The sequence below is a fragment of the Streptomyces sp. NPDC089915 genome (assembly GCF_040684675.1).
Lineage (GTDB): Bacteria > Actinomycetota > Actinomycetes > Streptomycetales > Streptomycetaceae > Streptomyces.
Map to the genome: position 1 here is coordinate 1 of NZ_JBFBGN010000027.1, position 54,345 is coordinate 54,345.

The 54,345-nt window shown below is 72.8% G+C and carries 58 protein-coding genes and 1 tRNA gene (1 of these 59 only partly in view); 23 read left to right on the forward strand and 36 right to left on the reverse strand.

The features are described from left to right. Window positions 1-95: 95 nt before the first annotated feature. Together AB0O29_RS11400 and AB0O29_RS11405 are read right to left on the reverse strand one after the other, a co-directional pair. A complete protein-coding gene (locus tag AB0O29_RS11400; protein ID WP_365149659.1) occupies window positions 96-1,511 on the reverse strand; it encodes a M1 family metallopeptidase in 1,416 nt (471 codons plus the stop codon). A 20-nt stretch (window positions 1,512-1,531) separates the two neighbouring features. Continuing rightward, window positions 1,532-2,059 (reverse strand): heme-binding protein, encoded by a 528-nt coding sequence (locus AB0O29_RS11405; RefSeq protein WP_365149662.1) that lies wholly within the window; start codon window positions 2,057-2,059, stop codon window positions 1,532-1,534. Between the two features lie 451 nt (window positions 2,060-2,510). Here AB0O29_RS11405 and AB0O29_RS11410 point away from each other — a divergent pair, with 451 nt between their 5' ends. The 4 genes from AB0O29_RS11410 to AB0O29_RS11425 are packed head-to-tail and all read left to right on the forward strand — an operon-like array spanning window position 2,511 to window position 5,379. Beyond that, on the forward strand, window positions 2,511-3,650 hold the full coding sequence (locus AB0O29_RS11410; RefSeq protein WP_365149825.1) for a sensor histidine kinase: 1,140 nt from the start codon (window positions 2,511-2,513) through the stop codon (window positions 3,648-3,650). Beyond that, window positions 3,647-4,270 (forward strand): response regulator transcription factor, encoded by a 624-nt coding sequence (locus AB0O29_RS11415; protein ID WP_365149665.1) that lies wholly within the window; start codon window positions 3,647-3,649, stop codon window positions 4,268-4,270. The genes AB0O29_RS11410 and AB0O29_RS11415 overlap by 4 nt, the downstream gene beginning before the upstream one ends. Window positions 4,271-4,330: 60 nt before the next feature. Continuing rightward, entirely contained in the window at window positions 4,331-4,834 is a 504-nt protein-coding gene (locus AB0O29_RS11420; protein WP_365149668.1) for a hypothetical protein, read from the forward strand. Window positions 4,835-4,869: 35 nt separating this feature from the next. Continuing rightward, window positions 4,870-5,379: a GNAT family N-acetyltransferase gene (locus tag AB0O29_RS11425; RefSeq protein WP_365149671.1), complete on the forward strand. Its 510-nt coding sequence runs from the start codon at window positions 4,870-4,872 to the stop codon at window positions 5,377-5,379. Between the two features lie 36 nt (window positions 5,380-5,415). Here the strand turns inward: AB0O29_RS11425 and AB0O29_RS11430 are convergent, their stop codons facing one another. Then, window positions 5,416-6,096, reverse strand: coding sequence for a pentapeptide repeat-containing protein (locus tag AB0O29_RS11430; protein ID WP_365149674.1), 681 nt, complete (start codon window positions 6,094-6,096; stop codon window positions 5,416-5,418). Between the two features lie 167 nt (window positions 6,097-6,263). Between AB0O29_RS11430 and AB0O29_RS11435 the strand changes: the two genes are divergently transcribed. After that, window positions 6,264-7,658: an FAD-binding oxidoreductase gene (locus AB0O29_RS11435; RefSeq protein ID WP_365149677.1), complete on the forward strand. Its 1,395-nt coding sequence runs from the start codon at window positions 6,264-6,266 to the stop codon at window positions 7,656-7,658. 87 nt (window positions 7,659-7,745) lie between these two features. Here the strand turns inward: AB0O29_RS11435 and AB0O29_RS11440 are convergent. Continuing rightward, window positions 7,746-7,818: transfer RNA gene (locus AB0O29_RS11440), tRNA-Thr, on the reverse strand. Between the two features lie 161 nt (window positions 7,819-7,979). Here AB0O29_RS11440 and AB0O29_RS11445 point away from each other — a divergent pair. The 4 genes from AB0O29_RS11445 (at window position 7,980) to AB0O29_RS11460 (ending at window position 12,162) form a co-directional block, all read left to right on the forward strand. Further along, on the forward strand, window positions 7,980-9,362 hold the full coding sequence (locus AB0O29_RS11445) for an RNA-guided endonuclease TnpB family protein (RefSeq protein ID WP_365149680.1): 1,383 nt from the start codon (window positions 7,980-7,982) through the stop codon (window positions 9,360-9,362). A gap of 276 nt (window positions 9,363-9,638) precedes the next feature. Beyond that, window positions 9,639-10,715 (forward strand): sn-glycerol-3-phosphate ABC transporter ATP-binding protein UgpC, encoded by a 1,077-nt coding sequence (ugpC, locus tag AB0O29_RS11450; protein WP_365149683.1) that lies wholly within the window; start codon window positions 9,639-9,641, stop codon window positions 10,713-10,715. Between the two features lie 203 nt (window positions 10,716-10,918). Beyond that, the gene (locus tag AB0O29_RS11455; protein ID WP_365149686.1) at window positions 10,919-11,332 is read left to right on the forward strand and encodes a hypothetical protein; all 414 of its coding nucleotides are present in this window, start codon (window positions 10,919-10,921) and stop codon (window positions 11,330-11,332) included. A 53-nt stretch (window positions 11,333-11,385) separates the two neighbouring features. Next, window positions 11,386-12,162, forward strand: a complete 777-nt coding sequence (locus AB0O29_RS11460) for a nucleotidyltransferase family protein (RefSeq protein WP_365149689.1) — start codon at window positions 11,386-11,388, stop codon at window positions 12,160-12,162. Between the two features lie 174 nt (window positions 12,163-12,336). On the opposite strand, the gene AB0O29_RS11465 is transcribed toward AB0O29_RS11460, so the two are convergent. The 6 genes from AB0O29_RS11465 to AB0O29_RS11490 form a co-directional block, all read right to left on the reverse strand. Beyond that, window positions 12,337-13,896 carry a DoxX family protein gene (locus AB0O29_RS11465; protein WP_365149692.1) on the reverse strand — a complete coding sequence of 520 codons (1,560 nt, stop codon included), beginning with the start codon at window positions 13,894-13,896 and terminating at the stop codon, window positions 12,337-12,339. 160 nt (window positions 13,897-14,056) lie between these two features. Next, entirely contained in the window at window positions 14,057-15,028 is a 972-nt protein-coding gene (gene rlmB, locus AB0O29_RS11470; RefSeq protein ID WP_365149695.1) for a 23S rRNA (guanosine(2251)-2'-O)-methyltransferase RlmB, read from the reverse strand. 144 nt (window positions 15,029-15,172) lie between these two features. After that, window positions 15,173-16,573, reverse strand: coding sequence for a cysteine--tRNA ligase (gene cysS, locus AB0O29_RS11475; protein WP_365149698.1), 1,401 nt, complete (start codon window positions 16,571-16,573; stop codon window positions 15,173-15,175). A 137-nt stretch (window positions 16,574-16,710) separates the two neighbouring features. Then, window positions 16,711-17,244, reverse strand: coding sequence for a 2-C-methyl-D-erythritol 2,4-cyclodiphosphate synthase (gene ispF, locus AB0O29_RS11480; protein WP_365149701.1), 534 nt, complete (start codon window positions 17,242-17,244; stop codon window positions 16,711-16,713). Further along, window positions 17,234-17,980: a 2-C-methyl-D-erythritol 4-phosphate cytidylyltransferase gene (gene ispD, locus AB0O29_RS11485; RefSeq protein ID WP_365149704.1), complete on the reverse strand. Its 747-nt coding sequence runs from the start codon at window positions 17,978-17,980 to the stop codon at window positions 17,234-17,236. Before ispD ends, ispF begins: the two co-directional genes overlap by 11 nt. A gap of 283 nt (window positions 17,981-18,263) precedes the next feature. Further along, window positions 18,264-18,746 (reverse strand): CarD family transcriptional regulator, encoded by a 483-nt coding sequence (locus AB0O29_RS11490; RefSeq protein ID WP_003953493.1) that lies wholly within the window; start codon window positions 18,744-18,746, stop codon window positions 18,264-18,266. Between the two features lie 555 nt (window positions 18,747-19,301). Here AB0O29_RS11490 and AB0O29_RS11495 point away from each other — a divergent pair. After that, the gene (locus AB0O29_RS11495; RefSeq protein ID WP_365149707.1) at window positions 19,302-19,967 is read left to right on the forward strand and encodes a DUF461 domain-containing protein; all 666 of its coding nucleotides are present in this window, start codon (window positions 19,302-19,304) and stop codon (window positions 19,965-19,967) included. A gap of 92 nt (window positions 19,968-20,059) precedes the next feature. On the opposite strand, the gene AB0O29_RS11500 is transcribed toward AB0O29_RS11495, so the two are convergent. Both AB0O29_RS11500 and AB0O29_RS11505 read right to left on the reverse strand, forming a co-directional pair. Then, entirely contained in the window at window positions 20,060-20,740 is a 681-nt protein-coding gene (locus tag AB0O29_RS11500) for a response regulator transcription factor (protein WP_042813788.1), read from the reverse strand. After that, window positions 20,737-21,996 carry an ATP-binding protein gene (locus AB0O29_RS11505; RefSeq protein ID WP_365149710.1) on the reverse strand — a complete coding sequence of 420 codons (1,260 nt, stop codon included), beginning with the start codon at window positions 21,994-21,996 and terminating at the stop codon, window positions 20,737-20,739. The genes AB0O29_RS11500 and AB0O29_RS11505 overlap by 4 nt, the downstream gene beginning before the upstream one ends. A 220-nt stretch (window positions 21,997-22,216) precedes the next feature. On the opposite strand from AB0O29_RS11505, the gene phoU reads away from it, so the two are divergent. Next, entirely contained in the window at window positions 22,217-22,894 is a 678-nt protein-coding gene (gene phoU, locus AB0O29_RS11510; RefSeq protein ID WP_365149713.1) for a phosphate signaling complex protein PhoU, read from the forward strand. A gap of 105 nt (window positions 22,895-22,999) precedes the next feature. Next, on the forward strand, window positions 23,000-23,149 hold the full coding sequence (locus tag AB0O29_RS11515; protein ID WP_167344738.1) for a hypothetical protein: 150 nt from the start codon (window positions 23,000-23,002) through the stop codon (window positions 23,147-23,149). A gap of 92 nt (window positions 23,150-23,241) precedes the next feature. On the opposite strand, the gene AB0O29_RS11520 is transcribed toward AB0O29_RS11515, so the two are convergent. Next, window positions 23,242-23,982 carry a VOC family protein gene (locus AB0O29_RS11520; protein ID WP_365149717.1) on the reverse strand — a complete coding sequence of 247 codons (741 nt, stop codon included), beginning with the start codon at window positions 23,980-23,982 and terminating at the stop codon, window positions 23,242-23,244. 110 nt (window positions 23,983-24,092) lie between these two features. Further along, entirely contained in the window at window positions 24,093-24,851 is a 759-nt protein-coding gene (locus AB0O29_RS11525; RefSeq protein WP_365149720.1) for a phosphoglyceromutase, read from the reverse strand. Window positions 24,852-25,035: 184 nt separating this feature from the next. Between AB0O29_RS11525 and AB0O29_RS11530 the strand changes: the two genes are divergently transcribed. Then, window positions 25,036-26,364 (forward strand): MFS transporter, encoded by a 1,329-nt coding sequence (locus tag AB0O29_RS11530; RefSeq protein ID WP_365149723.1) that lies wholly within the window; start codon window positions 25,036-25,038, stop codon window positions 26,362-26,364. Between the two features lie 28 nt (window positions 26,365-26,392). Here the strand turns inward: AB0O29_RS11530 and AB0O29_RS11535 are convergent, their stop codons facing one another. Further along, window positions 26,393-26,884: a YbjN domain-containing protein gene (locus tag AB0O29_RS11535; RefSeq protein ID WP_365149726.1), complete on the reverse strand. Its 492-nt coding sequence runs from the start codon at window positions 26,882-26,884 to the stop codon at window positions 26,393-26,395. Further along, window positions 26,877-28,259 carry a D-inositol-3-phosphate glycosyltransferase gene (gene mshA / locus AB0O29_RS11540; protein WP_365149729.1) on the reverse strand — a complete coding sequence of 461 codons (1,383 nt, stop codon included), beginning with the start codon at window positions 28,257-28,259 and terminating at the stop codon, window positions 26,877-26,879. The genes AB0O29_RS11535 and mshA overlap by 8 nt, the downstream gene beginning before the upstream one ends. Before the next feature lie 213 nt (window positions 28,260-28,472). On the opposite strand from mshA, the gene AB0O29_RS11545 reads away from it, so the two are divergent. The 3 genes from AB0O29_RS11545 (at window position 28,473) to AB0O29_RS11555 (ending at window position 32,269) form a co-directional block, all read left to right on the forward strand. After that, on the forward strand, window positions 28,473-29,285 hold the full coding sequence (locus tag AB0O29_RS11545; RefSeq protein ID WP_365149732.1) for a class I SAM-dependent methyltransferase: 813 nt from the start codon (window positions 28,473-28,475) through the stop codon (window positions 29,283-29,285). Window positions 29,286-29,496: 211 nt separating this feature from the next. Next, complete coding sequence (locus AB0O29_RS11550; RefSeq protein WP_365149735.1) at window positions 29,497-30,594, forward strand: NlpC/P60 family protein; 1,098 nt, start codon at window positions 29,497-29,499, stop codon at window positions 30,592-30,594. Window positions 30,595-31,003: 409 nt separating this feature from the next. Beyond that, complete coding sequence (locus AB0O29_RS11555; protein WP_365149738.1) at window positions 31,004-32,269, forward strand: SpoIIE family protein phosphatase; 1,266 nt, start codon at window positions 31,004-31,006, stop codon at window positions 32,267-32,269. Between the two features lie 12 nt (window positions 32,270-32,281). On the opposite strand, the gene AB0O29_RS11560 is transcribed toward AB0O29_RS11555, so the two are convergent. The 3 genes from AB0O29_RS11560 to AB0O29_RS11570 all read right to left on the reverse strand — a co-directional run bounded on the left by AB0O29_RS11560 (window position 32,282) and on the right by AB0O29_RS11570 (window position 33,766). After that, a complete protein-coding gene (locus AB0O29_RS11560; RefSeq protein ID WP_365149741.1) occupies window positions 32,282-32,623 on the reverse strand; it encodes a DUF2516 family protein in 342 nt (113 codons plus the stop codon). Window positions 32,624-32,739: 116 nt separating this feature from the next. Then, window positions 32,740-33,357 (reverse strand): hypothetical protein, encoded by a 618-nt coding sequence (locus tag AB0O29_RS11565; protein WP_365149744.1) that lies wholly within the window; start codon window positions 33,355-33,357, stop codon window positions 32,740-32,742. A gap of 22 nt (window positions 33,358-33,379) precedes the next feature. Further along, a complete protein-coding gene (locus AB0O29_RS11570) occupies window positions 33,380-33,766 on the reverse strand; it encodes a helix-turn-helix transcriptional regulator (RefSeq protein ID WP_365149747.1) in 387 nt (128 codons plus the stop codon). A gap of 215 nt (window positions 33,767-33,981) precedes the next feature. Here AB0O29_RS11570 and AB0O29_RS11575 point away from each other — a divergent pair, with 215 nt between their 5' ends. Then, window positions 33,982-34,320: a DoxX family protein gene (locus tag AB0O29_RS11575; RefSeq protein ID WP_365149750.1), complete on the forward strand. Its 339-nt coding sequence runs from the start codon at window positions 33,982-33,984 to the stop codon at window positions 34,318-34,320. 70 nt (window positions 34,321-34,390) lie between these two features. Here AB0O29_RS11575 and AB0O29_RS11580 read toward each other — a convergent pair whose 3' ends face one another. After that, entirely contained in the window at window positions 34,391-35,281 is an 891-nt protein-coding gene (locus AB0O29_RS11580; protein ID WP_365149753.1) for a sigma-70 family RNA polymerase sigma factor, read from the reverse strand. A gap of 115 nt (window positions 35,282-35,396) precedes the next feature. Between AB0O29_RS11580 and AB0O29_RS11585 the strand changes: the two genes are divergently transcribed. After that, window positions 35,397-36,188, forward strand: coding sequence for an NAD(P)H-binding protein (locus AB0O29_RS11585; protein ID WP_365149756.1), 792 nt, complete (start codon window positions 35,397-35,399; stop codon window positions 36,186-36,188). Window positions 36,189-36,193: 5 nt separating this feature from the next. On the opposite strand, the gene AB0O29_RS11590 is transcribed toward AB0O29_RS11585, so the two are convergent. The 3 genes from AB0O29_RS11590 to AB0O29_RS11600 all read right to left on the reverse strand — a co-directional run bounded on the left by AB0O29_RS11590 (window position 36,194) and on the right by AB0O29_RS11600 (window position 39,018). Continuing rightward, window positions 36,194-36,973, reverse strand: a complete 780-nt coding sequence (locus tag AB0O29_RS11590; RefSeq protein WP_365149759.1) for a putative protein N(5)-glutamine methyltransferase — start codon at window positions 36,971-36,973, stop codon at window positions 36,194-36,196. A 34-nt stretch (window positions 36,974-37,007) separates the two neighbouring features. Next, window positions 37,008-38,252, reverse strand: a complete 1,245-nt coding sequence (locus AB0O29_RS11595) for a GNAT family N-acetyltransferase (RefSeq protein ID WP_365149762.1) — start codon at window positions 38,250-38,252, stop codon at window positions 37,008-37,010. A 115-nt stretch (window positions 38,253-38,367) separates the two neighbouring features. Beyond that, window positions 38,368-39,018: an AmfC protein gene (locus AB0O29_RS11600; RefSeq protein WP_365149765.1), complete on the reverse strand. Its 651-nt coding sequence runs from the start codon at window positions 39,016-39,018 to the stop codon at window positions 38,368-38,370. A gap of 132 nt (window positions 39,019-39,150) precedes the next feature. Between AB0O29_RS11600 and dtd the strand changes: the two genes are divergently transcribed. Next, entirely contained in the window at window positions 39,151-39,576 is a 426-nt protein-coding gene (gene dtd / locus AB0O29_RS11605; RefSeq protein WP_042801357.1) for a D-aminoacyl-tRNA deacylase, read from the forward strand. A gap of 9 nt (window positions 39,577-39,585) precedes the next feature. On the opposite strand, the gene AB0O29_RS11610 is transcribed toward dtd, so the two are convergent. The 13 genes from AB0O29_RS11610 to AB0O29_RS11670 all read right to left on the reverse strand — a co-directional run bounded on the left by AB0O29_RS11610 (window position 39,586) and on the right by AB0O29_RS11670 (window position 49,703). After that, window positions 39,586-40,554, reverse strand: a complete 969-nt coding sequence (locus AB0O29_RS11610; RefSeq protein ID WP_365149768.1) for a folate-binding protein — start codon at window positions 40,552-40,554, stop codon at window positions 39,586-39,588. A gap of 51 nt (window positions 40,555-40,605) precedes the next feature. Beyond that, on the reverse strand, window positions 40,606-41,082 hold the full coding sequence (locus AB0O29_RS11615) for a Fur family transcriptional regulator (protein ID WP_365149771.1): 477 nt from the start codon (window positions 41,080-41,082) through the stop codon (window positions 40,606-40,608). Between the two features lie 69 nt (window positions 41,083-41,151). After that, window positions 41,152-41,724 carry an FABP family protein gene (locus AB0O29_RS11620; protein WP_358895779.1) on the reverse strand — a complete coding sequence of 191 codons (573 nt, stop codon included), beginning with the start codon at window positions 41,722-41,724 and terminating at the stop codon, window positions 41,152-41,154. A gap of 266 nt (window positions 41,725-41,990) precedes the next feature. After that, window positions 41,991-42,827, reverse strand: coding sequence for a hypothetical protein (locus AB0O29_RS11625; protein ID WP_365149774.1), 837 nt, complete (start codon window positions 42,825-42,827; stop codon window positions 41,991-41,993). Next, window positions 42,824-43,675: a hypothetical protein gene (locus AB0O29_RS11630; protein WP_365149777.1), complete on the reverse strand. Its 852-nt coding sequence runs from the start codon at window positions 43,673-43,675 to the stop codon at window positions 42,824-42,826. The genes AB0O29_RS11625 and AB0O29_RS11630 overlap by 4 nt, the downstream gene beginning before the upstream one ends. After that, window positions 43,672-44,415: a hypothetical protein gene (locus tag AB0O29_RS11635; RefSeq protein ID WP_365149780.1), complete on the reverse strand. Its 744-nt coding sequence runs from the start codon at window positions 44,413-44,415 to the stop codon at window positions 43,672-43,674. Before AB0O29_RS11635 ends, AB0O29_RS11630 begins: the two co-directional genes overlap by 4 nt. A gap of 124 nt (window positions 44,416-44,539) precedes the next feature. Beyond that, window positions 44,540-44,806 carry a DUF3099 domain-containing protein gene (locus AB0O29_RS11640; protein WP_365149783.1) on the reverse strand — a complete coding sequence of 89 codons (267 nt, stop codon included), beginning with the start codon at window positions 44,804-44,806 and terminating at the stop codon, window positions 44,540-44,542. 128 nt (window positions 44,807-44,934) lie between these two features. Continuing rightward, window positions 44,935-45,225: a DUF1416 domain-containing protein gene (locus tag AB0O29_RS11645; protein ID WP_344162552.1), complete on the reverse strand. Its 291-nt coding sequence runs from the start codon at window positions 45,223-45,225 to the stop codon at window positions 44,935-44,937. 69 nt (window positions 45,226-45,294) lie between these two features. After that, the gene (locus AB0O29_RS11650; RefSeq protein WP_365149786.1) at window positions 45,295-46,140 is read right to left on the reverse strand and encodes a sulfurtransferase; all 846 of its coding nucleotides are present in this window, start codon (window positions 46,138-46,140) and stop codon (window positions 45,295-45,297) included. Between the two features lie 196 nt (window positions 46,141-46,336). Further along, window positions 46,337-46,420, reverse strand: coding sequence for a putative leader peptide (locus AB0O29_RS11655; RefSeq protein ID WP_350206375.1), 84 nt, complete (start codon window positions 46,418-46,420; stop codon window positions 46,337-46,339). Window positions 46,421-46,581: 161 nt separating this feature from the next. Continuing rightward, window positions 46,582-47,298 (reverse strand): DUF2993 domain-containing protein, encoded by a 717-nt coding sequence (locus tag AB0O29_RS11660; protein WP_365149789.1) that lies wholly within the window; start codon window positions 47,296-47,298, stop codon window positions 46,582-46,584. A gap of 143 nt (window positions 47,299-47,441) precedes the next feature. Next, window positions 47,442-49,082, reverse strand: coding sequence for a hypothetical protein (locus AB0O29_RS11665; protein ID WP_365149828.1), 1,641 nt, complete (start codon window positions 49,080-49,082; stop codon window positions 47,442-47,444). A gap of 366 nt (window positions 49,083-49,448) precedes the next feature. Next, a complete protein-coding gene (locus tag AB0O29_RS11670) occupies window positions 49,449-49,703 on the reverse strand; it encodes a MoaD/ThiS family protein (protein WP_344162543.1) in 255 nt (84 codons plus the stop codon). Window positions 49,704-50,173: 470 nt separating this feature from the next. On the opposite strand from AB0O29_RS11670, the gene AB0O29_RS11675 reads away from it, so the two are divergent. From AB0O29_RS11675 to AB0O29_RS11690, 4 genes are all read left to right on the forward strand, one after another. Then, a complete protein-coding gene (locus AB0O29_RS11675; protein WP_365149792.1) occupies window positions 50,174-50,953 on the forward strand; it encodes a response regulator transcription factor in 780 nt (259 codons plus the stop codon). Window positions 50,954-51,028: 75 nt separating this feature from the next. Continuing rightward, window positions 51,029-52,051, forward strand: a complete 1,023-nt coding sequence (locus AB0O29_RS11680; RefSeq protein ID WP_042812372.1) for a LacI family DNA-binding transcriptional regulator — start codon at window positions 51,029-51,031, stop codon at window positions 52,049-52,051. 407 nt (window positions 52,052-52,458) lie between these two features. Next, window positions 52,459-53,730, forward strand: coding sequence for a trypsin-like peptidase domain-containing protein (locus AB0O29_RS11685; protein WP_365149796.1), 1,272 nt, complete (start codon window positions 52,459-52,461; stop codon window positions 53,728-53,730). Between the two features lie 98 nt (window positions 53,731-53,828). Next, a protein-coding gene (locus AB0O29_RS11690; RefSeq protein ID WP_365149798.1) for a response regulator transcription factor crosses the window boundary here: on the forward strand, window positions 53,829-54,345 show its 5' portion. It continues 218 nt past the right edge of the window; 517 of the gene's 735 nt are visible here — the first part of the coding sequence; it begins with the start codon at window positions 53,829-53,831; the stop codon falls past the right edge of the window.

Sequence of the window (54,345 nt, forward strand, 5' to 3'; positions counted from 1 at the left end):
AGGGCGGCCCCGCGGCGTCTGGTGCGTGCTCTCGGCGTGCCGGGCGAAAGCCCGCACCAGGCGCCGCGGGGCAGACGGGAGTTTGACGACAGGCCCTAGCCCTTCGGGCGGTCCTCCCCGTAGAGCCACACGTCCCACACCTTCTTCAGACCCACGCCCGTCCGCCGCTCCGCGTACGCGGTGAAGTCCGCCGTGCTCGCGTTCCCGTACCGGTGGTCGGCCGCCCAGCCCCGCAGCAGGTCGAAGAACCTCGCGTCCCCCACCTCCTGCCGGATCCGGTGCAGCACCATCGCACCCCGGTAGTAGACGGGGTCGTCGGAGATGTGCGCCGCATCGGGCGGCGAGGCCGGCGGGAAGGCAGCCCAGTCGACGTCCGCGTGGTCGTCGACCGACGTGTCACCCGCCAGGAACGCCTCGAACCGCCGCTGCGCGGACACGCCCCCGTGGGACTCCGCCCACAGCCACTCCGCGTACGTGGCGAACCCCTCGTTCAGCCACATGTCCTTCCAGGACTTCGGCGACACCGAATCCCCGAACCACTGGTGCGCCAGCTCGTGCAGCACCAGCTCCTCGTCCGGCGCACCCGAGTACACCGGCTTGGTCTGCGTCTCCAGCGCGTACCCCAGGGTCCGCGCCGGCATCACGATCGAACCCACCGTCCCGAACGGATACGGCCCGAACCTCGCGCTCCCCCACTCCACCATCTCCGGCACCCGCGCCAGCACGGCACGGCTCGCCTCTTCCTCCCCGGGCGCCACCGCCTGGTACACGGACACCCCCGAAGGGGTCTTCCCCGTGGTCACCTTGAACTTCCCCACGGCGACGGTCGCCAGGTAGCTCGCCATCGGCTCCGCGCTGTGCCACGCGAACTCGGTCCGCCCGTCCCCCACGTCCCGCCGGGAGCGCAACTCCCCGTTGGACACGGCCTCGTAGCCGCGGGGAACGGTCACCGTGACGTCGTACGTCGCCTTGTCACTGGGATGGTGGTTGCCCGGGAACCAGCCCATCGACCCCACCGGCTCGCCCACGGCGACCGCGTCACCGCCCTCGGCGGTGATCCAGCCCTCCTTGGACCCGTCCGGATCGACCAGGGCCTTCGGCCGCCCGCTGTAGTCCACCCGCGTACGGAACACCTCGCCCTTGCGCAGGTCCTCGGCCGGACGCACGGTCAGCTCGTTGCCGGTGCGGTTGAACCGCGCACCCGCACCCTGCACCTCCACGCCCTCGACCTTCAGCCCGCTGAAATCGAGGTTGAACGAACTCAGCCCCTGCACGGCCTTCGCGGTGATCACCGCCGTCCCGTGCAGCTCCCCGTCGGCCGGGTCGTACGCCAGGTCCAGCGCGTAGTGCTCGACGTCGTACCCGCCGTTGCCCGCCCGGGGGAAATAGGGATCCCGCAGCCCCGAAGCACCGGGCCGCCCCTGCACCGTCGCCCCCGTACACCCCGTGGTGAGGGCGAGCAGGAGGACGAGGGCGGGGGCGGCGAGACGGATGAGCGTGCGGTGTTCCACACGCCCGATCCTAAGCGGGGCTACTTGCCCAGGGCCTCGACACCGGCCTTGGCGAACTTCTCGTCCAGGTCACCGCTCGGCGCGCCGGCCACACCGACGGCGGCGACGGGCGCACCGCCCGCCTGGACGGGGGCGCCGCCGGCGAGGAAGAGGGTGCCGGGGATGTCCTTCAGGTTCGGGGCCTGCGCGAGACGGCCGGCCAGCACCGAGGTCGGGGCGTTCCAGGACACGGCGGTGTAGGCCTTGCGCTCGGCGGACTCGTAGGACTGCGGGCCGGCGCCGTCACCGCGCAGGGTGACGATCGTGTTGCCGTTGCGGTCCACGACGGCGACCGTGACCTTCTGGTTCTCCTTCTCCGCGGCGTTCAGCGCGGCCTGGGCGGCGCGGGTGGCGGCGTCGACGGTCAGGTGGGTCGAGGTGGTGAAGTTGTTGCTCTTGACCTCGTCCTTCTTCGCAGGGGCGGCGCTCGCGCTGACGGCCCCGAAGGTCCCGGCGCCGAGGACGACGGCGACGGCGGTACCGGTGAGGACGCGGGTACGGGTGTTCATCTCTGCTCCTGGTGGTCTCGACTGGCTCCCTCCAACCATCACCGCCGACCCCGCCCCACCCCGTCCCCGTACCGGCTCGCCCCGGCGACCGCACCGGTTGACGCGGGGGTCATCCGATCGGCCGATGCGGCGGGGCCGGCCGCCCGGTTTCCTGGGGCTGCGGGACCGGTCCCCGCACCACTCCGCCCGTCTGCGGACCGTGTCCCGGGGGCTCCGCCCCCAGCCCCCCGCGCCTCGATCTCCCCCGGCCACCGTCGGGAGGTGCCCCCGGCGAGGCTGGATGCGGCCGGGCGGCCCCCCACCCCGCCGGCGCAGCCGACCCGCAGCCGCCCCGTAACCGCCCGGCCAGGGCAGCGGCAGCGGCGTCACAATGGAACAGCCACCACCCCCCAGGAGCCCCGCCGTGAGCCACCCCCCGCGGAAACCCGACACCCGCGCCCTGGCCACCGTCATGCACACGGCGTTCTTCCTCCTGCTCGGCGCCTCCGTGGCCCGCTTCCTCCTGCGCCACCCCGGCGAACCCCGCACCCCCTGGGTCATCGCCCTCAGCGTCACCCTGGCCCTGCTCTACGTCCTCGGCCCCGCCGTCGGCGGCACCGGCCCCTCCCCCGCCCCCACCCACCGCCGCCGGCTCTGGCTCGGCCTCGTCGTCGCCACCTGGGTCGTCCTCGTCGTCCTCGCGCCCAGCTTCGCCTGGTGCGCCGTCCCCCTGTTCTTCACCGCCCTGCGCACCCTCCCCCCACGCGCCGCCGTCGCCCTCGTCGCCGTCCTCACCGTCTTCGTCGTCGCCGCCCAGCTCAAGCTCTCCACCGCCTTCGACCCCAACCTCCTCCTCGCCCCGCCCGCCATCGCCGCCCTCGCCACCGCCGTCTTCATCCACATGGAACGCCAGGCCCAAGCGCAGCGCGCCCTGATCGACGACCTGATCCGCACCCGCCGCGAGCTCGCCGCCACCGAACGCCGCGAAGGCACCCTCGCCGAACGCCAGCGCCTGTCCATGGAGATCCACGACACCCTCGCCCAGCACCTCTCCAGCCAGCAGATGCTGCTCCAGGCCGCCGACCGCACCTGGGACACCGACCCCGCCACCGCCCGCGCCCACGTCCGCACCGCCAACGGCATCGCCGCCCGCGGCCTCGCCGAGGCCCGCCGCCTGGTCCACGACCTGGCCCCGCCCGAGCTGGAGAACGGCGCCGGCCTCGCCGACGCCCTGCGCGCCCTGGACGCCGGCCCCGACATCGAGGTCCGCTTCCACCTCGAAGGCGTCCCCGCCGTCCTCCCCGACCGCGCCGAATCCGCCCTGCTGCGCATCGCCCAGGGCGCCCTCGCCAACATCCGCGAACACTCCGGCGCCCGCACCGCCGCCCTCACCCTCAGCTTCCTCGGCGACCAGGTCGTCCTCGACATCGCCGACGACGGCACCGGCTTCACCGCCACCGACCCCGCCACCCCCGCCCCCGCCGACCGCGGCCACGGCCTCCCGGCGATGCGCGCCCGCGTGCGCCAGCTCGGCGGAACCCTCACGATCGAATCCACCCCGGGCGAAGGCACCGTCCTGTCCGCCTCGATCCCCCTGGAGCCCACAGGATGACGACGATCCTCCTCTGCGACGACCACGTCGTCGTCCGCGCCGGACTGCTGGCCCTCCTCGGCAGCGAACCCGACATCGAGGTCCTCGGAGAGGCCGGCAGCGGCGAAGAGGCCGTCGCACTGGCCGCCAAACTCCACCCCGACGTGGTCCTCATGGACCTCCAGCTCGGCGAGGGCATCGACGGCGTGGAGGCCACCCGCCGCATCACCGCCCTCCCCCGCCCCCCGCACGTCCTCGTCCTGACCACGTACGACACGGACGCGGACATCACCCGGGCCATCGGCGCCGGCGCGACCGGCTACCTCCTCAAGGCCGAACGCCCCGAAGAGCTCTTCGCCGCCATCCACTCGGCCGCCGCCGGCCGCACCACCCTCTCCGCCCCGGTCGCCAGCCGCGTGATGGCCCACATGCGGGGCACCCGCCCCACCCTCACCGACCGCGAACTCGACATCCTCGGCCAGCTCGCCCGCGGCCTCGGCAACCGCGACATCGCCCGCGCCCTGTTCATCAGCGAGGCCACCGTCAAGACCCACCTGGGCCGCATCTACGACAAGCTCGGCGTCGACACCCGCGCGGGCGCCGTGGCCGTGGCCAAGGAACAGCGCCTGCTCCCCTCCTGACCCGTCCCCCTCCCCGCCCCGACCCCCCGCCGCGCCCCGAGCCGTGACACCATCGGCTACGTGCTCGACATCGGCTATTCCCTCTCCCGCCGCTTCCCCGACCCCCCGCAGACCGACTACCGCTCGGCGGACGTCCACGCCCTGCGCCACGACCTCTTCTGCGGCGACGTCTACCTCGCGGACACCGAAAAGGACACCGAGGTGTCCACAGCCTGGGGATGGGTGCCCGTACTCGACTTCGCCTGGGCCCTGTGCGACATCGTCGAACAGCTCGACCGGGACCCCCGCGGCAGCCGCTCCTCCCACAGCCAGTACGCCGAACTCGACTTCACCGAGTCCAGCGACCGGATGCTCTTCGAACGCCGCTTCGGCTGGGTCGACGTCGAGGCCGACTGGATGCCGCCGGAGGAGGACCCGCTGACCTTCAGCCACCGCCTGCTGCGCCGCGAGGCCCGCGACTTCCTGCACGACCTGATCGCCGACCTCGTCGACATGCACGAGGGCCTCGGCGACAACCCCGTCATCTGGACCCTCCAGTCCCGCTTCCCCCGCGTCCCCGCCTGACCCGGCCGCCCGGGCACGACCGGCAAGAGGAGCCCATGCAGCTGCGCGACGTCACGCCCGACGACCTCGACGCCTACGTCCGCATGCGGTGCGACCCGGTCATGATGGCCGACCTCGGCGGCCCCCGGCCCGCCGCCGAGATGCCGGCCCTGATCCGGCGCGACACCGAGAAGGCGGCCGCCGACACCGCCTGGATCAAGATGATCGTCCCCGACCCCGCCACCCCCTGGATCGTGGCGGGCACGGTCAACCTCTGGGCCCACGACACCGACGACGGACCCCTCTCCGAGATCGGCTGGATGGTCCTGCCCGACCACCAGCGCCAGGGCCTCGGCAAACGCGCCGTCCGCGCCCTCCTGGAACAGGCCCGGGACACCGACCGCTGGGGAATCGTCCACGCCTACCCCTCGACCGCCAACGCCGCCTCCAACGGCATCTGCCGCTCCGTCGGCTTCCGCCTCGTCGGCGAGACCGACGTCCCGTTCGCCGGACAGGTCTTCCGGGCCAACCACTGGTCGATCGACCCCCGAACCGACCTCACCTGACACCCCCCGCCGGCCCCGCCCGGCCGACCGCGCCCGCTACCCCACCACCCGCACCCCCAGCTGCGCCGCCAGCGCCGGGGCCAGGTCGAACAGCTGCGACGGGCTGATCACCGCCCCCGCCAAGGACTCCAGCCCCCGCGCCACCCCCAGCTCCACCGCACCCCGCAGATCCACGTCCTTCAACCGCGCCCCCGTCACATCCGCACCCCGCAGCACACAGTCCCGGAACTCCACCCGCTCCAGCACCGCACCCCCGAAGTCCGGCTCCACCAGCACGCACCCCTCGAAGACCACGTCCCGCAACCGCGCCTGCCGCAGGTTCAAGTAGTCGATCTTCCCCCCGCGCACCACCACCCGCTCCAGCACCGCCCCGTGCAACTGCACCCCGCCGAGCCGCGCCTCCGTCAGCTCCACGTCCCTCAGCGACGCCCCGGACAGGTCCACACCCACCCCGCGGACCCCCTCCAGCACCGAATCCAGGATCCGCGCCTTCGCCAGCCCCGCCCCGTCCAGCCCGCACCGGCGCAGCGCACAGTCCATGAACCGCGCCCCGACGCCCTCCTGCCCCGACAGGTCGAGATCCGCGAACTCCAGCCCGTCGTAATCCCCGTCCGGCTCCAGACCACCGCCCTCCCACGCCACCAGCTCCGGCAGGACCACCTCCGCCCGCCGCGCCGCCTTCACCGACTGCCCGCCACTGCCACCACTGCGCACCATGCACCCATCGTGACCCCCCGCACCGACAATCGGCCCCACCACCGGCAAGGGCGCCCTGGAACCCCGACCACCCCGCCCCGCATCAGACACCCCGCACCCAACCCGCCCCCCACACACGACACCCCGCACCTGGACACCCCTCCCGCACCCCCTGTACCAACTCCCCCATGACGATCAACGGCGGTATCTCCTTCTGGTACGCGACCACCGGCCCGCACGTCGAAGGCACCCCCCACCAGCCACCCCGCGCCCCCCTCACCACCGACGCCACCGCCGACGTGGCCATCGTCGGAGGCGGCTACACCGGCCTGTGGACCGCCTACTACCTCAAGCGCACCGCCCCCGACCTGCGCGTCACCGTCCTCGAACAGAAGTTCTGCGGCTACGGCGCCTCCGGCCGCAACGGCGGCTGGCTCTACAACGGCATCGCCGGCCGCGACCGCTACGCCGCACTCCACGGCCACGAAGCCGCCCGGCGCCTCCAGCACGCCATGAACGACACCGTCACCGAGGTCATCGACACCGCCGCCGCCGAAGGCATCGACGCCGACATCCACCGCGGCGGCGTCCTCGAAATCGCCCGCACCCCCGCCCAGCTCACCCGCCTCAAGGCCTTCCACACCGCCGAACTCTCCTTCGGCGAGACCGACCGCGAGCTCCACGACGCCGCCGGCACCCGCGACCGCATCGACGTCGCCGACGCCGTCGGCTCCAGCTGGACCCCCCACGGCGCCCGCGTCCACCCCCTCAAACTCCTCCGCGGCCTCGCCGCCGCCTGCGAACGCCTCGGCGTCGTCATCCACGAGTCCACCCCCGTCACCGAGATCGCCCCGCGCCGCGCCGTCACCCCCTACGGCACCGTCCGCGCCCCGTACGTCCTGCGCTGCACCGAGGGCTTCACCGCCTCCCTCAAGGGCCAGAAGCGCACCTGGCTCCCGATGAACTCCTCGATGATCGTCACGGCCCCCCTCCCGCCCTCCGTGTGGAAATCCCTCAACTGGGCGGACGCCCCGCTCCTCGGCGACATGGCCCACGCCTACATGTACGCCCAGCGCACCGCAGACGACCGCATCGCGATCGGCGGCCGCGGCGTCCCGTACCGCTTCGGCTCCCGCACGGACAACGACGGCCGCACCCAGCCGGCCACCATCGCCTCCCTCACCACCCTCCTCACCACCTTCTTCCCGATCCTCACCGGCACCGAGATCACCCACGCCTGGTCGGGCGTACTCGGCGTCCCCCGCGACTGGTGCGCCACGGTCACCCTCGACGCCACCACGGGCCTCGGCTGGGCCGGCGGCTACGTCGGCTCGGGCGTGGCCACCGCCAACCTCGCCGCCCGCACCCTGCGCGACCTGGTCCTGGGCGAATCCACCCCCCTGACCGCCCTCCCCTGGGTCCACCACCGCGTCCGCCGCTGGGAACCGGAACCCTTCCGCTGGCTGGGCGTCCACGCCCTCTACGCCGCCTACCGCGAGGCGGACCGCCGGGAGTCGAGCACCCACACCCCGACGACAACCCCCCTGGCCCACCTGGCCAACCGCATCTCAGGCCGCTCCTGAGGGCACGCGAAAGGCCCCGGGTGATCACCCGGGGCCTTCCGCCTGTGTACGAATTCCCTCGATCAGATGCCATCTGACCTGGGACGGAGCCGCCTGTCGGAATCGAACCGACGACCTGAATATTACAAGTATCCCGCTCTGCCAACTGAGCTAAGGCGGCACAGGAACCACCCGCAAGAACATCGCGCGTGGAGCCGCCATCACTCTACACAGCCCCAGAATCCCCGAGCCATCACATAGACCGGGCCCCGTAACTCCCCATGCAAGCGTTCGTTGAACGTACTGGTGTGCCGTTCCGGAGATCAGCTCGTGGGAGGGACGATGGCGAACCGAATAACGGGAGAGGAAGCCCGGCGCATCAAGCGCGAACTCCTCGGGGTGAACGACCGGACCAAACACCGGGGAAGAACGATCGCACCCCTGAAAGGGCTGGTCAGGGAGCCGGGAACACAGCAGCGCGTCTACCGCTTCCGCTTCTACCCGACCACCGAGCAGGCGGCCCAGCTCACCCAGACCTTTGGCGCCTGCCGCTGGGTCTACAACGAGGGCCTGGCCCTCCGGGTGAAGGCATGGGAGGAGCACCGGGTCTCGCTGGGCTTCGCGGAGACCTGCCGAGCGCTGACCGGTTGGAAGCGCGTACGGAAGACGGCATGGCTGAAGGAGACCTCGTCCACGGTCCTCCAGCAGTCGCTGCGGCACCTGGACTCCGCCTTCTCCCGGTTCTTCAGGGGTTCGGCGAAGTATCCGAAGAAGAAGTCCAGACACCGCTCCAAGGACTCGGCCACCTACGTCCGCACCGGCTTCCGGTGGGTCGAGGACCCGGAGCGTCCCGGTACTGCCTCGGTCACCCTCGCCAAGCAGACGAAGCCACTCGACGTGCGTTGGTCGCGCGCGCTTCCGCCCGGGCATCTACCGGTGAAGCTCAACGTCACCCACGACCGGGCCGGCCGCTTCTTCCTCTCCGTCCTGGTGGAGGAAGTGATGGCCCCGCTCCCCGAGGTGTTCCTCCCGGGCGGCCGCGAGCCCAAGGCCGTGGGCCTCGACCTCGGACTCGCGACGCTGGTGACCATGGACGACGGGGAGAAGCTCCCACACCCCCGCCTCCTGGCGAAGTACGAGAAGCGGCTCGCGTCCCTCCAGCGCGACCTGCACCGAAAGACGAAGGGGTCGAAAAACCGGGGGAAGGTACGGGAGCGGATCGCCCGCGTGTACGCCTCGATCGGTGACGTCCGCCGTGATCAGCTGGACCAGTTCACGACCCGCCTCGTGCGCGAGAACCAAGTGCTCGTGGTGGAAGACCTGCCGATCGTCAACCTCCTGCGTGCGGGCACGGGCAAGAACAGGCGCCGCAAGGCGGCCCTGAACCGTTCCATCACCGACGCCGCCTGGGGCGAGCTGCTGCGCCAGCTGCGCTACAAGTGCGCCTGGTACGGCCGGACCCTGGTGGTCGTGGACCGGTTCTTCCCGTCCACCCGGCGCTGCTCCGCTTGCCACACCAAGGGGCCGAAGCTCGACGTGTCGGTCCGCAAGTGGACCTGCGTGGAGTGCGGTGCCACCCACGACCGGGACGAGAACGCGGCGGTGAACCTCCGGGACGAGGGGATGCGGCTGTACTGGGCAGTGGCCATGGCGATGCCGCCCGGACGCGTGCCGCCGAGTGTGATCAAGGCTTCGGAGCTACTGGAACTCGTACCGGCGGCATAGCGAAGTGAGTGCAGTACGGACCGACGGGCCGTCGGCCGCCATGCCTGTGGAGCCTGCGTAGGACCGCCCAGGCGCGACCCCCAGGGTCTCGTCGGGTCGGCAGCGGGTGCCGAAGCAGGAACCCAGGTCAAAAAGCGGGTGCTCTGGCATCCGCCCCGTCAGATTGCTGACAGAAGCCCTCACACCGGGTAGCGTCGGCCCGAGTCCTGAATATTGGACTAGACCTTCCACTCGGATCGTCCGGCACGTTCCTGCCGGTAGAAGGGATGCATCACCATGGCTTCCGTCACCTTCGACAAGGCGACCCGCCTCTACCCCGGCGGCGACAAGCCCGCCGTCGACCAGCTGGAGCTGGAGATCGAGGACGGCGAGTTCCTCGTCCTCGTCGGGCCCTCCGGCTGCGGCAAGTCCACCTCGCTGCGCATGCTCGCCGGCCTGGAGGACGTCAACGGCGGTGCCATCCGCATCGGGGACCGCGACGTCACGCACCTGCCGCCCAAGGACCGGGACATCGCGATGGTGTTCCAGAACTACGCGCTGTACCCGCACATGACCGTCGCCGACAACATGGGCTTCGCGCTCAAGATCGCCGGCGAGGACAAGGCCACCATCCGCCGCAAGGTGGAGGAGGCGGCGAAGATGCTGGACCTCACCCAGTACCTCGACCGCAAGCCCAAGGCGCTCTCCGGCGGCCAGCGCCAGCGCGTCGCCATGGGCCGGGCCATCGTGCGCAAGCCGCAGGTGTTCCTCATGGACGAGCCGCTGTCGAACCTCGACGCCAAGCTCCGCGTGTCCACCCGTACGCAGATCGCCGCGCTCCAGCGCGACCTCGGCATCACCACCGTGTACGTCACCCACGACCAGGTCGAGGCCATGACCATGGGCGACCGCGTGGCGGTGCTCAAGGACGGCCTGCTCCAGCAGGTGGACACCCCGCGCAACATGTACGACCGGCCGGCGAACCTCTTCGTCGCCGGGTTCATCGGCTCGCCCGCCATGAACCTGGTCGAGGCCCCGATCACCGACGGCGGTGTGAAGTTCGGGGACAGCGTGGTGCCGGTGTCGCGCGAGGCGCTGTCGGCGGCCGCCGACGCGGGCGACAAGACCGTCACCGTGGGCGTGCGCCCCGAGCACTTCGACATCGGCGAGAGCGGCGGTCTGACGATCACCGTGAACGTGGTCGAGGAACTGGGCGCCGACGGCTACGTCTACGGCAGCCGGGACGGCCAGGACATCGTGGTGCGCGTGGGCGGCCGCCAGGTGCCCGAAAAGGGCTCCTCGCTGCACGTGGTGCCGCGCGCCGATGAGATGCACGTGTTCTCGACGTCGACCGGGGCACGGCTCTCCGGCTGATCCGCAGACCGGTCCGCGGGAGGGGTGCTCCGTCAAGGGGCGCCCCTCCCGCGGCAGTTGCGGGCGGGGCTCCCCACGAACCCCGGCAGACCGGGCCATTCGGCCGCACGCGTCAACCCGTAAATCGAAAAGCCACGTCGAACCATCCCCCGACCGGGTGACTAAATGTCGCCAAATCCTCACCGAGCGCTACTCTCGCCCTCGTGACCCACACTGCCCGCCGAATCGGCCGTTCCCTCGCCCTGGTCCTGCCCGTCGTCCTGGTCCTGTCCGGGACCCTCGCGGTCACCATGGTCCCCTGGGCGGACAACTCGCCCTCCCAGATCCTGACCGCCTCCGCCGAGGACGTCTCCGTGCCCGCGAAGCCGCGCGCCGCGCAGGACGTGCTGCGCGACAAGCTGCTGAGCGAGCTGCAGCAGGGGGAGAACCCGGGTGTCGTCCTCGGGCACCTGCAGGAGCAGGTGAACGGGCGGCCGTCGCTCGCCGAGCACTGCATGGGCATCGCCCGCGCGCTCGGCCGGGCCGCCGTCGAGGCCTACGGGCCCACGAAGGCCCAGTCGTTCTCCCGCCCGGTGTGCGACACCTCGTACGCGTCCGGGGTCGCCTCGATGGGCTGAGCGCCCGACGCGCCGCCCCCGCGGGGGCGGTGGCCGTCCCTACGCTGGCGGCCATGACCGACTCCCCCTCCCCGACCGCATCCGCACCACCCGTCGACCGCGCGGCCGCGTTCCCGGCCCCGCCCGTCCAGGCCGTCGTCCTGGCGGGGGGCCAGGGTTCGCGGCTGCGGCCGTATACGGACGACCGGCCGAAGCCGATGGTGGAGATCCCCGGTACCGGACTGCCGATCATCGGGCACCAGTTGGCGTGGCTGGCGGCGGAGGGGGTCACCGACGCCGTGGTGTCCTGCGGGCATCTCGCGGAGGTGCTGCAGGAGTGGCTGGCGGGGGCTGAGCTGCCGTTGCGGGTGACGACGGTGGTCGAGGAGGAGCCGCTCGGGCGCGGGGGCGGGCTGAAGTACGCGGCGCGGCGCCTGCCGTATCCGGGGCTGGCCTGGTACGCGACGAACGGGGACGTGTGGACGCGGTTCCCGTTGCGGGAGATGGCGGCGTTCCACGCGGAGCGGGGGGCGACGGCGACGCTGGCGCTGGCGCGGCCGCGGATCCCGTGGGGGGCGGTGGAGACGAACGGGCTGGGGCAGGTGCTGGACTTCGTCGAGGCGCCGCCGTCGCCTTATCTGATCAACGCCGGGGTGTACGTGTTCGCGCCTGAATTCGCGGCGTTGCTGCCGGACTTGGGGGACCACGAGCGGACGACGTTCCCGCGACTGGCGCGGGAGCGGCGGCTGGCGGGGTTTCCGCTGCCGCAGGGGGCCTACTGGCGGGCGATCGACACGGCGAAGGACCTGGCGGAGGCCGCACGGGAGTTGGCGGCTCACAGCGCCGTCTGAGGGCGCGGGGGCCCGCGCGGGCGGGTACGGCCGAGGGCCCGGCGCGCGGGTGCGTGCCGGGCCCTCGGGTCGTGCTCTCGTGTCGTGCTCTCGTTTCGTGCGCTCGTTTCGTGCGCTCGTTTCGTGCGCTCGTTTCGTGCGCTCGGGTCGTGCCGGGTGCCGGTCGGGTGTCGGTCAGCCGAGGAGGCCGCCGACGAGGCCGGGCTTCTTGGCGGTGGTGCCGTCCCCGCCGCCGGTGCGGCTGCCGGAGGAGCTGGCCGGGGGCTGCTGGGGGCTGGACTGCCTGGGGGCGGTGCCGCGGGGGCTCTGGCCGCCGCCGCTGCCCTTGGTGGCGCTGGGGGCGCCGGAGCCGGTGCCGGTGCTCTGGCTGGGGGCTCCGCTGCCGGTGCGGCCGGACTTGGCGGCGGGGGTGGAGGGGGAGGCGGAGGCGGAGGGCGAGGCCTGCTTGGAGGGCTGCTGCCGGGCGGGGCCGGACGGCTGGTGGGCCGGGGCCTGGGGCAGCGGGCTGCCGGGGAGGTAGTTGCTGGGGGCCTGGCCGGGGCCGGGGACGGTGACGACGGTGCTGGAGCGGACGGCGCCGCCGAGGAGGGAGCCGATGAGGAGGGTGAGTCCGCAGACGACGGTGGCCATGACGGCGCCGCGGCGCAGGACGCGGCGGCGCAGCCGCCACATCTCGGAGCGGGGGCCGAGGGTGCGCCAGGCTTCGCCGGCGAGGCGTCCGTCGAGGGAGTAGACGGGGGCGCCGGCGATGATCAGCGGGCTCCAGGCGGCGAGGTAGATGATGTCGGGGGCGTCGTAGGCGGGGACGGTCTTCCAGCTGACGGTCATCAGCAGGGCGGCGGACAGCAGGGCGCCGATGGAGGCGGCGAAGCGCTGCCAGAGGCCGAAGACGGTGAGGACGCCGACGAGGACCTGGAGGAAGGCGACGGTGAGTCCGGCGCCTACGGGGTGGGCGAGGGCGAAGTCGCGCAGGGGTTCGGCGAGGGCCCAGGGGTGCAGGGTGTGCAGCCAGGTGACCATGGAGCCGCGTTCGCCGCCGTCGAAGTAGACGGGGTCGCAGAGTTTGCCCATGCCGGCGTAGATGGAGATGAAGCCGAGGAAGACGCGCAGCGGGAGCAGGACGACGCCGAGGTTCATCCGGCGGCCGGGGTAGTAGGAGGCCTGGGCGCGGTTGTCGGCGGGGCGCCGGGTGTCGGTGCCGGGGCCGCCGTAGGGGGGCTGGTCCTCGTAGGACTGGCCGTACGGGGTGTCGTGGGGGTGGCGCGGCTGGTCGGGGACGGCGCCCAGCGGGCGGGTCTCGTCGGCGTAGCTGCGCTGGCCGATGACGGTGGGGGTGGCGAGGGTGTCCTCGGTGAGGTCGCGCGCGAGGTCCACCCGGGGGATGGTCTGGGTGGCGCCGCCGTCGTGGTCGTCGTGGCCCCGTCCGGCTTCGCGGACGGCTTGGAGGAGTCCGCCCGTGGCCGCGGCGTCGTCGCCGGGGGCGGTCTTGCCGCTCCAGACGACGGGGGCGCGGCGGCGGGTGGCTCCGGCGGCCGCGATGGCTCCGGCGGCGAGGACCGGTGCGCGGCCGGGGCCGGGGGCGTTCGCGGGCTTGGAACGCGCGCTCGGGCTCGGTGCGAGCCGCACGCGGAAGCTGGCGTGGTTGACGATGACCTGTGCGGGGTCGCACGGCACCTTGACCATGCTCAGCGCGGGCTGGTCGTCGAACCCTGACGTTCTGGTGTCCACACTCATCTAACCGAGTGATCAGTGTTTAGGACACTGCCTTGACAGCAGGGATCTGTCCGAGACCCGTCAAGATCAAGTCGCCCCGCCCGGAAAGGGCGGGGCGACACGCTCACGGGTCACTTCCCCTGAGCCGAGTGGATCAAGGGCTCACCCCGGTGGGCGACGCTCAGACGCGGCTCTGGGTGGCGCGGCGGCGGGCGGCCTCGTAGAGGACGACGCCGGCGGCGACGCCGGCGTTGAGGGACTCGGCGCCGCCGGGCATCGGGATGCGGACGAGGTAGTCGCAGTTCTCGCCGACGAGGCGGCCGAGGCCCTTGCCCTCGGAGCCGACGACGATGACGACGGGGCCGCCGAGGGCTTCGAGGTCCTGGACCTCGTGGGTGCCTTCCGCGGCGAGGCCGACGACGGTGATGCCGGCCTTCTTGTACTCCTGGAGGGCGCGGGTGAGGTTGGTGACGCGGGAGACCGGGGTGCGGGCGGCGGTGCCGGCGGAGGTCTTCCAGGCGCCGGCGGTCATGCCGGCGGCGCGGCGCTCGGGGATGACCACGCCGTGGCCGCCGAAGGCGGACACGGAGCGGACGATGGCGCCGAGGTTGCGCGGGTCGGTGACGCCGTCGAGGGCGACGATGAGGGGTTCCTCGCCGTTGTCGTAGGCGGCGTCGGTGAGGTCCTCGGGGTGCGCGTACTCGTACGGCGGGACCTGGAGGACGAGGCCCTGGTGGTTGAGCCCGTTGGTCATGCGGTCGAGCTCGGGGCGCGGGGCTTCCATCAGGTTGATGTTGCCGCGCTCGCCGGCGAGCTTGAGGGCGTCGCGGACGCGCTCGTCGTTGTCGATGAACTGCTGCACGTAGAGGGTGGTGGCGGGGACGCCGTCGCGCAGGGCCTCGAAGACGGGGTTGCGGCCGACGACCATCTCGCTGGTGCCCTTGGGGCCGCCGCGGCGGGGGGCCGGGCGGCGCTTGGCGGCCTGGCGGGCCATGGCGTTGGCGATGCGGTTCGCCTTGTGCTTCTTGCGGTCCTCCGCCTTGGGCGTGGGGCCCTTGCCTTCCAGGCCCTTGCGCCGCTGGCCACCGCTGCCGACCGTCGCGCCCTTCTTGTTGGACGTGCGGCGGTTCCTGCGCTGGCTGTTCCCGGCCATGACCTCTACCTGTTTTCGTTCGTGCTGCGATATGTACGTATGAAGAGTGTGCCGCCCGGAGGGCCGGGCGGCACAACGACGCTGGTCCGAGCGGGTCCGGTCCGGCTGTGGGCCGGGTCCGGACGGGTTCGGACCAGGTCCGGATCAGCGCGGGGCGAGCGTCCAGCGCGGGCCGGTGGGGCTGTCCTCGATGACCAGTCCGGACTGCTGGAGCTGGTCGCGGATGGCGTCGGCGGTCGCCCAGTCCTTGCGGGCCCGGGCGGACTCGCGCTGGTCGAGGACGAGGCGTACGAGGGTGTCGACGGCGCCGTGGAGTTCCTCGCCGCGGTCGGACTCGCCGGCCCACTGGGGGTCGAGCGGGTCCAGGCCGAGGACGCCGAGCATGGCCCGCACCTCGGCCAGACGGGCGATGGCCGCGTCCTTGTCGTCGGCGGCGAGCGCGCTGTTGCCCTGGCGGACGGTGGTGTGGACGATGGCGAGGGCCCCGGGCACGCCCAGGTCGTCGTCCATCGCCTCGGCGAAGGCCGGCGGCACCTCGGCGGCGGCCTCGACGGGCCCGCCCGCCTTCTCGATGACGCGCTGGCAGAAGCCCTCGATGCGCGCGAACGCGGACTCGGCCTCGCGCAGCGCGTCCTCGCTGTACTCGATCATCGAGCGGTAGTGCGGGGTGCCGAGGTAGTAGCGCAGGACGATCGGGCGCCACTGCTTGACCATCTCGGAGACGAGCACCGAGTTGCCGAGCGACTTGGACATCTTCTCGCCGGACATGGTGACCCAGGCGTTGTGCACCCAGAAGTTCGCGAACTCGTCGCCGAAGGCCTTGGCCTGGGCGATCTCGTTCTCGTGGTGCGGGAAGATCAGGTCGAGGCCGCCGCCGTGGATGTCGAAGGCGGAGCCGAGGTACTTGTGCGCCATGGCGGAGCATTCGAGGTGCCAGCCGGGGCGGCCGCGGCCCCAGGGGGTCTCCCAGGAGGGCTCGCCGGGCTTGGCGGCCTTCCACATGGCGAAGTCGCGGGAGTCGCGCTTGCCGGTCTCGCCCTCGGCGGAGGGCTGGAGGAGGTTGTCGAGCTCCTGGTTCGACAGCTCCAGGTAGCCGGGGAACGAGCGCACGTCGAAGTAGACGTTGCCGTCGGCCTCGTAGGCGTGGCCGCGCTCGATGAGGCCGCGCATCATCTCGACCATCTCGGTGACGTGGCCGGTGGCGCGGGGCTCGTAGGTGGGCGGCAGGCAGCCGAGGGCGGTGTAGCCGTCGTTGAAGGCGCGCTCGTTCTCGTAGCCGATGGACCACCAGGGGCGGCCCTGCTCGGCCGACTTGGAGATGATCTTGTCGTCGATGTCCGTGACGTTGCGGACGAAGGTGACGTCGTAGCCGCGGTAGGCGAACCAGCGGCGCATCATGTCGAAGTTGAGGCCGGAACGGATGTGCCCGATGTGCGGTGCCGCCTGCACGGTGGCACCACAGAGGTAGATCGAGACGCAGCCCGGCGTGAGCGGGGTGAAGTCGCGGATCTGCCGGGCGCTGGTGTCGTACAGGCGAATAGTCACGGCATCCAGGGTAGTGCGCCTGTGGCAGTGCCCCGCGACCGTTTGAGGTCGCGGGGACGCTTTGTTGCCGAAGAGGTGACATCCGCCGTGGGCGGCCTGACGTCCGTGCCGGCCGGCCCGTGGGGGGTATCCCGCGCTCAGTCCCGGTTCGTCCGGTAGACGAGGGCGGTGGCCAGGGCGGCGAGGCCTTCGGCGCGGCCGGTGAGGCCGAGTCCGTCGGTGGTGGTGCCGGAGACGGAGACGGGGGCGCCCGCCGCCGCCGAGAGCGCCTTCTGTGCTTCCTCGCGCCGCTTGCCGATCTTCGGGCGGACTCCGATCACCTGGATCGCGATGTTGCCGATCTCGAAGCCCTCGGCGCGGACGATCCGGGCGGCCTCCGCCAGCAGGGTGACGCCCGCGGCGCCGGACCACTCGGGGCGGGAGGTGCCGAAGTGGGCGCCGAGGTCTCCGACGCCGGCGGCGGAGAAGAGGGCGTCGCAGGCGGCGTGGGCGGCGACGTCGCCGTCGGAGTGGCCGGCGAGGCCGTCCTCCCCCTCCCACAGCAGGCCGGCGCACCACAGCTCGCGCCCGGTCTCGAAGGCGTGGACGTCGGTGCCGATGCCGACGAGCGGGATCAGGGGGGCGGCGGGCGTCCCGGCGGACTGCTCGGAACCTGCGGGGCTAGTAGGCATCGGTGGCCCTCCTGCGGGCGAGTACGGCCTCGGCGAGGACCAGGTCGAGGGGGCGGGTGACCTTGAAGGCCTCCTCGTGGCCGGGGACGACCACGACGGTGACCCCGGTGCGCTCCACCATTCCGGCGTCGTCGGTGGCGCCCTCGCCGTTGACGGCGATGGTGTCGTGCGCGTGGAGGAGGGTCTTGAGGTCGAAGCCCTGCGGGGTCTGCACGGCGCGCAGCCGGGCGCGCTCGGGGGTGCCGAGGACGGGCTCGGGCTCGCCGGGGCGGCCGGGCTCGACCTCCTTGACGGTGTCGGCCAGCGGCAGGGCGGGGACGACGGCGGGGGCGCCGTCGCGGACGGCCTCGACGACGGAGTCCACGGTCTCGACGGGGACCAGGGGGCGGGCCGCGTCGTGGACGAGGACGGAGGTGACGTCGGCCGGGAGGGCGTCCAGGCCGGCGCGCACGGACTCCTGGCGGGTCTCCCCGCCGGGGACGACGAGGACGTCGGTGCGTTCGGGCAGCGGGTGCTCGTCGAGGAGGTGGCGCACCTCGGCGGCGCCGTCGGGCGGGGCGACGACCACGACGAGGCTCACCGCGCGGGAGCGGGCCATGGCGCGGACGGCGTGGACGAGCATCGGGGTCCCGCCGAGGGCCCGCAGGGCCTTGGGGGCGCCGGGGCCGAGGCGTACCCCGCGGCCGGCGGCCGGGATCACCGCGGCGGTGCGGTGGGGGCGCGATTCGTCAGACATCAGTAGCTCCGAGCCAGGTTTGTGACTTCGGCCGACATGGGTATGGCCTGAAGGGTGCCGGGTGCGACGCCCTCGCCCCTTCCGTGACGACCGGTCGAGCCGGCTGCCCGGACCCGGCACGCCAGGTGGATTCCGTGGATACGTCCATGGACGCAGAGGCGGAAGCGGAAGCGGACGCAGACATGCCGCAGCGCCCGGCAACAGCCCTCTCGTAAGGGAGAGGGCCAGTCATCGGGCACCGCGGCACACTGTGATCACAGCGCTTGATCGAGATGCGTACGCGTCAGGACGCGAGCACCTCGTCGAGGAGGGCCTCGGCCTTGTCCTCGTTCGTGTTCTCGGCGAGCGCGAGCTCGCTCACCAGAATCTGACGCGCCTTCGCGAGCATCCGCTTCTCACCAGCGGAAAGCCCGCGCTCACGCTCACGACGCCACAGGTCACGCACCACTTCGGCGACCTTGATGACATCGCCCGAAGCGAGCTTCTCCAGATTTGCCTTGTAGCGACGAGACCAGTTCGTGGGCTCTTCTGCGTACGGTGCGCGGAGCACCTCGAAGACCCGGTCCAGCCCGTCCTGGCCGACTACGTCGCGAACACCGACGAACTCCGCATTGTCCGCAGGCACACGAACCGTCAGGTCGCCCTGGGCGACCTTGAGCACCAAGTAGGTCTTGTCCACGCCTTTGATCTGGCGAGTTTCGATGGCCTCGATCAGCGCGGCCCCGTGATGGGGATAGACCACGGTGTCGCCAACCTTGAACGTCATGTGACAGGTACCCCTTCCGTGGCTATCCAGGGTAACACGAGAACTGACTGTTATGAATGGCGTTTTCGCAGGTCAGGGCACATCTCGGGGCTTGACAACAACGACACGAACGTGCTGCGAAAGGCTTCCGGAGGGGGGTATTCGCAGGTCGGAGGCGCTGTGCGGACCGGGCGAAACGACCACGTTACACCTGGCGGACGCGGCCACCAGTGTGACGTACGTCCCGTTTTGCCGGGTTCCAGGACAGGAAACCGAAGTACTCCGTTCGACTGGCGGCCACCCGTACGGAGCGGGATCCGGCCCAATCGGGAATTGATCACGGACCGGTGTTCGAGGGAATGCCTGAATTCGATCACCGGAGGACCCTCCCGGGGGATAGCGGAATGCAAGATCGCGCACCCGTGCGGCGCCGTGCGCGCACTGCGGAGGGTCGGGTGCGGGGGCGGGGTGGCGGCTCGGTAACCTAAGCCCGCTGACACACCCTTAGGGCGGCTTTACCTCGGCCGCTCCGAGAGCCCACCGTCCCGTCCGTACGTCCTAGGAGTTGCCGCCGCCGTGAGCCGCAGCCTTCGACGCGGCGCCCTCGCCGCTTCCGCCGTAGTGTTCTCGCTCGCCTCGCTTGCCGCGTGCGGCGCGGGCAACGACGCGCAGACTCTCCAGATCAAGCCGGACAACGCCGCCGTCACCAAGGGCGACATCAAGGTCCAGAACGCCCTGGTGATCACCAAGGGCGACAAGGAGAAGAAGGGCCCGGCCTCCGTCTCGGCGACCCTCTTCAACTCCGGCACCAAGGACCAGACCCTGGACGCGATCACCCTGGCGGGTGGCAAGTCCAAGGTGACCCTCAAGGGCGCCGAGGGCTCCGGCAAGGTCACCGTGCCCGCCGGCGGCTCCGTGGTGCTCGGCGGCAAGGGCAACGCCTCCGCCGTCGTCGAGGGTGGCCGCGAGGCCGTCCAGAACGGCAACGTGCAGGAGATGACCTTCCAGCTCAGCACCGCCGGTGACGTGAAGCTGGACGCCTACGTCGTCCCGGCCAACGGCATGTACGCGGGCTACGGCCCCACCGAGGCCCCGGCCGCCGGCGCCACCCCCGCCCCCTCGGGCTCGGGCTCCGCCTCCCCGTCCGGCAGCCCCTCCGGCTCCCCCGCCCCCTCGGGCTCCGCCTCCGGCAGCCCGTCGGGCTCCCCCGCGGCCTCGCCGTCGCACAGCGCCGGCCACTGACGCCGGGCGGCGCGAGTCCGCCGCCGGGCATGAGGAAGGGGCCCCCGCCGCATCGCGGCCGGGGCCCCTTCCCGTTTCCCGCCCGGCAGGGCTTACGGCTCGAACTTGTAGCCGAGGCCGCGGACCGTGACCAGGTAGCGCGGGGCGCCCGGGTCCGGCTCGATCTTGGCGCGCAGGCGCTTGACGTGGACGTCGAGGGTCTTGGTGTCGCCGACGTAGTCCGCGCCCCATACCCGGTCGATCAGCTGCATGCGGGTCAGCACGCGGCCCGCGTTGCGCAGCAGCATCTCCAGCAGGTCGAACTCCTTGAGCGGGAGGTCCACCTTGGCCCCGCCGACGGTGACCACGTGCCGGTCCACGTCCATGCGGACGGGGCCGGCCTCCAGCGCCGCCGGGGTGACCTCCTCCGGCTCCCCGCGGCGGCGCAGGACCGCGCGGATGCGGGCGACCAGCTCGCGGGAGGAGAAGGGCTTCGTCACGTAGTCGTCGGCCCCTATCTCCAGCCCGACGACCTTGTCGATCTCGCTGTCCTTGGCCGTCACCATGATCACGGGGACGTTGGAGCGGCCTCGCAGCTGCCGGCAGACCTCGGTGCCCGGCAGGCCGGGCAGCATCAGGTCCAGGAGGACGAGGTCGGCGCCGTTGCGCTCGAACTCGTCGAGCCCGTCGGGCCCCGTCGCGGCGATCGCGACCTCGAAGCCTTCCTTGCGGAGCATGTAGGACAGGGCGTCGCTGAAGGATTCCTCATCCTCGACGACGAGCACTCGGGTCACGGAAGGACCTCCGGGGAGGGGACGACTGGTTCTGGGTCAAGCAGGGGCCGGGCGGGTTCGGGGGCCGTGGCCGGAGCCGCCCCGCCGGTGTCCGCGGCGGGCACCGCCGCCTCGGGGAGCCGCAGGGTGAACGTGGAGCCCTGGCCCTCGGAGCTCCACACCGACACCTCCCCGCCGTGCGAGGCCGCCACGTGCTTCACGATGGAGAGGCCCAGTCCGGTTCCGCCGGTGGCGCGGGAGCGGGCCGGGTCGACGCGGTAGAAGCGCTCGAAGACGCGCTCGCGGTCCTTCTCGGGGATGCCGATGCCCTGGTCGGTCACGGCTATCTCGATCAGGTCCCCGCCCGGGGCGGTCACCCGCCGGGCGGCGATCCCGACCCTGGTGCGGGCCGGGCTGTAGTTGACGGCGTTCTCGACCAGGTTGCCGAGCGCCGCGGCCAGCTGCCCCCGGTGTCCCCATACCCGCAGTTCGGCGGTGCCGCCGGCGGCCATGGTGATCTGCTTGGAGGTGGCCGTGTGCCGGCAGCGGTCGATGGCCTCCGCCACCAGCGTGTCCACCCGTACCGGCTCGGCGTCCTCCAGTGCCTCGTCGTTCTGCACCCGGGAGAGGTCGATGAGCTCCTGTACGAGGTTGATCAGGCGGGTGGCCTCGATCTGCATGCGGCCCGCGAAGCGGGTGACCGCCTCGGGGTCGTCCGAGGCGTCCATCACCGCCTCGGAGAGCAGGGAGATCGCGCCGACCGGGGTCTTCAGCTCGTGCGACACGTTCGCGACGAAGTCGCGGCGCACCGCCTCGATGCGGCGGGCCTCGGTGAGGTCCTCGACCAGCAGGAGTACGAGCCGGGAACCCAGCGGGGCGACGCGGGCGGAGACCGCGAGGGCCTCGCCGCGGCCGGTCCCGCGCCGGGGCAGGTCGAGTTCGATCTGGCGTATCTCACCGTCCCGGCGGGTGTCACGGGCCATGTGGAGCATGGGCTCCACGGCGAGCTTCCCGCCGCGGACCAGGCCCAGGGCGTAAGCCGCCGAGCTGGCCTTGACCACCGCGTCGCCCTCGTCGAGGACGACGGCGGAGGAGCGGAGTACGGAGAGCACCGTGTCCACGCCGGGCGGGAGCACCGCGTTGATGTCGGGGCGCATGGAGCTCCTCGTGGGGCGGGCTTGGTCGCGCTCGCTCCAGCGGAACGCCAGCATCGCGATCACACCGGTGCAGAGACCGGCGATCGCAGCAGCTGCGGCGACCGCCGCGTTCACGTCCATGTGTCCAGGTTAAGCAGCCCCGGCGACACTTCCACAGCCGTTCGGGTGGCAGCTCGAACACTCGTCGCCCAGAGTTCACCCTGGCGACGGTGTTGATTCATTTGTGATGCCGGAGTCGGACGCGTTGGCGGCCGAACGTGTCAACGTGGGGCACGACGGACCACACGGCAGTAGCAAGTAGCAGCAGCGAGTAGTAGGCAAGCAGGCAGGAGAAGGACACATGCGCGACGCGTACCACGAGGAACTGGACTCGATCGGAGAGAGCCTGGTCGAGATGGCCCGGCTCGTCGGTTCCGCGATCGGGCGGGCCACGACCTCCATGCTGGACGCCGACCTGAAGCTCGCCGAGAGCGTCATCGCCGCAGACCAGAAGGTCGACGACCTCCAGCACGACCTGGAGGCCCGCGCCATCGCCCTGCTGGCCCGCCAGCAGCCGGTCGCCACCGACCTGCGCATCGTCGTCACCTCGCTGCGCATGAGCGCCGACCTGGAGCGCTCCGGCGACCTGGCGCAGCACGTGGCGAAGCTGGCCCGGCTGCGGTTCCCGGACCGCGCGGTGCCGCGCGACCTGCACGCCACGATCCTGGAGATGGGGCAGCTGGCGCAGCGCCTGATGGCGAAGGCGGCCGAGGTCATCATCACGAAGGACGTCGACCTGGCCCTCCAGCTGGAGCAGGACGACGACGAGATGGACCAGCTGCACCGCACCCTCTTCCAGCACCTGATGGACGACCGCTGGAAGCACGGCATCGAGACGGCCGTGGACGTGACCCTGCTGGGCCGCTACTACGAGCGGTTCGCCGACCACGCGGTGTCGGTGGCCAAGCGCGTGGTGTACCTGGTGACGGGTGAGCACGCGGACGAGCTCCAGCAGCCGACGCAGATCGAGGGCGTCTGAGCGGCGGCTTCCGCGCCCCAGTGCGCCGTTGACGCGCCGCTGTGGCTGGGCATGAATGAGGCGAAGGCACCACGACGTCCCGTACGCCGCCTGCGAGGAGGATCCATGCCCGATTCCCCCGTCCCCATCACCCCGGAGCAGGAGCAGCCGCCCCGTCCGGAGCCCCTGCGCCTGCCCCTGCTCGCGGCCTGCGGCTGCGGCTCCGGCTGCGGCTGCGGCTGCCAGTCCGGCGCCCCCTGCCAGTGCGGGGGCTGACGGCCACCGCCGCCCGCGCAGCCCGCAGGGCCCCGTCCGATCCGTCGGACGGGGCCCTCACGCGTGAGCGGGGTGAGCCTGCGGCGGCGGGGTCAGCGGGGGCTCAGGAGGCAGAACTCGTTGTTCTCCGGGTCGGCCAGGACCGTCCAGGAGATGGCCGACGGGTCCATGCCGGCGGGGTCGGTGGCCCCCAGGGCGCGCAGCCGGTCCGCCTCCGCCCGCGGGTCCGCGCCGGAGTAGGGGGCGACGTCGAGGTGGACGCGGTTCCATCCGGTCTTGGGGTCGGGGTTGCGCAGGAACTCCAGGTAGGGGCCGACGCCGTGGGAGGAGCGCAGGGTCGCCTGCTCGTCGGTGACCGCGTGCAGCGTCCAGTCCGTCGCCGCGCTCCAGAAGCGGGCCATCTCGCGCGGGTCGGCGCAGTCGACCACCACCGCGGCGACCGGCCCGGTGTCGCCGTAGACCGGGCGGGGCTCCAGTACGCAGAACTCGTTGCCCTCGGGGTCGGCCATGACCGTCCAGGGGACGTCGCCCTGGCCCACGTCGGCGAGGGTGGCGCCGAGGTCCTTCAGGCGTGCGACCAGCTCCGCCTGGTGGGCGGCCGAGGTGGTGGCGAGGTCGAGGTGCACCCGGTTCTTGCCCGTCTTGGGCTCAGGGCGGGCGATGAGGTCGACGCAGACGGCCGCCGGGTCGGGGTAGCTGAACCCGAGGGGTTCGAGGTTGGTGACCCCGGGCCCTTCGCTGTCGATCCCCCAGCCGAGCGCCGCGGCCCAGAACCGGCCGAGCGCGGAGTCGTCGACGGCCTTCATGTTGATCTGCACGAGTCGTGTTGCCATGGCAGGGATCCTAGGGACGACCGGCCCCCGGCGATAGCGAAAATGCCCCCCGCCGGCGCCGTACGCGCAGGCGGGGGGCATGATCAGCGATCTTGCCGCGTCTTCGGGGCTTACTTCTTGCCCTGGTTCTTCACGGCCTCGATGGCGGCCGCGGCGGCCTCCGGGTCGAGGTAGGTGCCGCCCGGGTTGAGGGGCTTGAAGTCGGCGTCGAGCTCGTAGGAGAGCGGGATGCCGGTCGGGATGTTCAGGCCCGCGATGTCGGCGTCGGAGATGCCGTCGAGGTGCTTGACCAGGGCGCGCAGGGAGTTGCCGTGCGCGGCGACCAGGACGGTGCGGCCGTCGATGAGGTCCGGGACGATCGCGTCGTACCAGTACGGGAGCATGCGGACGACGACGTCCTTGAGGCACTCGGTGCGCGGGCGCAGCTCCGGCGGGATGGAGGCGTAGCGCGGGTCCTCGGACTGGGAGAACTCGGTGCCGTCCTCGAGGGCCGGCGGCGGGGTGTCGTACGAGCGGCGCCACAGCATGAACTGCTCCTCGCCGAACTCGGCGAGGGTCTGGGCCTTGTCCTTGCCCTGGAGGGCGCCGTAGTGGCGCTCGTTCAGGCGCCAGGAGCGGTGGACGGGGATCCAGTGGCGGTCGGCGGACTCCAGGGCCAGCTGCGCGGTGCGGATGGCGCGCTTCTGGAGGGAGGTGTGCACGACGTCGGGGAGCAGGCCGGCGTCCTTGAGCAGCTCACCGCCGCGGACCGCCTCCTTCTCGCCCTTCTCGTTGAGGTTGACGTCCACCCAGCCGGTGAACAGGTTCTTCGCGTTCCATTCGCTCTCGCCGTGGCGGAGGAGGATCAGCTTGTACGGTGCGTCGGCCATGCGTACGAGCCTAGTGGACGGCCGGGGGCGCTCGCGCGCGGTCCGGGGGCGGCCGCGGGACGGTCCCGGGACGGTCCCGCCGGGCCCCGATTGACGTCCGGCGTCAATTGAGTGGCGTGCGGCGGGCCCCTCTCGTAATGTGCCGGGCGGATCAGTGACACTTACACCGCCCGGGGGAATCCTTATGTCCGTTGCCCGTCTGCGCCGGTCCGCCCGGGAGAGCGTCTCGGGCCTGCCGCGCGCGTTCTGGTGGCTGTGGGCGAGCACGCTCGTCAATCGGCTCGGGGCCTTCGTCGCCACGTTCATGGCTTTGTACCTGACCCTGGAGCGGGGCTACTCGGCCTCCTTCGCGGGACTCGTGGCCGCCCTGCACGGGCTGGGCGGGGTGGTGTCCTCGCTGGTGTCGGGGGTGATGGCCGACCGGCTGGGGCGGCGTCCGACGATGCTGGTCGCGCAGGTCTCGACGGCCGGGTCGGTGGCGCTGCTGGGGTTCATGGAGCACCCGGCGGCGATCGCGGCGGTGGCGATGCTGGTCGGCATGACCTCGAACGCCTCCCGGCCGGCGGTGCAGGCGATGATGGCGGACATCGTCCGGCCGGAGGACCGGGTACGGGCCTTCGCGCTGAACTACTGGGCCATCAACCTGGGCTTCGCGGTGAGCTCGATGGCGGCGGGGCTGGTCGCCGAGTACAGCTACCTGGCCGGGTTCCTGGGCGAGGCGGCGCTGACGCTGCTGTGCGCGGTGCTGGTGTTCCTGAAGCTGCCCGAGTCGCGGCCGGAGGAGGCCGCGGGGGGCAAGGCGGACGCGGCGGGGGCCGGGGGCGGCGGGATCGGGCTGGGGACCGTGCTGCGGGACGGGCGGTTCATGGGCATCGTCGGGCTGTCGTTCCTGATCTCGGTGATCTACACGCAGGGCTCGGTGGGGCTGCCGGTGGCGATGGGCGCGGCCGGGTTCTCCCCCGGGGAGTACGGGCTGGTCATCGCGGTGAACGGGGTGCTGATCGTGGCGCTCCAGCTGCCGGTGACCCGGTTCATCGAGGACCGGGACCCGCGGCGGCTGCTGGTGGTGTCCTCGCTGCTGGTCGGCTACGGGTTCGCGCTGACGGCGTTCGCCGGGCCGCTGTGGTCGTACGCGCTGGCGGTGTGCGTGTGGACGCTGGCGGAGATCGTGAACGCGCCGACGCAGATGTCGCTGGTGGTGCGGCTGTCCCCGGTGCGGGGGCGCGGGCGGTACCAGGGGATGTACACGATGTCGTGGGCGGTCGCCTCGCTGGTGGCTCCGCTGATGTCGGGGTTCGTGATCGACCGCTGGGGCGCCGCCTGGCTGTGGGCGTCGACGGGCGTGCTGGGGACGGTGGCCGCGGGCGGGTACTGGTTCCTGATGCGGGGGCTCCCGGAGGGGTCCGGCGAGGCCGGGGCGGCCCCCGCCACGGCTACCGCCCCCTCCTCCGCCACGGCCTCCGCCGAGGCCGCGCCGGCCGGTGGTGCGGTGGTGGCCCCCGCCGAGGTGTAGGGGGCGGGCGCGCCGAGGGCGGCCGGGGTCAGGGAGCGGCCGGGCGGGTCAGGTGCTTGAAGGCGTCCAGGTTGTGGGTGGGTTCACCGCGCGACGTGCGCCATTCGTACTCGCGCCGGATCGCGCCCGCGAAACCGAGCTCCAGGAGGGTGTTGAACGCGCCGTCCGCCGCCTCCAGGACCGTGCCGAGGAGCCGGTCCAGGTCGTCCGGGGTGACCACGGACAGGGGGAGGCGCGCCGTGAGGTAGACGTCGCCGAGCGGGTCGACCGCGTACGCCATCCCGTACAGCTTGAGGTTGCGTTCCAGCAGCCAGCGGTGGACGCCGGCCTCGTTCTCGTCGGGGTGGCGGATGACGAAGGCGTTGACCGAGAGGGAGTGCCGGCCGACGCGCAGCGAGCAGGTGGTGCTCAGCTTGCGGGTGCCGGGGAGCTGGACGACGTACGTGCCGGGCTGCGGGCTCTCCCAGCTCAGCTCGGCGCCGGCCAGCGTGGACTCGATGATCGCGGCGGTGTCAGCCATGGTGGGAGCGTACGCGACGGCGGTGATCATGCATGGCCGCGGTGTACACGTCGGCGGTTCCGCTGGCGGCGGTGTCCCAGCCGAAGTGCTGGGCGTGCCGTGCGGCGGCGGCGCCCATGCGGTCCGTGAGGCCGGGTTCGTCGACGAAGCGGCGCAGGGCGCGGGCGTAGTCGACGGGGTCGTGGCCGGGGACGAGGATGCCGGTGGTCCCGTCGTCGACGGCGACGGGGAGTCCGCCGACGGCGGCGGCGAGGACGGGCGTGCCGGTGGCCTGGGCCTCGATGGCGACCAGTCCGAAGGACTCGTTGTAGGAGGGCATGACCAGCACGGACGCCGCCCGGAACCAGTCGGCGAGCCGGTCCTGGTCCACCGGCGGGTGGAAGTGGACGAGGTCGGTGATGCCGAGTTTCGCGGCGAGCTTCTGGAGTCCCTCGGGCTTGGCGAGGCCGCTGCCGCTGGGGCCGCCGACGACGGGGACGAAGAGGCGGCCGCGCAGGGCGGGGTCGCGGTCGACGAGTTCGGCGACCGCGCGGAGCAGGATGTCGGGGGCCTTGAGGGGCTGGATGCGGCCGGCGAAGAGCGGGATGACGGCGTCCTGGGGCAGGCCGAGCCGGGCGCGGGCGGCGGCGCGGCCGTCGCCGGTGGTGAAGCGGTCGAGGTTCACGCCGGGGTGGACGACGGCCACCTTGCCGGGGTCGGCCTCGTAGTACCGGACGAGTTCGTCGGCCTCTTCGGCGGTGTTCGCGATGAGCCGGTCGGCGGCGGCGACGATCTGGGTCTCGCCGATGACGCGGGCGGCGGGCTCGGGGGTGTCGCCCTCGGCGAGGGCGGCGTTCTTGACCTTGGCCATGGTGTGCATGGCGTGGACGAGGGGGACACCCCAGCGTTCGGCGGCGAGCCAGCCGACGTGGCCCGAGAGCCAGTAGTGGGAGTGGACGAGGTCGTAGTAGCCGGGGCGGTGGCCGGCCCAGGCCTGCATGACGCCGTGGGTGAAGGCGCACAGCTGGGCGGGGAGCTCCTCCTTGGCGAGTCCCTCGTAGGGGCCCGCGTCCACGTGCCGGACGAGGACGCCGGGGGCGAGCTCGACGACGGGCGGGAGGCCGCCGGTGGTGGCCCGGGTGAAGATCTCCACCTCGATGTTGATCGCGGCGAGGCGGCGGGCGAGCTCCACGATGTAGACGTTCATACCGCCGGCGTCGCCGGTGCCGGGCTGGTGCAGGGGTGAGGTGTGCACGCTGAGCATGGCCACGCGGCGGGGCTTGCGGTGGTGGCCGACGGCCGGGAGGCGCAGGCGGGGCGCGTCCTGGCGGGCGCCGCGGGCGGCGGCGATGCGGCCGCTGATGCTGCCGCCGATGCGGGACACGTACTGGCTCAAGGGAGCGGTTCCTCTCGCTCGGATGGCGCGGACGGCGGGCTGGGCGGTGTGCCGGTGGGGCGGCACGGTTGACGGCATGCGTGCGGGAGCGCGCGCGGCGCTCTGCAAGGAGTGCAACCCGGATGGCGGTCCCCCGCATTCCGGGGGCGGTGATTTTCCTGCTCGGGACGCCGGATTTTTTTGCGGGCCGGTGGCTCCGCTTACGCTCGGCGCATGGTCTCCCGCAGCACTCCGCCCGCCCCGAAGCGCCCTGTGGGCACCGTGACGCGGGGCACGACGAACCCGAACCGGCTGCGGCGCATGGACCGCTGGATCGCCGCCGCGCACGGGGCGGCGCTGCGCCGGGCGCAGGCGCCGGTGGCGGTGGACCTGGGGTACGGGGCGGCGCCCTGGACGGCGGTGGAGCTGCTGGCGCGGCTGCGGGAGGCGGCGCCCGGGGTGCGGGTGGTGGGGATCGAGATCGAGCCGGCACGGGTGGCGGGGGCGAAGCCGTACGAGCGGGAGGGGCTGAGCTTCCGGCACGGGGGCTTCGAGGTGCCGCTGGACGGCGGGGAGCGGCCCGCGCTGATCCGGGCGGCGAACGTGCTGCGGCAGTACGACGAGGAGCAGGTCGAGGCGGTCTGGGAGCGGCTGTGCGGGCGGCTGGCGCCGGAGGGGCTGCTGGTGGAGGGGACCTGCGACGAGATCGGGCGGCGGCACGTGTGGGTGGCGCTGGGGCCGGAGGGGCCGCGGACGGTGACGTTCGCGACGCGGCTGGGTTCGCTGGAGCGGCCGTCGGACCTGGCGGAGCGGCTGCCGAAGGCGCTGATCCACCGGAACGTGCCGGGTGAGGCGGTGCACGCGTTCCTGCGGGACTTCGACCGGGCGTGGGCGGCGGCCGCCCCGTACGCCTCGTACGGGGCGCGGCAGCGGTGGATCCGGACGGCGCGGGCGCTGGCGGGTGACTGGCCGCTGGCGGACGGGCCGGTGCGGTGGAGGCAGGGGGAACTGACGGTGCGCTGGGAGGCGTTGCGCCCGGCGGGGTGAAACCGGCGTGGCGGGGAACCGGGGGCGGGGGCGGCCCGTTGAGCCGTCCGGGAGGGACGCTGCGTGGCGGGTCGTGACCGGAGCGGAATCCGGAGGGTGTTGGAATCCGCCGGTTCGTGGCACCATCCCGGAGACAGTGCCAAGTTACTGATGAATAGTCAGATCTGATATCGGGTGATGCAGGTTCTGACTCGGGGCGCCTGGGGGAGCCATGGGGACCGTGAAGCGAGTGCCGTCGCGCCGTAGGGGGGCGTCCGCCCTGACGCTGCTGTGCGCGATGGCGATACTGGCGGCCCCCGGCCTCACGACGGGCGCGGCGTACGCGGTCCCGTCCCCGCCGGCCGCGCCGGCGGCGCCCGCGCCGGAGCCGGGCGCCAAGTCGCTGGAGCAGGTCCGCAAGGAGATAGACGACCTCTACCGGCAGGCCGGCAGCGCGACGGACGCCTACAACCTCGCGGAGAGCGAGACCAAGGCCCAGTCCGAGCGGATCGTCGAGATCGCCAAGCTGGTGGTGGCGGGCCAGGACCGGATCTCCACCCTGAAGGACCGCGCGGGCGCGGCGGCCCGGGCCCAGTACCGCTCGGGCGGCCTGCCGCCGGGCGCGCGCCTCGCGCTGAGCGACAGCCCGTCCTCCTTCCTCGACGGGGCGGACCGGCTGCGGCAGGGCGAGAAGGCCACCACGGACCTGCTGGCCGAACTGACGCGCACCCAGGGCGACTTGGAGCGGTACGCGAAGGACGCGGGCGCCCTCTGGCAGAAGATGGAGGACAACCGGGCCAAGAAGGAAGCCGCCAAGAAGGAGATCGAGGACAAGATCAAGGCGGCGGAGGCCCTGGAGAACAGGCTGGCGGCCGAGGAGAAGGCCCGGCTGATCCAGCTGGAGCAGGACGCGCAGTACCAGGCGCAGACGGCATGGCTGTCGTCGGGCGCGATGAAGGACGTCAAGGGCCTCGCCTCGGACGCGGGCAGGCGGGCGGTGCAGTTCGCCACCGCGCAGATAGGCAAGCCGTACGTCTGGGGCGCGGAGGGTCCGGGCTCCTACGACTGCTCCGGGCTGACCTCCCAGGCGTGGCTGGCGGCGGGGCGGCCGATCCCGCGCACCTCGCAGGAGCAGCTGCGGCTGCTGCCGAAGGTCGCGCTGAAGGACATGCGGCCCGGGGACCTGATCATCTACTTCGACGACGCGACCCACGTCGGGATGTACGTCGGGGACGGGGCGATCGTGCACGCGCCGCGGCCCGGGCGGAACGTGACGATGGCGGGCGCCGGCTCGATGCCGATCAAGGCCGTGGTCCGGCCCGACGCGTAGGCCCTGGCCGGGCGGGTCGGGGGGGTCCGGGGCGCGGCCGCCCCGGACGCCCGGGCGCCGTCTCCCGGGGGCTCCGCCCCCAGACCCCCGCGCCTCAAACTCCCCCAGCTACCGCTGGGAGGTGCCCCCTGGCGGGGCTGGAATGTGCTGCGCACATCCAGCCCGCGCGGCGCTTGAGCCCGCCGGGGTCCGGGGCTTGCCCCGGGGAACGGGTGAAGGGCGGGTAGGGGACCTCGCCCCGCGCAGCGGCCCCCGTACGCCCCGTGACAGCCGGCTCCGGCGGGGCCCGGCGGGCCGTGACGTTGGTCATCCCGGCCCGTCGGGTTTCCGCCGGGATAGGGGCATATGCCGCCGGGCCCCGCCCGGCACGGCATTCCCCCGCCCCGCCCCCGCCCGCTAGGGTCCCGGCATGAGCGCACTTCCGGGGGGAGGCAAGGAACCGGAGACGATGCCCGTACCCGTACCGCGGCAGAGGGAGACCCCTGTCACGGAGATCGGCGGCCCCGCCCCGCTGACCCTCCTCGTCGTCGAGGACGACCCGGCGGGCGGTCTCACCGTCCCCGAGATCCTCGACACCGACGGCCAGCGCATCCGGCTCCGCAGCGCCCGCAACCTCACCGAGGCCGCCCGGCTGCTCACCCCCGACGTGCACTGCGTCCTGCTCGACCTGGCCCTGCCCGGCCCCGACGAGGACGGCTTCGGCGCCCTGCGCGAGGTCCTGCGCATCGCCCCGCGCCACGCCGTGCTCGTGCTCACCGCCGAGGCCGACGCCGATCGCGCCGCAGAGGCCGTACGCGTCGGCGCCCAGGACTTCCTCTTCCGCGACGAGCTCGACGGGCGGCTCCTGAGCCGTGCGATCCGCTACGCCGTGGAGAGAAAACGAGCCGATATCGCCCAGTACAAGCTCGCAGAATCGAAACTCCGGGCCCAGGAGAACGCCCGCCTGGAACGCGGGCTGCTCCCCACGCCCCTCCTCGACGGCTCCGACCTCCGCTTCGCCGCCCGCTACCGCCCCGGCCGCAGCCGGGCCCTGCTCGGCGGCGACTTCTACGACGCGGTCCGCACCCCCGACGGCACCGTCCACGCCATGATCGGCGACGTCTGCGGCCACGGCCCCGACGAGGCGGCCCTCGGCGTCGAGCTGCGGATCGCCTGGCGGGCGCTGACCCTGGCCGGGCTGTGCGGGGACGACCTGCTGGCCACCCTCCAGGAGGTCCTGGAGGTGGAGCGGCCCTGCGAGGAGATCTTCGCGACCCTGTGCACGGTCGACATCTCCCCCGACGGCCGCCGCGCGGGCCTGTGCCTGGCCGGCCACCCGGCCCCGCTGGTCTCCCGCCCGGGCCGCCCCGCCCGACTGCTGCCGTACGAGAACAGCGGCCCGGCGCTGGGGCTGCTCCCCCGGGCCCGCTGGCCCCGCCGCCAGGTGGACCTAGGCGGCAGCTGGAGCCTGATGCTCTACACGGACGGCCTCATCGAGGGCCGGATCGGCGAGGGCCGCGAGCGACTCGGCCAGGACGGCATGGTCGACATGATCAACCGGCACCTGGAGGACGGCCTGACCGGCGAGGCCCTCCTGGAGGCGTCCGTCACCGAGGCCCGCCGCCTCAACGGCGGCGAGCTCACCGACGACGTCGCCGTGGTCCTGCTCTCCCGCGCCGCGAGGGAGAGCGTCTAGCCCCGTACGGGTCTAGCGGCCGCCGTTGTACGGGCCGTACGGGCCGTCGCTGCTGCTGCCGCCCCGGCGCCGGTTGCCGCCGCCCGAGACCTGCTTGAGGGCGGGGCGCACGTCTACGAAGAACACGATGGACGCCACCAGGCCCGCGATCTGCAGGAACAGCATCCCGAGGAAGAAGTCCACCAGGACGGTGACGCCCAGGATGACCAGCCAGAAGGTCTTGGTCTGCTTGTCCGCGGCCCGGTAGGCGTCCTCGCGCGCCGTCAGCGCGAGGACGAAGGCCACGACGGCGAGCGCCAGCATGGCGTAGCCGAGCAACGGGAGGACCCCGTTATCGAACCCCTGCATCAGCATCGTTCCGACCGCCTTCTCGCATCCAGCACTTCTGACTCCACGCTACCGCCCGAGCCGCCATCCGAAACGGGAACGAACCGGACACCCCGTGGGTGCCCGGTCCGTCCACGGGCCGGTCAGCCCTCGTCGGCGGCCCCGGCGGCCGGCTCGGCGGCGGCCTTCTTGGCGGCGCCGCGGCGCGCGGCGGGCTTCTTCGCGGCGGCCTTGTCGTCGGCGGAGGCCTCGGCGGGCGCGTCGGCGGAGGCCTCGGCCGGGGCGTCCTGGGCGGGCTCGGCGGCCCGCGCCGGCTCCGGCTTCGGCTCCGGCTCCACGGCCTCGGCGATGTCCACGAACTCGTCGGCGACCTCGCCGCGCCAGGCCCGCACGGCCTGCTCGCCGTGTTCGGCGACCTTGTCGTAGGTCTCCTTGGCCCGTACGGCGTACTCGGCGGCCACGCCGACCCCGCGCAGGGCCAGGTCCTGGGCGGTCTCGCCGAGCTTCTTCGGGTCGATCGCCCCGAAGACCTCGACGACCCGGGCCGTGACGGCCTCCTGGGCCACCTTGGCCTTCTCCTGGACGACCTTGGGGTCGGTGTCGAGCACGGCCTCGATACGGGCCGGGGCCTCGGCGCGCAGCTGCTCGATCAGGCCGGGCACCTTCCGGGCCTGCTGGAGGGCGAGGTCGGCGGTGCCGGCGGCGAAGTAGAGGGGGGTGGGGTCGGTGAGGGTCTTCTTCAGGTCATCGGCGATGGCCATGTGCGGGTCCTCCCGGATCCGGTCAGTTCTGAGGGGGCACCGCGGCGTCGGCGGCGGGGTCGTCCGACCCGTTCTCCTTGCGGAACGCGTCGTAGATCTGGAGCAGCACCTGCTTCTGCCGCTCGTTGATCGACGGGTCGGAGAGGATGACGGCCCGCGTCTCCACCTCGTCCCGGTCCCGCTCGTCGAGGATCCCGGCCTGCACGTACAGCGTCTCGGCGGAGATCCGCAGCGCCTTGGCCAGCTGCTGGAGGATGTCCGCGCTCGGCTTGCGCAGCCCGCGCTCGATCTGGCTCAGGTACGGGTTCGACACCCCCGCCGCGTCGGCCAGCTGCCGCAGCGAGAGCTGGGCCTGCCGCCGCTGCTCGCGGAGGTATTCGCCGAGGTTCCCGACGTTGAGCGATGCCATGCTCCGATCCTGCCCCACCCTGCTAACTATTGCAAGCGCTTGCTTGCAGGAGTATCTGTCCGGGCCTCCGGAGAAAGTTTTCCCCCGGGCTGTCACATCCGTGCGCGGCGGCGGGTCAGAGGGGTGTCGGACGCGAGGGAGCGGACGACGAGGAAAGCCCCCAGACAAGAGCCCCGGACAAGAGCCCGGGACACACCGCCCCGAAGGAGCCCCCGATGTCCACCACCGCCACCGTCGTCACCCTGGTCGCCGCCCTCATGGCCGGGTTCTCCGGCGTCTCGATCTTCCGCGGCGCGAAGTTCGTCACCGAGCCGCTCGTCGAGTACGGCGTCCCGAAGGGCATGTGGACCTTCCTCGGCACCGCCAAGGTCGCCGGAGCCCTCGGCCTCCTCGCCGGCTTCTTCGTCCCCGCCGTCGGGACCGCCGCCGCGATCGGCCTGGTCCTCTACTTCACCGGCGCCGTCATCACGGTCCTGCGCGCCCGCTCGTACGCGCACGTCGCCTTCCCGCTGATCTACGCGGCCCCCGCCGCCGCCGTCCTCGCCCTGGTCTGAGACCGGGGCCGGGGCCGGCGGCGGCCGGAGTCCCGGCGACCGCGAGCCCTCAGTCCTCAGTCCTCAGTCCTCAGTCCTCCAGGGACGCCAGGTCCAGCGCCCCCAGGCGCTCCGGGTCGGACAGCACGTCGATCGCGACGATCCGCCCCTCCACCACCGTGAAGGCCATGACCGACACCGCCCGGTCCTTGCGGACCACCACGACCCCCGCGGCGCCGTTGATCAGCGCCGGGCGGACGAACGGGACCAGCGAGCTGTAGGTGACCGCCTGGCCCGCCACCGTCCGGGCGCCCGTGAGCACCACGGTGAGCGCACCACCCGCCCCGCCGTCCGAACGCAGCACCACGTCCGGGTCGAGCACCGACAGCAGCGCCTCGAACCGACCGTCCCGCGCGGCCGCGAAGAACGCGTCCACCGCCTCCCGCTGGCGCGCGAGGTCCTTGTCGGGGGCCGGGGCCTGACCCTGCACCTTGCGGCGGGCCCGACTCGCCAGCTGCCGGGTCGCCGCCGAGGTCTTCTCGACCAGCGGGGCGATCTCCTCGAACGGCACCGCGAACATGTCGTGCAGGACGAACGCCAGCCGCTCCGCCGGCGACAGCGACTCCATCACCACCATCAGCGCCAGCCCCACCGAGTCGGCCAGCATCACCTCCTGCTCCGGATCGATCCGGCGCTCGGAGCGGATCAGCGGGTCCGGGATCCGCGTCTCCAGCCGCTCCATCGAATCCTCACGCCGCTGCTCGCGCGAGCGCAGCATGTTGAGGCAGATCCGCGAGATGACGGTCGTCAGCCATCCGCCGAGGTTCTCCACCTCGCTCACGTCCGTGCGCTCCAGCCGCAGCCACGTCTCCTGAACGGCGTCGTCCGCCTCGCTCAGCGAGCCGAGCATCCGGTAGGACACCGCCTTCAAATGGCCACGGTGCTCCTCGAAACGCTCCGTCAGACCGCCCAGATCGTCCACCTGTCACATTCCTTCCTCACTGCGGGTCAGGTCAGTAGACAGCACACCCCGGAGAAATCGAACGGGTTCAAGCCCGGGACGTCAACTTCCGTCCCACCGATCGGAGATGACCCTGATGACGGACACGACCGGATCCCCCCGCCCCCTCCTCGTCACCGGCGGCACCGGAACCCTCGGCAGCATCGTCGTACCGCTCCTGCGCGAGGCCGGCGTCCCCGTACGGATCCTCAGCCGGACCCCCCGCCCCACCGCCGACGGCGTCACCTGCGTACGCGGCGACCTGCTGCGGGACGAGGGGCTCGACGCCGCCCTCGACGGCGTCGAGACCGTCCTGCACCTCGCCGGCGGGCCCAAGGGCGACGACGTCGCCGCCCGCCACCTCGTGCGCGCCGCGAAGGCCGCGGGCGTGCGCCACCTCGTGCTGATCTCCGTCATCGGCGCGGACACGGTCCCCCTCGCCTGGTTCAGGACCAAGCTCGACGCCGAACGGGCCGTCTCCGGCTCCGGCCTGCCCTGGACCACGCTGCGCGCCGCCCAGTTCCACGAACTGGCCCTGACCGTCGCCGAGAAGCTGGCCCGACTGCCCGTGGTCCCGGTCCCCGGCGGGGTCCGCTGGCAGCCCGTCGACTCCCGCGAGGTCGCCGCCCGCCTCGTCGAGCTGGCCCTCGGCAAGCCCGCCGGCCTGGTCCCCGACCTCGCCGGGCCCGACGTCCACACCCTCGGCGACCTGAGCCGCGACTACCTGCGGGCGCGCGGCAAGCGCCGCCCGATGATGCCCGTCCGGATGCCCGGAAAGGCCGGCCGCGCCTACCGCGCCGGGGAGAACCTCTCCCTCGACGGCGCCATGCTGGGCGAGCGGACCTGGAAGGCCTTCCTCACCGAACGCCTCGCCTCCCGGACGGCCTGACCACGCTACGCCGCCGGCGCGCGGCCGGTCACCACGGTCGCGTGCAGCTCCTCCGAGGTGGCCGCCCGTACCGCGAGACCCCCCGCCGTCAGCGCGGACGCCATCAGCGGCGCCTGCCGGGCGCTGGTCTCGATCAGCAGGTGGCCGCCCGGGGCCAGCCAGCGCAGCGCCTGCTCCGCGATCCGGCGGTGGACGTCCAGGCCGTCCTCGCCGCCGTCGAGGGAGACCAGCGGCTCGTGCACCCGGGCCTCGGACGGCATCAGGGCGATCTCCCCGGTCGGCACGTACGGGGCGTTGACCACGAGGACGTCCACCCGCCCGCGCAGCCCCTCCGGGAGCGCCTCGTACAGGTCGCCCTCCCAGACCGCTCCCCCGTACGGGGCCACGTTGCGCCGGGCGTACGCCAGCGCCGCCGGGTCGATGTCGGCGGCGTGCAGCTCGACCCCGCCCGGCACCTGCGAGGCCACCGCCGCGCCGAGCGCGCCGACCCCGCAGCACAGGTCCAGCACCACCGCCCCGGGCCGGGCCAGCGCCACCGCCTCCCCGGCCAGGAACTCACTGCGCCGGCGCGGTACGAAGGCCCCCGCGCCCACCTCCACGCGCAGCCCGCAGAACTCGGCCCAGCCGACGACGTGTTCCAGCGGCTCCCCGGCCGCCCGGCGGGCCACCAGGGCCGCGAGCCGCGCGGCGTCGGAGGCGGCCGCGGTCAGCAGCCCGGCCTCCTCCTCCGCGAAGACGCAGCCCGCCGCGCGCAACTGCTCAACGATCGATGTCACGTACCCCATCCTCGGCTTGCTGACGACAACGGCGACGGCCGGGTCAGAAGATGTCCGGGCACCACGGCCGCCGGGCGGTGCGGAACACCGCGTCGGCGAGCGCGACCGCCCCGGGCCGCTCCTCCGTGATCCGGCCCAGCGCCGCCAGCCGCGCCGCCGACTCCTCGCCCAGGTAGAGCGAACCGAGGACGGACACGTCCAGGGCCAGGTCGGCCGGGTCCTGCGTACGGACGCAGGTGCCGGCCGACGCGTCGAGCCGGTAGCGGCCGTCCGCGAGCCCCGCCGCGTCCGCCACCTCCAGGACCAGGACCCCGGGCACCGCGTACGTACGGGCGGCCAGGGCCCGTTCGACGTCGAGCAGGCGCACCCACATGAGGTCCGCCGAGGTCACCAGCCGGGCCGCGCGCGGGTCGGGCAGCAGCAGCGGGAGGACGTCGTCGGGCGCCCGGTAGCCGGTGCGGACCTTCATCACCCAGTCGATGGAGCACAGGAACCGCCACAGGGCCCGCTCGGCCTCGGGGGTCACCGCGATCAGGTCCTTGACCGTGAGGGTGTTCTGCGGGCGCTTCTCGTCCGTCCAGTGCTCGTCGGCCGCGTACACCGCGAGACCGGCCGGCTCACCCGCCGCGTCCCGGTACACGGCGTAGAACTTGCCCTTGTAGGGGCGCGCCTGGGACTGCTCCAGCCCGGTGGCGATGTTCCACCAGCGGGTGTCGCGGCTGACCGCGCCGTGCGTGGACGCCCGCAGCCGCCCGTGCAGCCCGGGGCCGATCTCCCGGGCCTCGGAGACGTCGACCAGGTCGATGCGGCCGCCGTCGCCGGGTCCGGAGAGGCGCGGGTCGAGGCCGCTGCGCGGGACGTCGACCTCCCATTCGACGGCGGTGGTGGCGGGCCCGTAGCCGTACCGGCCGTAGATCGGGTACTCGGCGGCGATCAGCGCGGAGACGACGTCGCCGCGCTCCTTGGCCGCCGTCAGATCGGCCGCCATCATCCGGGTCAGCAGGCCCTGGCGGCGGTGGGTGGCGGTCACGCTGACGTTGGTGACGGCGCTGGAGGGGACGACCGCCCCGCCGGGGACGGTCAGTTCCTGGGCGAAGGAGCGGAAGGTCGCCACGCAGCGGCCGGTGACGGGGTCGAAGGCGCCCTGGGTGCGGTCGAGGTCCCAGTACTTGGCCCGCATGACCACGTCGGCCTCGGGCACCGGCTTCGGCTGGAGGAAACCCGTGTTCAGGGCCTGCAGCCAGTCGGCGAGTTCGGATTCGGCGATCGGCCGGATGTCAGCACTCATCCGGTCACGCTAACGGCCCTGCCGGACGGAGTCGCCCGAATTTCCGTCCGGCCGCCGGGCCCCGGACCAGCCCGCCCGTCCGGTCGCCCGCCGCGCCTCCCGCCGGGACCCGCCGCTAGGCCAGCAGGTCGTCCACCTGCGCCTCGCCCTCGCGGTAGCGCCGGGTGATCTCCGCGCTGGAGTCGTCCGCCGTCCGCTGGAGCTGCTGGCGGCGCCGCGAGACCTGCTGCTCGTAGCGGACCAGCCGGGCCATCGCCTCGTGCAGTTCGGCGTCCGTGCGGGCGTCCAGGTCCGACAGCTCGACGTCGGCCAGCATCTCGGCCGCCAGCAGCCGGAACTCCTCGCTCTGCGGGGTGCCGAGGGTGACGTGCCGGGCGGAGGCGCTGCGGCGGGACGGGGCGTCGGCGAGGATCTCCGAGAGCCGGTCCACCACCGGCGCCTCGGGGTCCGTCCGGCGGGCGAGCTCGGCGCGCAGGATGTCGATGCGGCCCTGCAGGAGTCTGCGGACGTAGCTGAGGTCGGCCTCGTCGCGCTGGGCGTCACGGCGCAGGGCGCGCAGCTCGGGCAGGCCGAGCGCGGTGGCGGGCGTGGCCGCGGGGGCGGCGGGCGTGACGGTCGTGGCCGCGGGCATGACGGTCGTGGCCGCGGGCGTGGCCGGCCCGTCGGGGTCGCCGGTGCGCTGCGCGGGCGGCCGTACCGGGGGCGCGGACGCGGTCGCGTCGCCTGCTGACGCGGGTGCAGGTGCGGAGGTACCAGAGGTGTTCATCGTTTCCTGTCCGTCCCCTCGACCGGTGCTGGGGGCACCGCCTGCAGGCATGGTGCCACTCTCCGTGGTGCGGACGCAGTCCCACGCCACCCGATCGGCCCCGGACGGGTGCACGCCTGGTACACAGGTGGTATGCGAGCAGTGGTGCAGAGGGTGGACGGCGCGAGCGTCGTCGTGGCCGGCGAGACGGTCGGCGAGATCGTCGGCGAGGGACTGTGCGTGCTGGTGGGGGTGACCCACGACGACACCCCGGAGAAGGCGGCGGTGCTGGCCCGCAAACTGTGGTCGGTGCGGATCCTGGAGGCGGAGAAGTCCTGCAGCGACGTGGACGCGCCGCTGCTGGTGATCTCGCAGTTCACGCTCTACGGGGACGCCCGCAAGGGCCGCCGCCCCACCTGGAACGCGGCCGCGCCCGGACCGGTGGCCGAGCCGCTGGTGGACGAGGTGGTGGCGCAGCTGCGGGCGCTGGGCGCGACGGTGGCGACGGGCCGGTTCGGCGCGGACATGCGGGTCTCGCTGACCAACCACGGCCCGTTCACCATCGTCATCGACGTCTAGCCGCCGCTCTCACGGCGCTACGACGACCTCCTGTGCGGCCGGGGTGGTCCCGGCCAGCAGCGGGGCGTCCACCGGAACGTTCCGCTTGACCAGCGCGAGCGCGATCGGCCCGAGCTCGTGGTGGCGCACGGCGGTGGTGATGAAGCCGAGCTGGCGGCCGTCCTCCCCGTCGGCGGCGAGCCGTACGGGCGTGCCGTGCCCCGGGAGCAGCACCTCGGAGCCGTCCAGGTGGAGGAAGACCAGGCGGCGCGGGGGCTTCCCCAGGTTGTGGACGCGGGCGACGGTCTCCTGGCCGCGGTAGCAGCCCTTCTGGAGGTGCACGGCGGTGCCGATGAGGCCGATCTCGTGCGGGATGGTGCGGTGGTCGGTCTCCAGGCCCAGGCGCGGCCGGTGCGCCTCGACGCGCAGGGCCTCGTAGGCGAGGAGTCCGGCGGCGGGCCCGTGGTCGGCGGCGAAGGCCTCCAGGGCCCCGCGTGGCAGGAACACGTCACGGCCGTACGGGGTCTCGCGGACCACGTGCTCCTTGTCGGTCTCGGCGATGGAGCCGGCCGGCAGGTGGACGACGGCGAAGTCGGCGGTGCTGTCGGCGACTTCCACGCGGTAGAAGAACTTCATCGACTCCAGGTAGGCGATCAGCTCCCCCTGGGTGCCGGGTTCCACGTGCGCCCAGGTGGTCTCGCCGTCGTCGACGAGGTGGAGCTGGTGCTCGATGTGCCCGTTGGCGGAGAGGATCAGCGCCTCGGTGGCCTGCCCGGGCGGGAGTTCCGTGACGTGCTGGGTGATCAGCAGGTGCAGCCAGGCGAGCCGGTCCTGGCCGGTGACGGTGACGACCCCGCGGTGGGACAGGTCGACGAAGCCTCGGCCGTCGGCGAGGGCGCGCTGTTCGCCGTAGAGCTCTCCGTAGTGGGCGGCGACGCCCTCGTCACGGCCTTCGGCCGCTACGGCGCCGGGAAGATGGAGCAAGGGGCTGCTGGTCATGCCACCAAGCCTACGACCCCGCCCGCGGGGCCCCAGGGCGCACCGGGGGCGCTACGCGTCGCCCGTGCCGCCGGGGGCGTCGGCCGGGGCGTCGGGCCGGTCCTCGCGGCGGCGGGCGGCGCACTGCTGGCACAGGCCGAAGATGGCGAAGTGCTTCATGTCGGTCTCGAAGCCGAAGGTGGTGCGGAGCTTCGCCGTGAAGTCGGCGGCGATGTCGAGGTCGGCCTCGATGACCTCGGTGCAGTCGCGGCAGACCAGGTGGATGTGGTGGTGCCGGTCGGCGAGGTGGTAGGTGGGGGCCCCGTGCCCGAGGTGGGCGTGCGAGACGAGTCCGAGCTCCTCCAGGAGCTCCAGCGTGCGGTAGACGGTGGAGATGTTGACGCCCGAGGCCGTCTTGCGCACTTCGGCCAGGATCTCGTCGGGGGTCGCGTGCTCCAGGGCGTCGACCGCCTCCAGCACGAGCTGGCGCTGCGGTGTCAGCCGGTATCCGCGCTGCCGCAGGTCGCTCTTCCAGTCGGTGGTCACCACCCGGCCAGTGTAAGCACGCGAAGGGGACCGCGGCCCTGCCGCGGTCCCCTTCGTACGCGTGTGTGCGGCTCAGCGGAAGAAGGCGATGCCGTCTTCCGGGAGCTCGGGGAGGTTGCGCGCCATGTCGGCGATCTCCTCCGGGGTGACGACCTTCTTCAGCTGGGCCGACATGTACGGGCGCAGCTCGACGTCGGGGGTCGCCTTCTCGCCGACCCACATCAGGTCGCTCTTGACGTAGCCGTAGAGGCGCTTGCCGCCGCTGTACGGACCGGAGGCGGCGGTGCGGGCCACCGCGTCGGTGACGAGGTCGATCTGCGGCTTCTGGTCGGCGAGCTCGCCGTACCAGACCTCGACCACGCCCTGGTCGCGGACCATGACGACCTCGACCTTGCGGTCCTTGTCGATGCGCCAGTAGCCCGACTCGGACTCCAGGGGGCGCACCTTGTTGCCCTCGGCGTCGAGCACCCAGGAGCGGGAGGTGTACTCCAGGAAGTCCCGGCCGTCGTGGCTGAAGACGACTTCCTGGCCGAAGTTGCACTTCTCCTCGCCGGGGAAGTCGAACACGCCGGCGCCTTCCCAGGTGCCGAGGAGGAAGGCGAGGGGGACGAGGCCCGGGTTCAGGTCGGACGGGATCTGGATCATGGTTGGCTGCTCAGGCGATCTGTGGGAGGGGTTCCGGGGCGGTCGGCCGGTCGGCGGTTAGCGCTGACCCTGGTACAGCTTCTTGACGGCCAGGCCGGTGAAGGCGAGGACGCCGACGCAGACCAGGACCAGCAGGGAGGTGAAGACTGCCTCAAGCACGGGGTGCTCCTCGGAGGATTCGGTGCGGTGGACGGGGCCGGTCCCCAAGCCTACTGGCCCGGGGACCGGCGCACGCTGTGAGGTGGGCCGAACCGGCCCCTGCCGGGTCAGCTCAGCAGTTGCCGCTGGAGGATCACCGCCTGGTGGAGCGGGACGGCCGCGGCCTTGCCCTTGCGGTTCTGCAGGATCAGGGCCTGGACGTCGCCCGACTGGACGCAGCCGACGCGGGTCTGCTCGTCGCCGAAGGGGACGGATTCCTGGAGGGCCGTCATGCCGGCGACGTCGGGTGCCGGCTGGGACGCGCGCGCCTTGCCCCAGTCCCCGTCGGGCTCCATTCCCTTGACCCCGTTGAGGTCCGTGCCGCAGCCCGCGAAGGTGTCCGCGAACCCCGAGGCGTGGAAGCGCAGCAGGTAGACCCGGGTGCGGGTGCCGTCCGGGGTGGTCCAGCCGCGGGCGGCGATCTGGCGCAGCCCGTTGTCGGCGAACCCCTGCTTCATCTTCTCGCGCGCGGAGGGGTCGTACTCCTCCAGGAAGGTGTCGACGGTGACCGCCGAGTCCTTCTCCAGCTTCAGCCCGGGGTCCGGGGCGGAGCCGACGGGGGCGGGCAGGAGGAGCTGGGTGAGGCCGGCGTAGTGGATGCCTTCCGGGTCGTCCACGGCGAAGGCCACCGGCGCGCCGGGCGGCAGGGCGGGCTTGGCCAGTGCCGGATACGTCCAGCGGCCGTCGCTCTTCGTGGACAGGCCCGGGACGTCGGTCCGCTTCGCCTGGATGATCCCGTACGCGGTCCCCGAGCCGGCGGCGGCGAAGACGAGGACGGCGGCGGTCCAGCGCAGGAGGGCACGCACGGCGCGGCGTTCCTTCGGCGGGGCGGGCACGGGCGCCTCGGGGGCCACCGGTGCCGGGGCCGACGGGGCCGGGTCGACGGTGGTGTTCTGCTCGGTCACACGGACTCCCCGGGGGACTTCAGGAGGGACAGCTGGTTCCTGAGAAGGCTGGTGGCCTCGGTCTTCGAGAGGCCGGCCGTCTGGGGACCGTAAGCGCGGAAGTTGACCATCACGTCGCCCTGGACGGCCACGCAGTAGAAGGAGTCGATCATGTTCTCCTTCTTCTTCTCGTCGCCCACGCTCATGCGGGTGCACTTGGCGTCCGGGTAGCCGTCCACCGTGGGCGCGTCCCGGTCGTCGCCCATGACGGCGAGCAGCTTCTTGGAGACGTCCGCGAACGCCCCCACCGCCTTCGGGTCGGCCTGCAGGAGACGGATCTCGACGATCATGCCGGTGGAGGCGTAGCTCCGGCCCGCCAGGCCCTTGAGCTTGAGGTCGGCCAGCATGTCGTCGCGCTTCTTGCGCTCCGAGCCGGACAGGCCCTTGCGGGCCTCCTTGAAGCTCTCGACCGCCTGCTCCCCGGACACGTAGAAGTCCTTCCCCTCGCCGGGGATGTCGGGACCCGGCTGGAAACCGGACGGGGCCGGCAGGAGCCTGGAGGTGAGGTCGTTGCCCGGCACCGGCGCGGGGTGCTCGGCCTCGGGCAGCTTCCCGCCCGCCTCGACCCAGTAGGCGGTCGGCGCGGTCCGGTCGGCGCCGGCGAGGGCGGAGGCCGCCCACACCCCGCCGCCCACGAGGAGGACCGCGGCCACGGTGACAGCGGAGAGGAGGACCTTCTTGCGGCGGGCCGGTGCCGGCGAGGATCCGGCCTGGGCGGGTGCCTCGGGAACCGCGTCCGGCACGGCCTGCGGCTCGGTCTGCGGCTCGGTCTGCGGATCCGACTGCGGATCCGTCCGGGGCTCGGTCACAGTCGCTCCAGCTGTCGCTTGGCCAGTTCGAGGACGTCGCCCTCGGCGATCTGCCCGCCGCGCTCGTCGGTGTAGAAGAGGTCCAGGACGACGTCGCCCCGGCGGACGAGGGCGCGCGCCTCCCGTACCGGGGCGTACCCGGGTTCCTGGGAGGTGTCCGAGTAGACCCAGACGTGGCCGAGCCCCGCGGAGACGCCGGGAACGGCGACACCGCCGTTGCCCGCGAAGTCCTTGTTGGGCATGTAGTTCGACTGCTCCCGGTGGTAGCCGTCGGCGCCGGAGTAGTCGTGGTACTGCACGAGCCGGACCTCGACGCGGACGTCGCCCTGCGTCCACGTCCGAACGGCGACGCGTCGCAGCCCGTCCCTGACGAAGTCGCGCAGGGCGCCGTTCGGCTTCTCGAAGGTCGTCGCGAGGGAGTCGAGCGTGTCGTACCCGTCGAATTCGACCTTCGCCCCGGCCGGCGCGTCGACCAGCAGCTTCGTGAGGTCGTCGTCCGTCTTGTGCCAGCGGTTGGCGTTGATCGACTTGACCGTCGTGGCGTCGTTCGGCGCCTGTGCCTTCGGCGTGTCCAGCTTCTGCTGGGCCAGGGGCGGCAGCGGCGTGGGCTCGCGGTCGTACTGGACCGCGTAGCCGGTGACCGTGCCTGCGACGGCGCCGAGGACGAGCGCGGCGGCGATCAGGGCGGTGGTGCGGCCACGGCGGCGCGGGGCGCGCGGCGGCGGCTGTTCGTGTTCCAAAGGGGTCCCCCCACAGACCTGGAGGCGCGGGAGCGTTCGCCCGCGCACATCCAAGACACCATGGGGCTCAGGGACGTTGTACGCATCCTTATTACGCTTTTATCTCGAACACGTTCAATCGCGTTCAGTCCTCGGGCGGGCGCCGCTTTCCGTCCAGTTCGTCCCACCACTCGTCGGATTTCGCGTCCCCCGACGGGTCGTCCCACCAGCGGTCGTCCGGCCCGCGCCGGTTCGCGACCATCGCCGCGACCGGCGGGATGACCATGGCGACCACGCACAGCGCGACCGCCGCCGGGACCGAGAAGAGGCGCACGAAGGACCAGGCGGAGACGAACAGGAACAGGCATCCGCCCATGAGCAGGAAGTAGGCGCGCCGACGCCGGGCGTACATACCTCCAGCGTAGGGCCGTGCCGTCCGCACACAAGGGCCCGGACGGCACGAAGGGCCGCACCCCGATCCAGTGGCGTCCAACCCCCTGGGGTGCGGCCCTCCGGCCGGTACTGCGGTGCGGTCGTGCGTCAGACCGCGATGGCGACGTCCGTCACGCCGCCGGCCTCGACGACCACGACGGCGCGGTCGGCCTGGCCGCCGGGCACGAGCGCCCGGAGCGTCCACGAGCCCTCGGCCGCGTAGAAGCGGAACTGGCCGGTCGCGGAGGTCGGGACCTCGGCGGTGAACTCGCCGGTCGAGTCCAGCAGCCGCACGTAGCCGCTGACGGGCTCGCCGTCCTTGGTCACCTGGCCCTGGATCGCCGTCTCACCGGGCTTGAGGGTCGCGAGGTCGGGCCCGCCGATCTGTGCTCCACACATGTTCTCTGTCCTGTCCTAGAGAGGTTCTGCCGCTACGAGGGGCGGGCGTCGCGTGCCCGGCCGCCGGGGTTACTTGTTGGGGCCGAGCTCGATCGGCACGCCGACGAGCGAGCCGTACTCGGTCCAGGAGCCGTCGTAGTTCTTGACGTTCTCCTGGCCCAGGAGCTCGTGCAGCACGAACCACGTGAGCGCGGAGCGCTCACCGATGCGGCAGTAGGCGATGGTGTCCTTCGCCAGGTCGACCTGCTCGGCCTCGTAGAGGGCGGTCAGCTCCTCGTCGGACTTGAAGGTGCCGTCGTCGTTGGCGTTCTTCGACCACGGGATGTTGCGGGCGCTCGGCACGTGGCCGGGGCGCTGCGACTGCTCCTGCGGGAGGTGCGCCGGGGCGAGCAGCTTGCCGGAGAACTCGTCGGGCGAGCGGACGTCGACCAGGTTCAGCGAGCCGATCGCGGAGACGACGTCGTCGCGGAAGGCGCGGATGGAGGTGTCCTGGGCCTTGGCCTTGTACTCGGTGGCCGGGCGGTTCGGGACGTCCTTGCCGTCGACCAGGTCGCGGGAGTCGAGCTCCCACTTCTTGCGGCCGCCGTCGAGGAGGCGGACGTCCTGGTGGCCGTAGAGCTTGAAGTACCAGTAGGCGTAGGACGCGAACCAGTTGTTGTTGCCGCCGTAGAGGACGACGGTGTCGTCGTTGGAGATGCCCTTGGCGGACAGGAGCTTCTCGAAGCCCTCCTGGTCCACGAAGTCGCGGCGGACCGGGTCCTGGAGGTCCTGCTTCCAGTCGATCCGGACGGCGTTCGTGATGTGGTTCTTGTCGTAGGCGGACGTGTCCTCGTCCACCTCGACGATCACGACGTCGGCGTCGTTCAGGTGGGCCTCGACCCAGTCGGCGTCTACGAGGACGTCGCTGCGGCTCATGGTGATCTCCTCCGGGGCAGTGTGCGGCGGGGCTGCGCTGGTGCTGCGATGGGGCTGGCGTTGCTGTGCGGGGCCGCTGTCGGCTGACGCTCTTCGGCCCTGCGCGGGGAGGCGTCAGGGGCAGGAGGCGGATGCGGTGCGGTCACGCGGGATGAAGGGCCGTCGGTCCGGCCGGCGGAGCGGGAGGGCTCACGCCTCACATGGAGCGACAGAGCATGGCGGCGACGCGACACAGGTCTACTGCCCGCCGCTTCGTGAGGTCCGCCTGCTGATGCTTCATGGCAAGGATCGTAGGGACGAACCGGCCGCCCTGTCACCGGCGTGTCATATGGCGAGACGGGATCGTCCGAATGCCGGGACGAGAAAGCCCCGGGAGGCCTTCTCAGGGCCTTCCGGGGCTGCTCGTGCGGCCCGTCCGCCTGCGGATCGGACCGCGCCGTCTCACGATCCGGCCAGGCTCACGTCCGTACCGGTCAGCGTGAGGTGGACGCCCGCCTCGTCCGAGGTCAGCGCGGTGAGCTTGAGACCGGCCGGGAGGCCGTCGTCGATGCGGCGGTCGAAGTCCGTCCGCTTGCGGATCAGGCTCTCGATCCCCGGTATGCCCTCGCCCGGGACGGAGTCCGCGTGCACCCGGACCGTCTTGCCGCCCGCGCCCCCCTTGCCGTCGACCAGCTCGACGGTGGAGATCACGCTGCGGGTGATCGAGCGGCCCAGGACGTCCACCGCCGCGGTGACCTTCAGCTTGCCGGGCTGGCCGCCGTACGTCAGCGTCGCGCCCGTCTGGGAGGCCTTGGTGAGGTCCTCGTACGAGATCAGCGCGGTGCCCTCGGCGCGCTTGGCGGAGCCGCCGGTGTAGTCCCCGTTCAGCTTCACCTCGTGGAAGGCGGCGTCGAGCTGGGAGAGCCGCGTCTTGCGGCCGTCGGCGGTGACCTCGACGCCCTTCAGCTTGAGGTCGACCTGCTCCAGCTCGTGGCTGAGGGCCTGGGTGAGGAAGGGGAAGCCGTGGATGTCGACCTCGGCGCTGCCGGCCAGGCCCTGGCGGGACTGGATCTTCTCGGCCAGCCGGTTCTCGGCGTAGCCGACCGCCCACCGGTCGGCCCCCACGAACAGGCCCCCCAGCACCACCACGACGATCACCACGAAACGCAGGAAACGCACGCGCCCTCCCCCAACAACTCATCGGTACGTGCGTTCTAGTGGACCATGATCGCGGTCGGAGCGCCGTGAGCGGGCTCATGGGCGGGCCTGTGAGCAGCGTCTCCCCCGACGCCGCGCGGCCCGCCCCGCTCCGCCCCGCTCCCTCAGCCGACCACCCGGCCGATCAGGTAGACGGCGGGGGCCGCCACCGCGAGCGGCAGCGCGACACCGGCCGTCATGTGGACGAACTTCGACGGGTAGTCGTACGCCGCCACGCGCAGCCCGACCAGCGCGCACACCCCGGCCACCAGGCCGACCAGCGCACCGCCCGCGTTCAGCCCGACCAGCCCGCCGACCGCGATGCCCGCGCCGGCCGCGGCGGCCAGCGAGACGCCCACGGAGGGCGCGGTCGGCAGCGGCAGGGCCCGCGCGAACACGGCGACGGCCACGGCGGCCGCCCCGGTGGTCACGGCGGCCCAGTCGGCCGCGAGGAACCCGGTGCAGGCGATGGCCAGCGCCGCGGAGGTCACCGAGGCCATCAGCCCGTACATCCGCTCGTCGGGGTCGGCGTGGCTGCGCAGCTGGAGGACCAGCGTGAGCAGCACCCACACCCCGAGGGTGCCGATGATCGCGCCGGGGCCGTACGTACCGTCCACGGCGAGGACCGCGCCGTCGGCGACGAGGGCTCCGGCGAAGGCGAGGGCGATGCCCTGGCGGGCCGGCCACATGCCGTTGAGCCGGAACCAGCCGGCCGCGGTGAGCCCCTGGAGGGCGATCAGCGGCGCGAGGAGCGCGTACGTGCCCAGCGCCGCGGCGGCGGCCAGGACCAGCCCGAGGGCGGCGGTCAGTATGGCCGACTGCGGCCCGGGATCGATGATCGGCGACCGCCCCTCGGCCCGCGCCTGAGCGGGATCGACGGCGCGCAGGGTGTTCCCCCCGAGCGTCGGCGGCGACCACTCCGCCCCGGCCCCGCCGGCACCCGCCTCGCCAGACGGCTGCGGGTCCCGCACGGGCGGGAGGTACGCGGTCTGGGCGGCGGCCGGCTCAGCGGGGGCCTGGGCGCCCGGCACGGGCGGCAGGTAGGCCGTCTGAGCGGCGGCCACGTCGGACTGCGGGTCCCGCACCGGCGGGAGGTACGCCGTCTGGGCGGCGGCCGGCTCGACGGGGGCCTGGCCGCCCGGCACGGGCGGCAGGTAGGCCGTCTGAGCGGCGGCCGGGTCCACCGGCGGCTGCGGGTCCCGCACGGGCGGGAGGTACGCCGTCTGCGCGGCGGCCGGGTCGGGCTGCGGGTCCCGTACCGGCGGGAGGTAGGCCGTCTCGGCGGCCGCCATGTCCATCGCCGGCACCGGCGGCAGGTACGCCGTCTCGGCGGCGGCCACGTCGGGCTGCGGATCCCGTACCGGCGGGAGGTAGGCCGTCTCGGCGGCGGAGGCCGCCGGGGCCGGGGTCTGGGGCTGCGGGTCGCGGAACCAGGAGTCCGGGACCGCCGGCTGCGCCTGGCCCGGGTAGGGCGACGGGTACGCGGGCGCGTCGGCCGACTCCCGTACGGGCGGCAGGTACGCCGTCTCGGCCGCCGGCGAGGCGTCCCGCCACGGCAGGCCCCCGCCCGTCCGCTGCGGCGGCTCGGGCTGCCGCACCGGCGGCAGGTACGCCGTCTCGGCGGCGGAGGCCGGCTGCGCCGGGGCCTGCGGCTCGGGGTCACGGAACCAGGAGTCCGGCACGGCCGGCTGCGGCTGCGGCTGAGCGTGCGGCTGGGCCTGCGGGTACGCGGTCCCGCCGCCGGACGAGGCGTCCGGCCACTGCACACCGCCACCCGGAGCCTGCGCCTGCGGCTGCGGCTGCGCGTCGCGGAACCACGCGTCCGGCACCGCCGGGGCCTGCGGCTGCCCCTGCCAGGCGGCGCCGCCGCCGGCGGAGGCGTCCGGCCACGGCGCACCGCCGCCGGTGCCGGTGCCGCCCGCCTGCGGCTGCCACTCGGACTGCCCCTGCGGGGCCGCCTGCCCCGGCACCGAGCCGAGCGGCGGCTGCACCGGCTGGTACCCGGTCTCCCAGGTGTCGGCCTGCCAGGTCTGCGTGCTGTACGGGTCCTGCTGCGCGGCGGCGGCCTGCTGCTGCCGGCGCTGCTGCTCCTCAGGACTCCCGGGGCTGCTCGGAGTGCTCATCGCTTCCGTTCACCCGCCCGCGAACGGCGGGAGCACCTCTACGGTGCCCCCCTCGGTCAGCAGGACGGCATCGTGCGGGCGCTTGCCCACGGGTTCGTCGTTCACGAGGAAGGAGCATCGCTGCAGGACCCGGGTCAGCTCCCCCGGGTGGCGTTCCCGCACTGCGTCGAGCGCCTCGGCCAGTGTGCGTGCCGAGTACGGCTCCTCCGCCGTCTTGGCCGCGGCCTTGGCCGCCGCCCAGTAGCGGATGGTTCCGGTTGCCACTGCAGCTCCTATCGTGTCGGGCTCCGTCGGATCTCTACCGTCGGCCTCCATGATGACGCCTCCGGCTCGTCACCCCGGCGTGCCTCCGCGCGCCGTTCGTGCGCCCGGGCGGCCCGCAGGGGGTCCACCGATCCGGTGAAACCAGGGCATACGCAGGAGGAAGGCGTGGCGCGAACCACAGAATGCGGTGCATGGCGGCCCTCGGCCCCGAAAGGGCGGGTGGGCTATTCTGACGGCGTAGAGGATCCGGGCAACGTAGCCCCCGGGTCCTTTTGTGCTTTCAGCACGTTGAACGGACCGAGAACAGTGGTATCCATCCGGACCCCAGGGCGCGGGGGCCGGACGGCATGCCAGGCAAGTCGTACGAAGCCTTACCACGCACGTCCTCGACGGGACCGAGGAGGAACCGACGTGATGGACCAGCGAAGCAAACGGGGCCACGAGCACCCGACCCGGGCAGGTGGTCGGGTATGAGTTCTCTCCTGTTGCTGACCAATGCCCTACAGCCCTCCGCGGAGGTGCTGCCCGCACTCGGACTGCTGCTGCACAACGTCCGGGTGGCGCCGGCCGAGGGACCGGCCCTGGTGGACACCCCCGGGGCGGACGTGATCCTCGTCGACGGACGCCGCGACCTGCCGCAGGTGCGGTCGCTCTGCCAGCTGCTGCGGTCCACCGGACCCGGCTGCCCCCTGATCCTCGTCGTCACGGAGGGCGGCCTCGCCGCCGTCACCGCCGACTGGGGCATCGACGACGTACTCCTCGACACCGCCGGACCGGCCGAGGTCGAGGCCCGGCTGCGGCTGGCCACCGGCCGCCAGCAGCTCGGCACCGACGACTCCCCCATGGAGATCCGCAACGGCGACCTGTCGGTCGACGAGGCGACGTACTCCGCCAAGCTCAAGGGCCGGGTCCTGGACCTGACCTTCAAGGAGTTCGAGCTCCTGAAGTACCTCGCCCAGCACCCCGGGCGGGTCTTCACCCGCGCCCAGCTCCTCCAGGAAGTCTGGGGCTACGACTACTTCGGCGGCACCCGGACGGTGGACGTCCACGTACGGCGGCTGCGCGCCAAGCTGGGCCCCGAGCACGAGTCGCTGATCGGTACCGTCCGCAACGTCGGCTACCGCTTCGTCACCCCCGAGAAGGTCGAACGGGCGGCGGCGGAGGCGGCCGCCAAGGCCGAGCGCAAGCAGGCTCCGGCCGAGGCCCCGGCCAAGGCACCCGACGAGACCCCCGCGGCCGTCCCCCATTAGGAGGAGGCCCCTGTGACCATCCACTCTCCAGGACTCCCTGCCCAGAGGTAGGTCACCCCGCGTAGACTTCCGCGCGTGGCCAAGGTGACGCGGGATGACGTTGCACGACTTGCGGGTACGTCTACCGCCGTCGTGAGCTACGTCATCAACAACGGACCCCGGCCGGTCGCCCCGGCCACGCGCGAGCGTGTCCTCGCCGCGATCAAGGACCTGGGCTACCGCCCGGACCGGGTCGCCCAGGCGATGGCGTCGCGGCGTACCGACCTCATAGGCATGATCGTCCCGGACGCCCGGCAGCCGTTCTTCGCGGAGATGGCGCACGCGGTCGAGCAGGCCGCCGCCGAGCGCGGAAAGATGGTCCTGGTCGGGAACTCCGACTACCGGGACGAGCGCGAGGTGCACTACCTGCGCGCGTTCCTGGGGATGCGGGTGTCCGGGCTGATCCTGGTCAGCCAGGGCATGAGCGAGCGCGCCGCGTCGGAGATCGAGGCCTGGGACGCGCGCATCGTGCTGCTGCACGAGCGTCCCGAGGCGATCGACGACGTGGCCGTGGTCACGGACGACATCGGCGGCGCCCAGCTGGCCACCCGGCACCTCCTGGAGCACGGGCACGAGTACGTGGCCTGCATCGGCGGCATCGAGAACACCCCGTCGGTCGGCGACCCGGTCGCCGACCACGTCGAGGGCTGGCGGCGGGCCATGCTGGAGGCCGGGCGGTCGGTCGAGGGCCGGGTCATCGAGGCCCCGTACAACCGCTACGACGCCTACCGCGTCGCCCTGGAGGTCCTGGCCCGCCCGGACCGGCCGACGGCGATCTTCTGCGCGACGGACGACCAGGCCATCGGTGTGCTGCGGGCCGCGCGCGAGCTGCGGATCGACGTGCCCGGGGAGCTGGCGGTGGCCGGCTTCGACGACGTGAAGGAGGCCGCGCTGACGGACCCGCCGCTGACGACGGTCTCCTCCGACCGCCCGGCGATGGCCCGCGCGGCGGTGGACCTCGTCCTGGACGACGCCCTGCGGGTGGCGGGGTCGCGGCGGGAACGCCTGAAGCAGTTCCCGTCGGCCCTGGTCATCCGCCGCAGCTGCGGCTGCCGCTAGCCCCTTTCAACGCGCCGCTCGCACGGCTCGGCCCTGGCGGGCTTCCCCGGCTTCGCACCGCTGCGCCGGACTCCGTCCGCCGGGGGCGGGGCCGGCGGCCGTCGCCGCTGCGCGGGGCGAGGTCCCCTACCCGCCCTTCGCCCGTTCCCCGGGCGCTGCCCGGACCCGTTGCGCTCAAACGCCGCGCGGGCTGGATTTCGCGCAGCGAAATTACAGCCCCGCCGGCGATTGAGGCGCGGGGTCCGGGGCGGAGCCCCGGGAAACGGCGAAAGGGCGGGGCGGGGAGACGGCTCCGCGCAGCGGGACCGGCGGCCGCGACCCGGCCTTATATCGGGCATACACGGTTCTGTCGGGCTTCTCAGCCGGGACTCAGGAAGCTTTCATGATCCCCGGACAGAGTCACAGACATGACCGACAGCTTCCGCCGCGAAGGCGAGTACCCGCAGGAGAACCGCCCGGCCCCGCACTCGCCCTTCGGCGAGGACTGGCAGCGCGGTCGCGACCGGCTGGCCCACGACACGATGGGCGGCGGCGCCGCCTACCCGCCGCCGCCCGCCTACCCCCCGGCCCAGCCCCAGGCCCCGGGCTGGAACGAAGCCCACCAGCCCCCGGCGACGGTCATCCAGGGCGAGACCGTCCCCGGCGGCAACGGCGCCGACGCCGGTAACAACGGCCACGGCGGCAACGGCGGCAACGGCTGGAACCAGTGGGCCGCGGCCCCCGCCGCCCCGGCCCCCGCCCCCCGCGCGAAGCGCCCCGTCGCCCTGCTCGCCGCCGTGGCCCTCGCGGCCGCCGTCGTCGGCGGCGGGACGGCCGCCGCCGTCCAGCAGTTCCTCGGGCAGAACGGCACCGGCTCCGGCGCCTTCACCGGCACCAACGTCTCGCAGTCCAGCAACGGCACCGTCTCCGGCGTGGCCGAGCAGGTCAGCCCCTCCGTCGTCCGCATCGACACCCGCACCGGCTCCGGCCAGGGCACCGGCTCCGGCATCGTCCTCACCGCCGACGGCGAGATCGTCACCAACAACCACGTCGTCAGCGGCGCCACCGAGATCCAGGTGACGATGAGCGACGGCAAGAAGTACACCGCGAAGACCGTCGGCACCGACCCCGACAAGGACCTCGCCCTGATCAAGCTCCAGGGCGCCGCCGGCCTCAAGCCCGCCAAGCTCGGCAACTCCGACGGCCTCAAGGTCGGCGACCAGGTCGTCGCCATCGGCTCCCCCGACCGCCTCACCGGCACCGTCACCAGCGGCATCGTCTCCGCGCTCGACCGCGAGGTGAACGTGCCCAAGTCCGAGGACCAGCAGCAGCGCGGCCGGCAGGGCGGCGGGGGCGGCGGCTGGCCGTTCTCGTACGACGGGCAGCAGTTCAACGGCAACACCGGCTCGAACACCACCTCCTACAAGGCGATCCAGACCGACGCCTCCCTCAACCCCGGCAACTCCGGCGGCGCCCTCGTCAACATGAACGGCGAGATCGTCGGAATGCCCTCCGCGATCTTCTCCCCCTCCAGCGACGGCTCCAGCGCCGGCAGCGTCGGCCTCGGCTTCGCCATCCCCGTCAACACCGTCAAGGCCGACCTCGACTCCCTCCGCAAGGGCGGCAGCGGCTCCGGCGGCGGCTCGGACCAGGGCAGCGGGCGCGGCGGCAGCGGCAACGGGTTCGGCATCTCGCTCTGAGAGCGACGACCCGCCGCGACGGCCCGCCGCCTTCTGACACCCTGGGACGGGACCACCCCGTCCCGCGCACCGACGACGACCACCCCTGGGGGACCAGCATGAATCCGGCCGAAGGCGACCCGCAGCGGATCCTCGTCGTCGACGACGAGCCGGCGGTGCGCGAGGCCCTGCGCCGCAGCCTCGCCTTCGAGGGGTACGACGTACGGACCGCCGTCGACGGCATCGACGCCCTCGACCAGGCCGCCTCGTACGCCCCCGAGCTGATCGTCCTCGACATCCAGATGCCCCGCATGGACGGCCTGACGGCGGCCCGCCGGCTGCGCGCGGGCGGCGCCGTCACCCCGATCCTGATGCTGACCGCCCGCGACACCGTCGGCGACCGCGTCACCGGCCTCGACGCCGGCGCCGACGACTACCTCGTCAAGCCCTTCGAGCTCGACGAGCTCTTCGCCCGCGTCCGCGCCCTGCTGCGCCGCAGCTCCTACGCCGCCCCCGCCGCCGGCCCGGCGCAGCCCGAGGACGTGCTGACCTTCGGCGACCTGCGCATGGACCTCGCCACCCGCGAGGTCACCCGCGGCGGGCGGCAGGTGGAGCTGACCCGTACCGAGTTCACGC

Excerpts from the sequence above, each read along its gene's own strand:
- AB0O29_RS11405 (WP_365149662.1), bottom strand. The coding sequence starts at position 2,059 with ATGAACACCCGTACCCGCGTCCTCACCGGTACCGCCGTCGCCGTCGTC.
- AB0O29_RS11410 (WP_365149825.1), top strand. The coding sequence starts at position 2,511 with ATGCACACGGCGTTCTTCCTCCTGCTCGGCGCCTCCGTGGCCCGCTTC.
- AB0O29_RS11415 (WP_365149665.1), top strand. The coding sequence starts at position 3,647 with ATGACGACGATCCTCCTCTGCGACGACCACGTCGTCGTCCGCGCCGGA.
- AB0O29_RS11425 (WP_365149671.1), top strand. The coding sequence starts at position 4,870 with ATGCAGCTGCGCGACGTCACGCCCGACGACCTCGACGCCTACGTCCGC.
- AB0O29_RS11430 (WP_365149674.1), bottom strand. The coding sequence starts at position 6,096 with ATGGTGCGCAGTGGTGGCAGTGGCGGGCAGTCGGTGAAGGCGGCGCGG.
- AB0O29_RS11435 (WP_365149677.1), top strand. The coding sequence starts at position 6,264 with ATGACGATCAACGGCGGTATCTCCTTCTGGTACGCGACCACCGGCCCG.
- AB0O29_RS11445 (WP_365149680.1), top strand. The coding sequence starts at position 7,980 with ATGGCGAACCGAATAACGGGAGAGGAAGCCCGGCGCATCAAGCGCGAA.
- ugpC (WP_365149683.1), top strand. The coding sequence starts at position 9,639 with ATGGCTTCCGTCACCTTCGACAAGGCGACCCGCCTCTACCCCGGCGGC.
- AB0O29_RS11460 (WP_365149689.1), top strand. The coding sequence starts at position 11,386 with ATGACCGACTCCCCCTCCCCGACCGCATCCGCACCACCCGTCGACCGC.
- AB0O29_RS11465 (WP_365149692.1), bottom strand. The coding sequence starts at position 13,896 with ATGAGTGTGGACACCAGAACGTCAGGGTTCGACGACCAGCCCGCGCTG.
- rlmB (WP_365149695.1), bottom strand. The coding sequence starts at position 15,028 with ATGGCCGGGAACAGCCAGCGCAGGAACCGCCGCACGTCCAACAAGAAG.
- ispF (WP_365149701.1), bottom strand. The coding sequence starts at position 17,244 with ATGCCTACTAGCCCCGCAGGTTCCGAGCAGTCCGCCGGGACGCCCGCC.
- ispD (WP_365149704.1), bottom strand. The coding sequence starts at position 17,980 with ATGTCTGACGAATCGCGCCCCCACCGCACCGCCGCGGTGATCCCGGCC.
- AB0O29_RS11490 (WP_003953493.1), bottom strand. The coding sequence starts at position 18,746 with ATGACGTTCAAGGTTGGCGACACCGTGGTCTATCCCCATCACGGGGCC.
- AB0O29_RS11505 (WP_365149710.1), bottom strand. The coding sequence starts at position 21,996 with ATGGACGTGAACGCGGCGGTCGCCGCAGCTGCTGCGATCGCCGGTCTC.
- phoU (WP_365149713.1), top strand. The coding sequence starts at position 22,217 with ATGCGCGACGCGTACCACGAGGAACTGGACTCGATCGGAGAGAGCCTG.
- AB0O29_RS11515 (WP_167344738.1), top strand. The coding sequence starts at position 23,000 with ATGCCCGATTCCCCCGTCCCCATCACCCCGGAGCAGGAGCAGCCGCCC.
- AB0O29_RS11520 (WP_365149717.1), bottom strand. The coding sequence starts at position 23,982 with ATGGCAACACGACTCGTGCAGATCAACATGAAGGCCGTCGACGACTCC.
- AB0O29_RS11525 (WP_365149720.1), bottom strand. The coding sequence starts at position 24,851 with ATGGCCGACGCACCGTACAAGCTGATCCTCCTCCGCCACGGCGAGAGC.
- AB0O29_RS11530 (WP_365149723.1), top strand. The coding sequence starts at position 25,036 with ATGTCCGTTGCCCGTCTGCGCCGGTCCGCCCGGGAGAGCGTCTCGGGC.
- AB0O29_RS11535 (WP_365149726.1), bottom strand. The coding sequence starts at position 26,884 with ATGGCTGACACCGCCGCGATCATCGAGTCCACGCTGGCCGGCGCCGAG.
- AB0O29_RS11545 (WP_365149732.1), top strand. The coding sequence starts at position 28,473 with ATGGTCTCCCGCAGCACTCCGCCCGCCCCGAAGCGCCCTGTGGGCACC.
- AB0O29_RS11550 (WP_365149735.1), top strand. The coding sequence starts at position 29,497 with ATGGGGACCGTGAAGCGAGTGCCGTCGCGCCGTAGGGGGGCGTCCGCC.
- AB0O29_RS11555 (WP_365149738.1), top strand. The coding sequence starts at position 31,004 with ATGAGCGCACTTCCGGGGGGAGGCAAGGAACCGGAGACGATGCCCGTA.
- AB0O29_RS11560 (WP_365149741.1), bottom strand. The coding sequence starts at position 32,623 with ATGCTGATGCAGGGGTTCGATAACGGGGTCCTCCCGTTGCTCGGCTAC.
- AB0O29_RS11565 (WP_365149744.1), bottom strand. The coding sequence starts at position 33,357 with ATGGCCATCGCCGATGACCTGAAGAAGACCCTCACCGACCCCACCCCC.
- AB0O29_RS11570 (WP_365149747.1), bottom strand. The coding sequence starts at position 33,766 with ATGGCATCGCTCAACGTCGGGAACCTCGGCGAATACCTCCGCGAGCAG.
- AB0O29_RS11575 (WP_365149750.1), top strand. The coding sequence starts at position 33,982 with ATGTCCACCACCGCCACCGTCGTCACCCTGGTCGCCGCCCTCATGGCC.
- AB0O29_RS11585 (WP_365149756.1), top strand. The coding sequence starts at position 35,397 with ATGACGGACACGACCGGATCCCCCCGCCCCCTCCTCGTCACCGGCGGC.
- AB0O29_RS11590 (WP_365149759.1), bottom strand. The coding sequence starts at position 36,973 with ATGGGGTACGTGACATCGATCGTTGAGCAGTTGCGCGCGGCGGGCTGC.
- AB0O29_RS11595 (WP_365149762.1), bottom strand. The coding sequence starts at position 38,252 with ATGAGTGCTGACATCCGGCCGATCGCCGAATCCGAACTCGCCGACTGG.
- AB0O29_RS11600 (WP_365149765.1), bottom strand. The coding sequence starts at position 39,018 with ATGAACACCTCTGGTACCTCCGCACCTGCACCCGCGTCAGCAGGCGAC.
- dtd (WP_042801357.1), top strand. The coding sequence starts at position 39,151 with ATGCGAGCAGTGGTGCAGAGGGTGGACGGCGCGAGCGTCGTCGTGGCC.
- AB0O29_RS11610 (WP_365149768.1), bottom strand. The coding sequence starts at position 40,554 with ATGACCAGCAGCCCCTTGCTCCATCTTCCCGGCGCCGTAGCGGCCGAA.
- AB0O29_RS11620 (WP_358895779.1), bottom strand. The coding sequence starts at position 41,724 with ATGATCCAGATCCCGTCCGACCTGAACCCGGGCCTCGTCCCCCTCGCC.
- AB0O29_RS11640 (WP_365149783.1), bottom strand. The coding sequence starts at position 44,806 with ATGTACGCCCGGCGTCGGCGCGCCTACTTCCTGCTCATGGGCGGATGC.
- AB0O29_RS11645 (WP_344162552.1), bottom strand. The coding sequence starts at position 45,225 with ATGTGTGGAGCACAGATCGGCGGGCCCGACCTCGCGACCCTCAAGCCC.
- AB0O29_RS11650 (WP_365149786.1), bottom strand. The coding sequence starts at position 46,140 with ATGAGCCGCAGCGACGTCCTCGTAGACGCCGACTGGGTCGAGGCCCAC.
- AB0O29_RS11655 (WP_350206375.1), bottom strand. The coding sequence starts at position 46,420 with ATGAAGCATCAGCAGGCGGACCTCACGAAGCGGCGGGCAGTAGACCTG.
- AB0O29_RS11675 (WP_365149792.1), top strand. The coding sequence starts at position 50,174 with ATGAGTTCTCTCCTGTTGCTGACCAATGCCCTACAGCCCTCCGCGGAG.
- AB0O29_RS11685 (WP_365149796.1), top strand. The coding sequence starts at position 52,459 with ATGACCGACAGCTTCCGCCGCGAAGGCGAGTACCCGCAGGAGAACCGC.